Here is a 57671-nt window from a genome sequence, read left to right as displayed (position 1 = left end):
GCAAGCGGGTTCCGCCGTCGAGCGCGCTGACGCAACTGAAGCGTCCGCCCAGCAGACTGGCGCGCTCCTGCATGGTGGCAAGGCCCAGGTGCTGCGCGTCATCGCGTGGCTGCCCGGCGGCAAAGCCCCGGCCGTTGTCGTCCACCCGCAGTGCGGCCTCGCCGTCGCGCAGTTCAAGGGCCAGTTGCACCTGGCTGGCCTGCGCGTGCTTGAGCACATTGTTGATCGCCTCCTGGCCGATGCGAAACAGGGCGATCTCCACCTGGCTGGGCAGGCGCGCGTCGCAGTGCACCTGCCAGACCACGCGCACACCGGCATCGCGCAGACGGTCAGCTTCCTTGTCCAGAGCCTTGAACAGGCCGAAGTCGTCGAGCACCACGGGCCGCAGGCCGGCGATCAGTTGCCGGCCTTCACCGACCGAGTGCTGTGCCAGGGTCAGGATAGCCTGCAGGTCGGCGGCCAGGGCGTCGGGCAACGGCGGGCAGCGGCCGGCGAACCCTTGCAGGCGCTGGTGCAGGCCGGCGAGGGTTTGCGCCAGGCCGTCGTGCAAGTCGTAGGCCACGCGTTTGCGCTCATCTTCCTGGGCATGCAGCAACCGGTTGACCAGCTCGGAGAGGTGTTTGTCGCGGCCCTTGAGGGTGGTCAGCAGGCGGTCGTTTTCCAGGTGCGCGGCCAGCAGCGTGGCAAGCAATTGCAGGGATTCAGCGTCTTCATGGTCCGGCGCGCGCAGGCTCACGCTGTTGCCCAGCACCAGCACGCCAAAGGTGCCGCCGTCGCTGCCGCGCAGCGGTACGTGCAGCACGCTGGGCAGCGCCTCGCCGGGCAGTTCCTGCCAGTACGGTGTGCGCCGGCTGCGGTCGGCGAGGGTCGCCAGGCGGGCGAGGTGGGCCGGGTTGCCCTGGCGGGCGCTGGTGTGGGCGACGCCCTTGGTGTCCCATTCCTGCAGCAGCCCGTGGTCCATCGCCAGAAACCCGCAGGCCCGTTCCAGCACGCGTTCGCGCATGGCGGCGGGGGCCAGGTGAGCCAGTTCCTGTCCGGTGTCGACCAGCAGGCGCAGGCGCGCGGTGCGGCTTTGCGACTGCCTGAAGTGCGCACGCATGGCTAGCGCGCTGGCGGGGTCGTGAGGCGTGTTGTGCATGTTGAATGCTCAGGGGCGCGAGGCGGCTATTAGACCGCGTCCGGCACCCTGTGCGCCATCTGCCAGATGGCATAGGCAAATGACTCCGGTTGGCCGATGGCGGGAGGCGGGCGGCTTGGCAAAGTGGGCTCAACGAACACCACCGGAGCATCGCAATGAAATCCAGAACCGCCGCCCTCGCCCTGCTGTTTGCCCTGAGCGCACCGCTTGCCCAGGCCGCCGTCACGGCCCCTTATGTGTACCTGGACGTGGCCCAGGCGCCTGTCAATGTGAAGGACCGCGAGATTGCCGGGCTGTTCGACCGCTGGAACACTGCCTTGCAGACCGGCGATGCCAAATCGGTGGTTGAACTGTACGCGCCGGATGCGGTGTTGCAGCCGACCGTGTCCAACCAGGTGCGCACCACGCCGGATCAGATCAGGGATTACTTCGATCACTTCCTGGCGCTCAAGCCGGTGGGGCAGATCAACTACCGCGAGATCCGCCAGCTGGGCAGCAATGTGGCAATGGACAGTGGGGTGTATACCTTTACGTTGACCGAGGCCAATGGGGGCAAGCGGCAGGTACAGGCGCGGTATACCTTTGTTTATGAGCAGGTCGAGGGGCAGTGGAAGATTCTTAATCACCATTCTTCGGCGATGCCGGAGGTGCAGGTTCGGCATGCCAGGCAGTGAGGGTTGGGGTTTGTTTTTTGTGTACATATCCGTTGGTGCGGTAACGGATATGTACACCAACCCCTAAAAATCCAACGTCACCCCACTCATCAGCGTCCGCCCATCCCCCGGCGAATGCAGCGATGCCCTGGCCCCATCCGGGTCATACCAGGCATATTTGTAATAACGGTTAGTGAGGTTTTTCACCTGCAGATCAACACTGACCGACTCCGTCACTCGGTAAACGGCACCAAGGTTCATCAACACATAACCGCCGTAAGTGCCTTGGGTGTTCTCCCGCTCCAGATAGTAGTGAGTCTGCCCATTCATCCACGCGCTGAGTTGCAGAGCCGGTGTGGCCTGGTAACGAATGCCGGCATTGTACAAATGATGGGGAATGTGGTCGATTTCGCGGCCTTTGCTGACCGGTAGGGTCGCGCTGGGCTGCAGGATTTTCGAGTACTGCCAGGCGTAGGCCAGCCAGACCTCGGTGCGCGCGTTCGGGTGCAGGTTGAGCTGCGCGTCGTAGCCCCAGCGGCGGGTCTGACCGACATTGTCCGACTCGCCGCTGGGGTCGTTGAGCCGGCGGCTGACTTCACCGCTGGCCTGCTGTTGCCAGTAGGCAATGCGCCCGTCGACCCAATCGGCAGGGGTAAACGTGATGCCGGTTTCCCAGCCCTCGTTGATCGACGGTGCAAGGTCGGTGTCACGCGGCGGAATTTTGTAGGCGGCGGCCCCGGTGCCCACCTGGAAGGTGCGGCCCCAGTTGGCGTAGACGCTGGCCACGTCCCAGGGCGCATACACCACGCTGAGCTTGGGTTGCTTGATCAGCCCGTAGTCGTTGATGGCGTAGTCCGTGCCGGTCATTTCATTGGTGAAGTCGCCCTGGATCCGGTCGACGCGGTACGCGGGGATGATCTTCAGTGATTCGAACGGTTGAATCTCGGCCTGCACGTACGCACCCACGGTGTCGAAGTCGAACTGCTGATCCCGGGTCTGCGCCAGGCGCGCGCGGTTCAGGGTGCGGTAGCGCTCGCTGGTGTTCTGCTGGCGCTGGATATCCGCGCCGCCTTCCAGGGCGAAGTGGTACAGCCCGCTGACGGCGGGGCGCCAGGTCAGAGAGGTGAGGGCGCCGTACTGGGTTTCGTAAGCGTCCCGTTCCTGCTGGGCGCTGGTGCGCCAGTACTGGGTCCAGCGTCGGTCATCGAAGGTGTTGAGGTAGGTTTTCGCCGACCACGCCAGCGTCTCGGCCAGCTCGGTATCAAGGTGCAGGCTGAGCTGGTTCATGCGCCGTGTGCCCTTGTCGCTGGCGTTGTAGGCGTTGCTCATGCGGGGATGCTGGTGCGCATCGTCGGCACTCAGATAACCGGGCTCCCGGGCCTCGGTTTCGTAATGGCGGGCGATCAGGCCGATGCGGTAGCGATTGTCGTCCGGGGTGTAGAACCACTTGCCGGACATCGACAATTTGTCCGCCTCGGCGTGATCGCGATAGCCGTCTGCTTTCTGGTAGGCGAAAAAGTAGTTCTGCGTCCAGTTGCTGCCCTCGATGCCCTTGGCGAACTGGGTTTCACGGGTGCCATCGCTGGCGTAACGGATGCGCGCACGGGTGTAGTCATCGCCGGTGCGGGTGAGCATGTTCACGTTGCCGGCGATGTTGTTCAGGCCGTAACGGGCATCGCTGGTGCCGCGCACCACTTCGATGCTGTCCAGTTCCAGTGGGAAAATCATGTCCATGAACGGCATGTTGCCGTCGTTGCTGTTACTGGGAATGCCGTCGATCAGCAGCTTGACCGCGTTCACTTCACCTTCGCCGTTGAAACCGCGAAACGAAATCTTGCCGGAGGTGGTGCCCTGGTTGAATTCGGTCAGCATCACCCCCGGCGCCCGACTGAACAGCTCCCAGCTGTAGTTGACCGGCATTTTTTCCACGACATCGGCGCTGAGGATGTCCACCGAACCGAGCACGCCGTGGGTGCCGAGTGGGCCGCTGTCAGCGCTGGTGCCCTGGATCGCGACCGCGCCAAGGGTGAGGGCGGAGCTTTCGTCCGCCGAGGTCAATGACGAGAAGGCAAGCAGGCTCACCGAGAGCATCGGCCAGAGTGAGCAGGGCACAGCCACACGCTTTGCGCGCGGCAGAGTAGATGGAGCAGGCATAAGGCACGCTTCCTGAAACCTGAAAAACGTCAAGGACGTTCAGCCACGCAACGGCGCGGCTGGAACATGGAGTTCGGGGCAATCAGGCAACAGGGGAGGCGCGCGGACTCAGGCTCGGCCAGCGAATCCTCGGATGCAGCGCCGGCAACAGCGGATCATCAAGGATGATATCCGCTGCATGACGCGGCAGAAAATGGCGGTAATGGTTGGACGGCAACGCCGCCAGACCGGCATGCCCGCAGCAACAGTCACCGTGCTTCATCTCACCGGATGAAGGCGCCGACTTGAATGGCATGACCAGCTTGTCAAAGCCTGGCGGCAGGGCGTTCGACGAACAGAACCCACCCCACAGCATCAACCCGCTATCCGGTGCCTGCATGGCACGGCTGAGCGGCATGGCCAGCATATTCAGCAGCAAGGCCAGGCAGGCAATCCAGGGACTGATGCGTGAAAACATGGGCATCAAGGCAGTCGACACAAAGGGGCCGCTATTTAGCCGCAGTTAACCGCCCAAGTGAAAGCACAAGGCATGCGCCATTTCGCCGCAGCCCGAAGCTCCGCTCTGCTTTTGATCTGGCTCTTTATCTTGATCTCAAGCGCCCCGTCAACCACGCTGGCCGAACCTAAGCGAGGTGCCGAGTGGTGGGGCAAGAGCCCTTTGGTTACTTTGGGGCTTTTCCAAAGTGACCCGCCGTAAGGGCGGAACCAATCTCCGCCGTCCCCCAGCAACGGATATGTACACAATCAAACCGCGTCCCCCCAGCCAAAAAACCAATCCCTCAGAGCATCCGACGCAACACATCATTGCGCGGGTCCTTATCAAAAAACCGATGCTTAAGCGCCCCCAGTACATGCACCACAATCAACCCGAGCAACGTATAAGCGCACACCTTGTGCAACCCCTGAAACACCACAAACCACTCATCATTCTTCGCCAGCAACTCCGGCAGATTCACCCCGAAAAAAAACACCCCATCACTCATCGTGTAAGTGCTCGACATCGAATAACCCATCAACGGCACCACCACGATCAGCACATACATCGCGCGCTGCACCAACCGTGACAAAAACCGCTCATGGGCCGCCAGCGTCGCAGGCGGTGACGGCAGCACCGGCGTTCGCCAGCGCAACACGATCTGCACCAGCACCAGCATGAACGCCAGCACCCCGAAGGATTTGTGCCAGGGGTAATACAGCTCATATTTGCTTGCCACTTCATCGGCCAGCCCGGTCATATGCCAGCCCGCCCACAGCAGCCCGGCGATCAGCACCGCGCGCACCCAGTGCAGAAGGCGCAACGAGGTTGGATAGCGGTCAATCGTTTCGGTGTTCATCGACATCTCTCCATGGATAAAGGGCTGCGCTCAATGGGGCAGCAACACCGTGATGACCTTTTCCTCGGTATAGGCCAGCGCGCCGCCAAACCCGCCTTCACGGCCGATGCCGCTGGTCTTGACGCCGCCCCAGGGCAGGTTGGCATCCAACGGGCTCCAGCAGTTGATGCCCACCGCGCCAGCCTTGACTGCGGCGGCCACGCGATGGGCGCGCACCAGGTCGGCGGTCCACACGGTGGCTGCCAGGCCGTAGGCGGAGTCGTTGGCCAGGGCGACGGCATCCGCTTCGTCGTCGAACGGGATGATTGTGCCCACCGGGCCGAAGATTTCGTCGCGGGCAATCGCCATGTCATTGCGCGCGTCGGCAAAAATGGTCGGGCGCACGAACCAGCCCTGTTCCGGGCTCGACACGCCGCCAGCGAGGAGGGTGGCGCCTTCGTCGATGCCCAGCTGGATATAGCGATTGACCCGCTCCCATTGCGCTTTCTTCGCGACCGGCCCCATCTGTACACCGGGCTGGCGCGGGTCGCCCACCTTGACCGCACGCGCCGCCTCGGCAAGCGCCGCGGCGAAACGATCGGCGATGCCGCGCTGCACCAGAATGCGCGACCCGGCCGCACAAATCTGGCCCTGATTGGCGAACAGGCCAAGGCTGCAGCCGCGCAGCGCGTCCTCGAAGGAGGCGTCGTCAAACACGATCTGCGGGCTTTTGCCGCCCAGTTCCAGGGCGACATGCTTGAACAGCACCCCGGCGGTGCGCTGGATTTCACGCCCGGCTTCGGGGCTGCCGGTGAAGCTGATCTTGGCGATGTGCGGGTGCTCACACAGCGCCCGACCCACCTCATTGCCGTAGCCGGTGACCACGTTGATCACACCGTCCGGAAAACCCGCTTCCTGCGCCAGCACCGCCAGGTGCAGGGCCGACTGCGGAGTCTCTTCCGAAGGCTTGATCACCACCGTGCAACCTGCGGCCAGCAACGCCGCGAGCTTCCACACGGTGATCATCAGCGGCGAATTCCACGGCACAATGGCCCCAACCACACCCACCGGCTCACGCACGGTGTACGACAGGGTTCTGGTGCCGAAATACCCGCCACTGGGAATGGTCCGCCCCTCCAACTGATTGGCCCAACCTGCCGCCGCGCGCAGATTGGCAAGCACATTGGGCAAGTCCATCCGCCGTGGCTCCAGCGGCGAACGCCCGATAGCATCGGCGTCCATATCCGCCAGCAACTCACTGTCGCGTTCCACCAGATCCGCCAGCTTCAACAACACCCGAGCGCGCTGCGCGCCATCAAACCGACTCCACTCGCCACGCTCAAGCTGCTCAAACGCCGCGTTCACCGCCCGATCCACATCCTCGACCGTACCCCGCGCGAAACTGCCATAAACCTGCTCCGTCACCGGATTGACCAGCTCAACCCGCCCACCCTCCGAAGCCTCAGAGGCCAAGCCATTAATAAAGTGATTCAAACGCTGACCCATACCAGCCTCCATAAATAATTCGTTTTCGATCTGCTTTTGATCTGCTTTTGATCTGCTTTTGACTTTGATCTCAAGCGCCCCGTCAACCACGCTGGCCGCACGCAGGCTTGAATCCGTGGGTAACCCGGCAGGACGCCGGGTTAGCCGCACTGGGCCATGGATGGCCCATTGCGGCGGCCCACGGATTCAAGCCTGTGTGCGGGCACACCGAGCCGGAGCGAGGTGCCGAGTGGTGGGGCAAGAGCCCTTTTGGTTACTTTTGGGGCTCTTTTCCAAAAGTGACCCGCCGTAAGGGCGGAACCAATCCAAGCCGTCACCCCAGAAACGGATATATACACAGTCAGACCGCTATCGCAGGCAAGCCAGCTCCCACATCTCAAACCGCGTCACGTCCAAAACCTCACTCCTCAAGCGACCCCAGCGCCTCCCGAAACACATCCAGGGCCCTGAAAAACAACCCCCGCGTAATCGTCAACGAAGGCATCACCCGCATCACATTCCCGTACCGCCCACAAGGAATCATCAACACCCCATGGCTCATCAGAAACCTCATCAGCGCCCCAATCTTTTGCGGTTCCAGCGGCGCCCTGGTCAGCGGATCCTCCACCAACTCAATCCCAATCATCAGCCCACGCCCACGCACCTCACCCACAAACCGGCTGCCAAACCCACGGATGTACTCCTGCGCCTCCAGCCCCAGCGTATGCGCGCGCGCCAGCAGATCCAGCTCCGGGTCCTGCAGAATGGCGATATTGGTCAGCGCCACCGCCGCCGACAGCGAGTTCGCCGCGAAGGTATTGGGCATCGACCCATCCGGAATCTGCGCCGCCAGATCCGAACGCATGATCAACCCCGCCATCGGCAGGTCGCTGCCGATGCCCTTGCCAAAGGTGAGCATGTCGGGCTTGACCGCCGAGTGCTCCACTGCCCACATCTTGCCGGTGCGCCCCGCGCCGGACTGCACTTCGTCGACGATCAACAGCGTGCCGCTGCGGTCGCACGCCTGGCGCAGAATCTGCAAGAACTCCGGCGACGGCGGCACGTAGCCGCCTTCGCCCTGCACCGGCTCGACGATCACCGCCGCCACGTCATCGGCGGCGGTGTAGGGCGTGTTCAGGAGGTAATCAACGTACTCGCCGGCGATCTGTTCGGCGCTCTTGTGCGTGGTGTCGAACGGGAAGCGATAGGCGTAGGGGTAGGGCGCATGAATCACACCGCCCATCTGCGCGCCGAAGCCCTTGCGGTAGGCGGTGCCGGTGGTGAGCGCGCCCGAGGCGTTCCACACGCCGTGGTAACCGCCGTGGAAGGCGATGATCTGGTGGCGACCGGTGATGCGCTTGGCGAACTTGATCGCCGCTTCCAGTGCATCGCTGCCGCTCTGGGTGAAGAAAGTGATGCAGTCGCCACGCAACCCGTCCGGCGCAATCTCGGAGAGCTTGGCCGCCAGTTCGGTGCGGCGGGTGCTGTTGATTTCCAGGGCGTGCATCAGCACTTCGGATTGATCGCGGATCGCCTGCACCACTTTGGGGTGACAGCGGCCGACACTGCTCACGCCGACGCCGGCGGAGAGGTCGATATAGGTGTTGCCGTCCGGGTCCTTGAAGGTGGCGCCAAAAGCACGGTCCATGGCGATCGGCATGCGTCCGCCGCCGCGCGCCATTGACTCGGTGCGCGCCGACAACGCCAGGGCCTCGCAGGTTTTGGGGCCGGGCAGGGCGCCGGAAATGATGCGCGGTGCATCGGAGAAGTGGAGGGCTTCAAGCTGGGCTTCACTCATGATGGGTCTCTGGCAGGTCTATTCAGGTATACCGATCATCGGCGTGACCTGCCCGGGGCGGGTATCCCGAATCGGCACATCGGCGCGCTGCGCAGCGGTTTTTTGTGAGCTCGAAATAATGTTGAAATATTGCAATATTTGGACTTTGTGAGACTATCTGGCACGAAGCTGGCTTTAAAATAAAAAAATTGCGGAGAATATCGCGCATGATGAGAAATCAAAGCATCAGCCATTTTCACGATGTGCACCTGCACGCGGCCAACATTCAGCAGTGGCACCAGGACTACAGCCAGCTCACCGCCGGCTCGGCCGAGAGTTCGCTGATGCAGTTGACCACCGCCGGGTGCCACGTTTTCCTCGAGCAGATCAACCAGCGCGTGGTGCAGCACGGCGTGGCGCCACGCAACAAGATGTGCTTTGCGGTGCCGATCAATGTGCCGGGATCGGTGCGCATGCAGGGGCGGGAGGTCGACGACAGCAGCCTGTTCTTCCTGCACGGCGGCGAGGAGTTCATGTTCCATATGCCGATGGGCATGCAATTGCTGTCCATCACCTTCGAGCGCGAGTTGTTCGAGCAGGCGCTGGCACACACGGCGTCGGCCAGTGACCTCAATCTGTTACTGCGTCAGCCGGTGATCAGGGTTTCCCCCCAGCGCTTCGCCGACGCGCGGCGCCGATTGCTCGCGCTGTTCGCCCAGGCCATGGCCGGCGAGCTGAGCGATTCGCACGCGCGCCTGCTGGAGCAGGCCCTGCTTGACGAGCTGGTGCAACTGATGAGCGATCCGTCCTGCGACAAGCAACAGCGCTCGCCCAGCTCCACGCGCAGTTTTATCGTCGAGAAATGCCATCGCCTGGCGACCACCGGGCAGTTCGACGTGCCCAGCGTCAACGACCTGTGCGAACGCCTGCAGGTGAGCCGGCGCACCGTGCAGAACAGCTTTCGCGCGGTGGCCGAGACCACGCCGTTGAATTATTTGCGGTCCATCAGGCTCAACGGTGTGCGCCGCACCCTGATGTCCACGCCCGCCGCGCAGTTCTCCATTGGCGATGCGGCAGCGCAATGGGGGTTCTACCACCTCAGCCATTTCGCCGCTGAATATCACGCGTTGTTCGCCGAGCTGCCGTCGCACACCTCACGTGCTGCGTCTCCTCAAACACAAAATAGCGTGTTGATTTAACACCCAACGTTTCAGACAGCCACACTCCTGTGGCGAGCGGGCCTTTGGCGAGCGGGCTTGAAGTGGCGAGCGGGCTTGCCCCGCGTTGGGCTGCGCAGCAGCCCCAAAATCAGGCTCTGCGCAGTGTCAGGTACTCCGCGTTTTCTTTGATTGGGGGCGCTTCGCACCCCAACGCGGGGCAAGCCCGCTCGCCACAGGCCCGCTCGCCACAACAAGCCCAACTGCCACAGCCTTCCTCATGGGGGCACCGGTCGCTATACGCGGAACTGGTCCATCAGTTTCATCTGTTGATTGGCCCGGGCGTTGAGTTGGCTGCTGATACCTCAGCCATTTTGCCGCGAAATACAAAATAGCGTGTTGATTTAAAACCCAACGTTTCAGACAGCCACACTCGGCTGCGCAGCAGCCCCAAGATCAGGCTCTGCGCAGTGTCAGGTACTCCGCGTTTTCTTTGATTGGGGGCGCTTCGCACCCCAACGCGGGGCAAGCCCGCTCGCCACAACAAGCCCAACTGCCACAGCCTTCCTCATGGGGGCAGCGGTCGCTATACGCGGAACTGGTCCATCAGTTTCATCTGTTGATTGGCCCGGGCGTTGAGTTGGCTGCTGATCTGCGCTGACTCGGCGGCCTGTTCCGTCAGGGTCTCGGTGACGCCGCGAATGGTTGCGACGTTGCGATTGACCTCCTCGGCCACCGCGCTCTGTTCCTCCGCCGCGCTGGCGATTTGCAGGTTCATGTCACTGATCACCGTCACTGCTTCGCTGATCCTGCCCAGAGCCTGCACGGCCTGATGGATCTGCCCGGCGTTGTCCTGGGCCAGCGTCTGGCTGGCATGCATGGTGGTCACCACGCCCCGCGTCCCGCTCTGGATGCGCTCGATCACCAGGCGGATTTCCTCCACCGAATCCTGGGTACGTTTGGCCAGGTTGCGCACTTCATCGGCCACCACCGCAAACCCACGACCGCTTTCCCCGGCGCGTGCCGCTTCAATGGCGGCGTTCAGGGCCAACAGGTTGGTCTGTTCGGCGATGCTGCGGATCACCTCCAGCACCGAGCCGATCTGCTCGCTGTTGACCGCCAGCGCTTCGACCTCGGTGACGGCCTTGCTGACCTCGCTGGCCAGGGCGGTGATGTCGCGGGTGCTGCGTTCGATCAGCGTGATGCCATCCCTGGACGCCTGGTCAGCCCCGCGTGCCGCCTGGGCCGCGTTCGACGCGCTGTGGGCGACTTCATGGGCGGTGGCGCTCATCTCATTGGACGCGGTCGCCAACTGGTCGATCTCGCGGAACTGCACCTGCATGCCTTCGCTGGTCTGCCGCGCGATGTCGGAAGACTGGTCGGCGGTGCCGCGCGCGTCGGTGATGCTTTGCTTGATCTGCGCGATGGTCGGTTGCAGTTTGTCGAGGAAGCGATTGAACCAGCTCACCAGTTCGCCCAATTCGTCTTTCCTGCGGTAATCCAGGCGCTGGGTCAGGTCGCCGTCGCCGCTGGCAATGGCCTTGAGCATCTGCGCGACGCTGTTGATCGGGCGCGTCACACCGGAGGCGGTGAGCCAGATCAGCAGCAGACCCAGCAGCCCGGCGCCGATGGCCACCAGCGACGCCATGAGGGTGTCGCGGGTCTGCGTCTGGTCGAGCAACGCCTGCAGCGCCACCGAGTCGGCCAGCAATACCTGTTTGGGCAGGTCGATGACCACGCCCCACGGCGCGGCGTCCGGGATCGGCGCGACCGGGTAGACCGCGCGGATCAAGTCATCCTGGGCCAGCACCTGCGGTTGTTTTTGCGCCAATGCCGCGAGCAGCGCCTTGCCCGCATCGCCCAGAGCGGCGGTGACGGGTTTGCCGATCTGGCCGGCGTCCTTGCTGTAGGCGGCAAGCACGCCGCTGTCGGAGACAATCAGCATGCTGCCCGCACCGTTGAACAGCGTGCGCTGGGCCTCGCCGGCGGCCGCTTGCAGCGCGCCGAGGGCGAGGTCCACGCCGAGGGTGCCGATGACCTTGCCGTCGACAATCAACGGCATCGACAGGGTGGTCATCAGTTGCACCTGGCCGGCCTGGGTGTCGGCGTAGGGCGCCATCAGGCAGGTGCGCCGCGTGTCGCGGGGGCAGGTGTACCAACTGTTATAGGGGGCGCCACTGATGCTCAGCTCGGTTTTCTGCAGGTCGGTTTCGGGAATCAGGATGTTCACCGCCGCACCGGCACCGCGGTTCCAGGCGCTGGCGAAGCGTCCGGTTTCGTTGGAGGCGCGCGCGGCGTCGTTGACGAACTCGCTGTCCTCGCCCCCCAGCGCATTCGGCTCGAACACCAGCCACAGCCCCAGCACCTGCGGGTTGTGCTCGAAGGTGGTGTTGAGGCTGCGGTTCAGTTCCTCACGCAAGGCTGCGGCCGGCAACCCGCGCTGCATCGCCAGGCTGCGCAAATGGGTCGTCTGGTCGGCGAGGCCGGTGATCAGCAGCAGGCTGTTGCCGAAGGCCCGCTGCAGGTTGCTCGCCTGCTCGGCGGCCTTGGCCTGCAGCAGGTTTTCACCGCTGTCGGTCAGCATCCTGCCGCTGGAGGTGCTGATCAAGCGGTTGTTCTGGTTGCTCTGGTAGAGGTTCATGCCGACGATCAGGCCGATCACGCCCAAAAGGCACAGGCCGGAGAGCAGGATGATTTTCATGCGGATGGAGAGGGCGTCGAGCATGGGTTGATCTCGCAAGTGAACAGCGTGCCGGTTCGTTATCAGTTGGCCTGGGCCACTGACTTCTTATTGGGTGTGTCATTACATTGGCCGATTCAGCGCCGGCTGAACCTGACCAGCAGCGCCGCCACCAGCAAAAGGGCTGCCAGCACCGCCAGCACGGCAATAAAACCTGTATCGAACGCCGCGCGTGCCAGCCCCGTCAGCAGCGCAGCGTCGTCGCTCGGCAACGTTGCCGCGACCAGCAGCGCATCGTCCAGGCTCTCGAACGTCACCGGGTTCTGGCCCAGCCTGGGTGGAACCGTCAGGCTCGTCGACCAGGCATACATCGCCGACAGCAGGCTGCCCGCCAGTGTCACCCCGGCGGCACCGCCCAGTTCAAACGAGACTTCCTCGATGGACGCAGCCATGCCGGCCTGGTCGGTGGGCACGCTGAGCATGATGGTGCTGGACGCCGCCGTCAGGGCCGCGCCCATGGCCATGCCCAGCAGGGCGAGACTGGCAATCTGCAGCGGCACCGCCGCGTTGCACAGCAACAGATACGCGAGCATCGCGACGGCCGACAGCAGCAGGGTCCAGAACAGCATGCGCCGGCTGCCCAGGCGCGACAGGTAATAGCCGGCCAGCGGCCCGGCAACGAAGGAACCCAGCGGCAACGGCAGGATGAACAGCGCCGACGCCAGCGGCGACATGCCCAGCACCAATTGCAGGCGCTGGCTGAACACCAGCTCCATGCCGATAAACGCCAGGGCCGAGGCGAGCGCCGCGATCACCGCATTTCTGAACAGTGGCTCGGCGAACAGCGACAGCTCAAGCATGGGCTGCGCGGCACGGCGCTGGCGCCGGATGAACAGCACCAGGAACAACGTGCCCAGCAGTATCGCCACCAGCATGGCGGCGAACGAGGGCGAGCGTTTGCCCAGTTCCTTGACGGCATAGGCGATGCTGATCAAGCCGATCATGACCTGCAGCGAACCCAGCCAGTCCCAGTGGCGCCGGGGATTGCCCGGATGCGCGGGAATCAGCGTCACCCCGAGCAGTAAGGCCACCAGCACAATCGGCACGTTGATCAGAAACACCGAGCCCCACCAGAAGTGCTCCAGCAGCAGGCCGCCGACCACCGGCCCCAGCGCCGCGCCGCCGGAGGCCACCGATGCCCAGATGCCAAACGCCATGGCCTGTTCGCGCTCGTCGTTGAACGTCAGGCGGATCAGCGCCAGGGTGGCGGGCATCATCATCGCCGCGCCGACCGCCAGAAAACCCCGGGCGCCGATCAATACGTTGGCCGATGGCGAGAAGGCCGCGATCAGCGAGAACACCCCGAACACGCTCAGCCCGCCGATAAACAGGCGTTTGTGCCCCAGGCGATCGCCCAGCGTGCCCATGCCCAGCAGCAGACCGGCGGCGATCAGTGCGTAGATATTGATGATCCACAGCTTCTGCGAGGCGCTGGCGCCGAGCTCGCGGGTCAGGGTGGGCAGCGCGGTGTATAACACTGTCATGTCGATGACGATCAGCAGCAACGCGCTGGAAATAATTGCCAGGATCAACCAGCGACGCTTAGACGACATGGGGCGGGCTCGATAATTGAATGGCCAACACGGGTAACTCCAGTTCAGGCAGGCAAAGGAGGGCTGACCCTAGCATGCACGGCCCAGGGTTCGCACCGTTATCCCGAATCGGCGGGGAGTGCCGCGCCATGACCTGTTTTGGGGCGCGGGCCGCGATGTTACCGATTTGGGATAGCGAGGTGTTCACGGCCGGGCATAGCATCGAAACCAGCGTGCAACCCAACAATAAAAGCGCTACCCGGCACCGATAGCACCTGGATCGGAGCCACCCCACAGCGACTGCCTCATACAATAAGGTCAACAACATGAGCGTATCTCTCCCGGTCAACAGCTCCACGGAGCTCAAGCGTGGCGCCCTGGGTGTCGGCTTTATCATTTTCTTCGTGATTTCAGCGGCAAGCCCGCTCAGTGTCATCGCCGGTGGCTTTCCCATCGGCATCATGCTGGGCAACGGCGCCGGCACACCGGCCTTGCTGATTCTGGCGCTGCTGGTGCTGCTGGCGTTTTCGGTGGGTTACACCACCATGTCGCGCCACGTCACCAACGCCGGCGGTTTCTATGCCTTCACCTCCCGTGGCCTGGGTGGCCTGGCCGGCGGATCGGCGGCGGTGCTGGCGATGTTTGCCTACAACATTCTGCAGATCGCGCTGTATGGCATGTTCGGCGGCGTGGTCAGCGGCACCATGGAGAGTGTCGCGGGGGTGGTGTTGCCCTGGTGGTCCTATTCGCTGATGGCGATGGCCAGCATTGCGTTTCTCGGCTATCGCAAGATCGACCTGTCGGCCAAGGTGCTGTCGCTGGTGGTGGTTGCCGAGTACCTGGCAATCCTCATCCTCGATTTCGCCATTCTGAAGACCGGCGGTGACAGCGGTGTCAATCTCGACTCGTTCACCCCTCAGCACTTCACCAGCGGTACGCCGTCCATCGGCCTGCTGTTCTGCTTTGCCGCCTTTATCGGTTTCGAGGCCACCACCATCTACGGCGAAGAAGCCAAAGACCCCAAGCGCACCATCCCGATTGCCACCTACTGTTCGGTGCTGCTGATCGGCGCGTTCTACACGCTGTCGGTGTGGTCGATGATAGTGGGCGTGGGCGCCGACAAGATCGTGCCGCTGCTGCAAGCCATGCAGGACCCGACCACCCTGATCTACGGCATGTCCGACCATTTTGTCGGCCCGCACCTGACCCAGGTCATCCGTGTGCTGTTCATCGTCAGCATCTATGCCGGGCTGCTGGCGTTCCATAATGCGGCGGCGCGCTACTTCTATGCCATCGGCCGTGACGGCCTGCTGCACAGCCTGTTGGGCACCACCCACCGCGTGCACCAGAGCCCGCACATGGGCTCGGCCTTGCAGAGCCTGATCGCCGCCGTGGTGGTGCTGATCTTTGCCGCAATGGACGCCGATCCGATCCTGCAACTGTTCGCCTGGTTCTCCAACCTGGCGACCCTGTGCGTGATCCTGCTGATGGCGATTACCTCGGTGGCCATCTGCGTGTATTTCCATCGGCATCCGGAGCTCAAGGTCAATGTGCTGCGCGGGCGCATTTTGCCGGTGTTTTCGTGCGTGGCCTTGCTCTGCGTGCTGGTGCTGGCGGTGGCGCATTTCGATGTGCTCACCGGTGCCAGCCAGCTCCTGTCCTACAGCCTGTGTGCGGTGATTCCCGCTGCGCTGCTGGGCGGCCTTTACCTCGCCGCGCGCCTGCGCAAGGTGGCGCCGCAGCGCTTCCTGGCCCTGGGCAGCCACAAGCTCTAAGGCCGCGCTCGCGCCATCTTCACTGTGAATTGATCGCCTGCCGGTGTCCGGCAGGCCTCATCTGCGTTAAAGGAAATTGCACATGCACGCTTACACGATGCTCATCAACGGTGTTCAGGTTGCCGGTGAAAACGGTCAGTTCGACGTGATCAATCCGGCCACCGGCAGCGCCTTCGCGCAATGCCCGGCCGGCTCGCTGGGCCAACTGGACGAGGCGGTGGCCGCCGCCCAGGCCGCGTTCAAGACCTGGCGCCACAGCGCCCATGAACGGCGTTGCGAGCATTTGAACGCGATTGCCAATGACATCGAACAGGACGCCGACGCACTCGCCCGGCTGATCGTGATGGAGCAGGGCAAACCGCTGGAACTGGCGTTTTCCGAGGTCATGGGCGCCGCCGCCTGGACGCGCTACGCCGCCGGTCAGGAAATCGCCGTGGAACTGGTGGAAGAGACCCCGACCCAGCGCGTCGAGCTGCACCGCAAGCCGCTGGGCGTGGTGGCGTCGATCACGCCGTGGAACTGGCCGTTCATGATTGCTGTGTGGCACATCATGCCGGCGCTGCGCGCGGGCAACTGCGTGATCAGCAAGCCGTCGAGCCTGACGCCGTTGAGCACCCTGCGCCTGGTGGAGATCATCGCGCGGCACGTGCCCCATGGCGTCATCAACTGCGTGACCGGCGAGCAGGGGTTCGGCAGCGCGATCACCGCGCACCCGGGCATCCAGAAGATCGTGTTCACCGGCTCCACCGCCACCGGCCAGAGCGTGATGCGCGGCGCTGCCGCCAACCTCAAGCGGCTGACGCTGGAACTGGGCGGCAACGACGCGGCAATCGTGTTGCCCGGCACGCCCGTGCACGAGGTGGCCGAAGAGGTCTTCCAGGCCGCTTTCCTCAACATGGGCCAGACCTGCGCCGCGCTCAAGCGCCTGTACGTGCATCAGTCCCAGTACCAAGAGTTCGCCGAGGCGCTGACGCAAATTGCCGAGCGCCAGGTGGTCGGTGACGGCCTGGAGCCGGGCGTTAATTTCGGCCCGGTGCAGAATCTTGATCAGTTGGAGCTGGTGCAGGCGCTGGTTGCTGATGCGCGCGCCCAGGGTGCACGGGTGTTGTGTGGCGGCGCACGGCTGGACCGGCCAGGGTTCTTTTACCCGCCGACGCTGGTCGCGGACGTCACCGACGGCCAGCGTCTGGTGGACGAAGAGCAGTTTGGCCCGGTATTGCCGCTGATCGCTTATGAGGATGTGGAAGACGTACTGCGCCGCGCCAATGCCGGCGACATGGGCCTTGGAGGCTCGGTCTGGGGGCCCGACAGCGAGCAGGCGCAGGCCCTGGCCAGCCGCCTGGAAAGCGGCGTGGCGTGGGTCAACTGCCATGCGCGTATCCAGCCGAACACGCCGTTCGGCGGCAGCAAGATGTCCGGCTTCGGCGTCGAGTTCGGCCTTGAGGGACTGCTGGAATTCACCGGCCAGCAATTGTTGTTCGTCAATAAACGCGCTGCTGAATAACCCCAAGGAGCTTCGACCATGCGTCATTCATCCGCTTCATTTCTCTGCGGCACGCTCGCCTGTGGCTTGACGCTCTGCGCCATCAGCCAGGCCCAGGCCTATGAGCTGTACAGCGACGACAGCCGGCACCTGAATGCCGACATGACCGCCGTGTTCGGCCTGTTCAACAGCCGCAAGAACTACGACGGCAGGCCGGGTGGGTCGAGCTGGCGCGAAGGCTATATCAAATATGGCCTGAGCGGCGACCAGGCGCTGGCCGGCAACGGCACCGCCTACGGCGCCTTCGCGCTGGTCAGCTCGGCGACCTGGGGCGAGGGCGACCCGGCCGGCAATACCCTGGGCTCCGAGCGCACCACCAGGATCGAAGACGCTTACCTGGGCTGGCGCTCCGGCGATCTGTTCCCGGCTCTGGGCAAGGACGGCGTGGACCTTTCCGGCGGGCGCCAGGTGGTCAAGCTTGGCAGTGGTTTTCTGGTCAACGACGACGGGCCCAACCTGGGCAAGGGCCCGGCCAATGGCAGCATGAACCGTGGCGGTGCGTATTACCTGGCCGCGCGGCATGCCTTCGATCAGACCGCGTTGCTGCGCCTGGGCGGCAAGGATGGCCTGCATGGCAGCCTGTTGTGGCTCAAGTCCGACAACCGCGCCCAGGCAGAAACCGAAGTGGCCGCCGGCACCCTTGATTACACCGCCAAACCCGGCACCCTGGGCCTGACCTGGGTGCACGGCATCGATGTGAACGAGCGCTGGGCCACTGATCTGCAGCGCCAGCGCAAGGGCATGAATGTGTACAGCGTGCGCGGCGAAGGCGATGCCGGCCTGCCCAACGTCAGCCTGGCGTTCGAATACGCCTGGCAGGACAAGGACAGCGGCCCCGAAAAAGCCTGGTACGGCGAAGCCGGCTATACCTTTGCCGACGTCGCCTGGACGCCGAAGGTCAGCTACCGCTACACGCGCTACTCGCAGAAATGGGATTCGCTGTTCACCGGCGTGAGCGGTGGCTACGGCACCTGGCTGCAGGGTGAAGTCGCCGGCAACTACACGGGGCCGTTCAACAGCAACACCAGCATCCAGCATGTGGCCCTCAAGGCCACGCCCCTGGAAAACCTGACCCTGGGCGCGCTGTACTTCGACTTCGACACCGTACGCAAAAGCAACGCGCTGAACCTCGATGCGCGCGAGCTGGATGTGTATGCCGAATGGGCCGTCAACCCGCACCTGATCATCACGCCGCTGATCGGCCTCTATAAGCCCAAGCAGGACGCCACTACCGGCGGCAATCAGGTCGGGGGCAACGGCACCAACGTGTACAGCCAGTTGACTGTGGCCGTGCCGTTCTGACGAATGGCTCAGGCGTCGGCCGGGCCTAACGGCGGCGGGTTGCGCAGGTTGTCGGCAATGCGTCGCGTGGTGTCCATCACCATTTCAATCACGGTCTCCTGACGCAGCAGCTTGAAGCTCTGGGTGCTGCCCACGGCCGAGAGGCTGCCGATCACCTCGTCGATATCCGGCTGGATGATCGGCGCGGCGATGCCGGTCAGGCCCAGGTTGAGTTCATCGTGGGTCATGCAGTAGCCGTCCTTGCGGATCTTTTTCGTGGCCTTGGCAAAGCTCGCCCAGTCGTAGGGGCTGTCCGGGTCGCCAGCCAGGTGTTCTTCGAACAGGCGTTGCAGGCGGCGGCCTTTCTGGAAGGCGATCAGCACCTTGGATTGCGCACCGCGAAAAAACGGCAGCGGGTGCCCACGGCCGAAGGAGAAGTGATAGGTGTCGGTGGGTTCGGCAATGTAGGTGTTGATGATGCGTCCGTCGTAGAAAACGCTGGCGAACACGGCCAGGCCGGTCTGCGCTGACAGCTCATGCATCAGTTCGCGCCCCGCCAGAAGGATGGGGTCGTACTGGCGCATCATCCAGTCCAGCTCGATCACGCGCGGCCCCAGGCCGTAGTGGCCGGCGTCCACGCGGGTCAGCAGGCCGGCCTCGCACAATTCCTTGACGTAGCGATACGCGGTGGCGCGCGACAGGCCCATGCGTTCGGCAATCGTGTCCGGGTCGATCTTCAACGTCGCCGGACCGAACAGGTCCAGCACACTCAGCAATTTACTCAGGCTGCTCATTTCGTTCCTAGAGAAGGGATGGCTCGCGGGTAAGCACTATAGGCGAAAACGCCAGGGATCCAAGGTGAGGCTCCATGATCATTTCAGTTGCCATCATACGGATTTAATTGGGTGTAAATCTCAATATAAGAGATTAATAGTAAAAATAACTTGTTTGGTGTGTTTTTGTGTGTGATAAATCTCACCAAAGAAAACGCTCAAGCGAGAGGGCTGACAATGAATGGCGCGCAACTGATAGTGAATGCGGCAGCGGCAAGCGGTATTGAGTACTGCTTTGCCAACCCGGGCACCACCGAAATTCCGCTGGTGGCGGCCATGGCCAGTGCACCTGCCCTGAAGCCTGTGCTGTCGCTGTTCGAGGGGGTGTGCACCGGTGCCGCCGATGGCTATGGCCGCATCGCCGGCAAACCGGCGATGACCCTCACGCACCTGGGCCCGGGCTTTGCCAACGGCATTGCCAACCTGCACAACGCACGGCGCGCCAATACGCCCATCGTCAACGTGATCGGTGACCACGCGTCCTGGCACGTCAATTACGATCCGCCGCTGGCCAGCGACATCCAGGCCCTGGCCGGCACGGTGTCCAGCTGGGTGCGCACCTCGCGCACCGCCTCCGGAGTCGGCGAGGACCTGCAGGAAGCCATGCGCGCCGCCTGGCAAGCCAAGGGCCAGATCGCCAGCCTGATCCTGCCGATGGACCTGCAATCCAATCCAGTTAACCACCACGGCCAGTTCAGCCCGCTGCGTGCGCCAGTGCGGCGCTTTGCCGGCGACCGCATCGAAGCGGTGGCCCAGGCCCTGCGCGATGGCCAACGCCTGGTGTTCATCGTCGGCGACCAGGGCCTGTCGGTGGCCGGGCTGGAAGCGGCGGGGCGCCTGGCGCAACTGCCCGGCGTGCGCCTGTTCGCCGAAACCTTCCCGCGCCTGAGCTATCGCGGCGGCGGCTTGCCCGACCTGGACCGCCTGCCGTACTTCCCGGAAGTGGCCATCGAGATTCTCGAGCAGTACGACAAGGTGGTGTGCGCCGGTGTCGTGGAGCCCATCAGTTACTTCGGCTATGAAGGCATTCCGTCGCGGCTGGCCGAGCGTGAGCGTCTGCTGTCGCTGGCCGAGGTAGGCGATGACGTGGCCGGCGCGCTCACTGCGCTGGCCGACGCGCTGAACGCACCGGCCTATGTCCCCACGCCGCAGCACATCGAGCTGCCGCCGGGCGAAGCGGCGTTGAGCGCGCAATCGGTCGGGCAAGTGCTGGCTGCCGCGCTGCCCCACGACTGTATTGTCTCGGTGGAAGGCGGCACCTGCGGCTATCCGTTTTTCACCGCCTCAGCCGGCGCTGCCCGCCACCGCGTGTTGACCAATACCGGCGGCGCCATTGGCCAGGGCATTCCGGTGGGGTTCGGCGCTGCACTGGCCGAACGCGGTAACCGGGTGTTCTGCCTGCAATCGGACGGCAGCGCCCAGTACACCATCCAGACCCTGTGGAGCATCGCCCGCGAGCAACTGCCGGTGGTGATCCTGATCGCTGCCAACCACCGCTACGCGATCCTGCAGAACGAACTGCGCCGCTTCGGCATGACCGAACTCGACCCGCAGGCACTCAAGCTGACCGTGCTCGACAGCCCGCGCATCGACTGGAAGGCCCTGGCCACCGGCTACGGCGTGCCGTCCTGCACCGTGCACACCAATGCCGAACTGCAACGCGCGCTGGCCAACGCCGCCGCCGACGCCGGGCCTTGCCTGATCGAAATGGCGCTGTGAAGGAGCCGACCATGAACACGTTCCACTTGTTACCTGCCGTCCAGGCGTTCCTCGCCCAGCCCGGTCGCCTGTTCATCGGCGGCACCTGGCAGGACGCCGCCAGCGGTCGTCGCTTTGCCGTGGAAAACCCGGCCACCGAGCAGACCCTCACCGAAGTCGCCCAAGGCGATGAGCGTGATGTGAACGCGGCGGTCGCGGCCGCACGCGCTGCCTTTACCGGCACCTGGGCCTTGCAGTCACCGGCGCGGCGCGGCCTGTTGCTGTTGCACCTGGCCGACCTGCTGGACCAGCACCGCGAGGAACTGGCGCAGCTGATCACCCTGGAAAACGGCAAGCCCATCGCCAACGCGCGAGGTGAAGCGGCCAGCGCGGCGAACATCATTCGCTACTTCGCCGGCTGGCCGACCAAGATCGAAGGCAGCACGCTGCCCGTTTCGCCGGCCAGTGGCGCGCCGATGCTCAATTACACCCTGCGCGAGCCGGTGGGCGTGTGTGCGCTGATCGTGCCGTGGAACTTCCCGCTGACCATGTGCGTATGGAAGCTCGGCCCGGCGCTGGCCACCGGCTGCGTGGCAATACTCAAGCCCGCCGAGCAGACGCCGCTGGTGGCGATCCGTCTGGTGCAGTTGATCGAGGCCGCAGGTTTTCCGGCGGGCGTGGTCAACCTGATCACCGGCCTGGGCGCCGACACCGGCGCGCCGCTGGCGCAGCACCCGGACGTGGACAAGATCGCCTTCACCGGCTCCACCCAGGTCGGTCGGCTGATCGCCCAGGCGGCCACCGGCAACATGAAGAAGGTTTCGCTGGAGCTGGGCGGCAAGTCGCCGAACATCATCCTGCCCGACGCCGATATCGTGCGCGCCGCCAAGGGTGCCGCCGACGGCATTTTCTACAACCAGGGCCAGGTGTGCACCGCCGGTTCACGCCTGTATGTGCACGCCAGCGTGCTCGACCAGGTGCTTGAAGAACTGCAACGCCATGCCGCCGCCCATGTATTGGGCAACGGCCTGGACCCGGCCAACAGCATGGGCCCGCTGGTGTCCGGCCGGCAGTTGAGCACGGTCAAGGGCTACCTGCAGCGCGGCCAGGCAGAGGGCGCCGAGCTGATTTGCGGTGGTGGCCGTCCCGAGCACCTGGAACACGGCCACTTCATTGAACCCAGCATCTTCCTCGACCGCGCCGAGCGGGCCTGCGTGGCCCGCGAAGAAATCTTCGGCCCGGTGCTGACGGTGATGAGCTGGAGCGAAATCGACGAGCTGGTGCTGCGCGCCAACGATTCGCCCTATGGCCTCGCCGCCGGCCTGTGGACCCGCGACCTGCGTTCGGCGCACCGCGTGGCCGCGCAGCTCAAGGCCGGCTCGGTGTGGATCAATTGCTGGAACGTGGTCGATCCGGCCTCGCCGTTCGGCGGCTACAAGCAATCCGGCTGGGGCCGGGAGATGGGCAAGCACGTGATCGACGCCTACACCGAGACCAAAAGCGTCTTTGTCGATCTGGCCTGAAACGCATAATCACAAGAGGAAATGGCAATGGATCTGGAATTGAAAGGCCGCGTGGCAATCGTCACCGGCGGCGGCATGGGCATCGGCAAGGAAGTCGCGCGGTTTTTGTCCGAAGAAGGCTGCAAGGTGGTGATCTGCGCGCGGCGCATGGCGTTCCTGCAACTGGCTGCCGAAGAGATCACTGCACAGACCGGCAATGAAGTGCTGCCGCTGTTCTGTGACACCAATGACATGAAGGCCGTGTCCGAGATGGTCGATGCTGCGTACAAGCATTTCGGCCGTATCGACATCCTCGTCAATGGTGCCGCCGCGCCCTCGGGCGTGGTGCGCAATGACATCGAACACGCGGGCGACGATGAGTTGCTGTCGGACCTCAACACCAAGGTGATCGGCTACTTCCGTTGCGCCAAGGCCGTGACCCCGCACATGAAGGCGGCAGGCTTCGGTCGCATCATCAACATCGGCGGGCTCACCGGGCGCAGCAGCAAGGTGCTGTCGGGCATGCGCAACCTGGCAATTGCCCACATGACCAAAACCCTGTCCGACCAGCTCGGCCCTTCGGGCATCACGGTCAACCTGATTCACCCTGGCGTGGTGGATACCCCGCATATTCAGGAGCTGTACGAGCGCGAAGCGGTCAAGCAAGGCAAGACCGCGGAACAGGTTGAACAGGCCTACATCGACGCGACACCGATTCGCCGCACCCTGGCACCGATTGAAATGGGCTGGCTGATCGGCTTCCTGGCGTCTCCCAAGGCAGGCGCGGTGACCGGTGAATCCATCGGCATCGACGGTGGTTTGACCCGTGGCATCTATATCTGAGGAGTATCAGAGATGAGTAACGGCACCCTTTTAGTCGCCACCGTCGGCCAGGCGGTGATCCGCAGCGCCGACGATGGCAAGACCTGGCACCGTCTGGGCCTGGGGCAGGACCTGGAATTCGATGCAATTACCCGCTCGTTGAGCGTGCACCCCGGCACGCCCGAAGTGATCTACGCCGGCACCGATATTGGCTTGTGTGTCAGCCATGACACCGGCGGGCGCTGGCAGCAGGTCGATTCACCGTTCAATGGCCAGACCGTGTGGAAAGTGGCGGTGGACCCGCAGGACGCCCAGCGGATTTTCGTCGGCACCGGTGCGCCCTCGCGCGCCGTGCTGTGGCGCACCCTGGACGGCGGCGCGAGCTGGGACCGCGCGCCGGTGGAGATTCCGGAGTTCTGCGACGGCGTCAGTCGCCCGCGCCTGCTGGCCTTCGCCTATGACTCCACCGACCGCAACCAGGTGTGGTTCGGCCTGGAGGAGGGCGGCCTGTTCCACTCCCGCGACGGCGGCGACAGCTGGACCCGCGTCGATGATCGCCTGCTGTGGGACTTCAACTCGGACATCCACAACATCGTGGTGCTGCCCAATCATGGCCACAAGGTCATCGTGGTGGTGTGCGTCAACGCGGTGTACCGCAGCGTCGATGAAGGCCTGACCTGGACCGGCATCGTCGGTCGCGAAGCGTTCGGCCTGTACTACCTGCGCGCCATGAACGCGCCGCCGGGCAGCGAGGACACGCTGTACCTGAGCATTTCCGACGGCACCCCAGGCACCACCAGCAAGGTGCTGATCTCCCGCGATGCCGCCGTCAGTTGGGAAGTGTTGCCGCTGCCGCAGCAACCCAATTCCTGCGTCTGGGCGATTGCCTTCAACCCGGCCAACCCGCGCCAGATCGTGGCGGGCACCAAGTACGGGCACTTGTTCACGTCCGACAACGGCGGTGACGGCTGGCAGAAGCACTGGCGCGAGTTCAGCGAGATCGCCGATGTGCTGTGGACGCCTGCCGTGGCGCAGATCAAGGCCGGGCATCTATCCATCGTCAAGAAGAACTGAGGTTACCGGTGATGAAAGTCAAAATCCTTCGGACCCACTTATCGCTATTTGTGAGTGATCCTGATGTGTCGGCACGCTGGTACGCCGACATCCTGGGCATGCATGAAAGTGCCCGGGGCGAAAGCTGGGTCATGATGGCGTTTGGCACCAAGCATCACGACATCGCCTTGATTCGTGCAGAGCCCGGCGCCCACCAGGGCGGGCTGGGCCTGCAACACTACGGATTGGAAATCGACGGTGACATGACCACCTTGCGCCAGCTCTACGGCATGTTGCTGGAGAAGGGGGTGGAGGTGGTGAAAATTACCGATCATGAAATCGGCAACGGTCTGTATTTCAACGACCCCGATGACAATCGCATGGAATTCTTTCTCGAGACCGAGCATGACGATGCGTGCGGCAAGGCCCGCTTCAAGGCCGCCGGTGCGCCGAGTCGCAATATCACGCTTGACCCCCTTGACCCGATTTGAACCGAGGTTCACCTGATGAAAACCGCAAATTTCGCCAGCTATCACATCCGCAAATGGTACAGCTTCGTCGAAGAAACCCTGGCCAATGAAACCGGCCAGTTGGCCGATGGCGAACCGGTGTTCAAATACGCCGTGGCCGCCGTGATCGCCAACCCGTATGCCGGCCGCTACAGTGAAGACCTTTCGCAATTGATCGAGCCGTCGCCGTTGCTGGGTGAAGAGTTTGGCCGGCGCATCCAGGCCCTGGCCGGTTCCCGCAAGATTGAAAGCTACGGCAAGGCGATCCTGGTCGGCAGCGCCGGCGAGTACGAGCACGGCAACGCGTTTCTGACCAACCCGGCCGCCGATCCGATCCGCGTCGCTCTGGGCGGCGGCAAGTCGTGGGTGCCGTCCACCGGCAAGCGCGGCGGCCCGGGCTCGACCATCGACGTGCCGCTGGCGCACAAGGACGCGCTGTACGTGCGTTCGCACTACGACAGTTTTTCCATCACGTTCGGCGACGGACCTTCGCCGGATGAACTGGTGGTGATCTGGGCCTTCGCCACCCGTGGGCGTCTGCATGCACGGCTGGGCGGCCTGCGCGCCGAAGACGTCAAGGGCGTTGACGGGCTGCACTGATAACGGCGCGGGCGTGAGCGCTGGCGGACCTCAACCACAACAAGAACAGCGGTGAATAGCGATGAAGCAGGAGAAGACCCAGGTTGTCATCGTCGGCGGTGGCCCCAACGGGATCACGGCCGCGCATTACATGGGGGTGTACGGCATCGACTGCGTGGTCCTCGAACTGGCCGACGGCATCCTGCCGTATCCCCGCGCCGTGGGCATGGACGACGAGGCGTTGCGCGTATTGCAGGGCATCGGCATGGCCGACCTGGCGGTGCGCGACATGATCTGCGACGTGCCGCTGCGCTATTACAACGCGCGCGGCGTGTGCTTTGCCGAGGTCAAGCCGAGTACCGCGCATTACGGCTGGCCGATGCGCAACATCTTCATGCAGCAGTTGCTCGAAGGCACCCTGCGTGAACACCTGGGCCGGCACGCCGGCGTCGAGCTGCGCCAGGGCCACGAGCTGCTTGAGCTGGCTCAGGACGGGGAGGGCGTGACCCTGCGGGTGCGCGGTGCCGACGGCGAGGTTTATGCGTTGCAGGCCGACTACGTGATCGGTGCCGACGGCGGGCGCTCCACGGTGCGCAAACAACTGGGCATCGAGCTGCTCGGGCTGACCCACCCGCGCAAATGGGTGGTGGTCGACACCGCCAACGACACCCTCGATGCGCCGTTCACCGCACTGCATGCCGACCCGCAGCGGCCTTTCGTGTGCATCTACCTGCCTTACCAGCAGCGACGCTGGGAATTCATGCTGATGGAGGGCGAGGACGAGGCGAAGATGTGCGAAGAGGCGACCATTCGCCGGCTGATCCACGGGCACATCGGCGATGCGGTCAACGACCTCGATATCATCCGTATTCGTGCCTACACCCACCACTCGCGAGTCGCGGCGCGCTTTGTCGAAGGCCGCGTGGCGCTGGTCGGCGATGCGGCGCATATCTCTCCGCCCTGGGCCGGGCAGGGCCTCAACTCCGGCCTGCGCGACGTGGCCAACGTGGCGTGGAAACTCGCGGCGATCATCCAGGGCCGCGCGGCCCCGTCGATCCTTGGCAGTTACGATCAGGAGCGCCGTGGCCACGCGACCGAACTGGTGGCCCTGGCCGACAACATGGGCGCCGTCCTCGGCTTGACCAACCCGCTGATGGCCGGGGTGCGCGACTGGCTGTTCCAGGCAGTCAACAGCGTCGACAACCTGCGTTCGCACTTGCTGGAGTTCAAGTTCAAACCCAAGGCCACCATCACCAAAGGCCTGGTCCACCACGAGCGCGCCGAGTTGCGCGAGGACGACCTGGTCGGCCAGTTGTTTATCCAGCCGTCCATCGAAGATGCCCAGGGCCAGCGCCGACGCCTCGACGAAATGCTCGGCGATGGCTATGCGGTGCTAGGGTATCGGGTGAACCCGCGTGAACACGTGAGCGCTGCCATGGCCGAGTATTGGACCGGGTGGGGCACGCGTTTCATTCAGGTCAATCGTTCGCGCAGCGGTGTGGGACGCAACCAGCCATTGACCGCCAGCGACGCCCTGAGTGTGGAGGACGTGGATAACCGTCTGGGTGAATGGTTCTCCAGGGTGCGTGATTGCATCGTGGTGGTGCGTCCGGACCGTTTTGTCGCCGCCATCACCACGCCTGAGCGACTCGACGGCGTATTGCGCAAACTGGCGGAGCAACTGTCATGAGCGGCGTTAACGAGGTGCTCGCGCACTTGCAGCAGGCCGCGCGTGTTGTGCAGGCAATTGCGCCGTTACCGGCCGAGGCGCTCGACAAGCAGCAAGGCTACGCGTTGCTGCGCCAGGGCCTGGCACAACGCAGGGCAGGCGGCGAGCGCCTGAGCGGCTGGAAAGTGGCATTTGCCGGCCGCGCCGCGCAGGCGCGCTTTGGCCTCGATGAACCGGTGTATGGCGCGCTTACCCAGGTCATGGCGGTGGCGCCGGGCAGTGCGGTGGCGTGCGGGCGGCTGATCCAGCCCAAGCTGGAGGTGGAACTGGCCCTGGTGTTCGGGCAGACGCTGGCGCCGGGTGACTACAGCGACGCGCAGATTCTGGCGGCGATTGCCGAGGTGGCGCCAGCGTTCGAGATCGCCGACTGCCGCTGGCAAGGCTGGCAGTTCGGGCTTGGTGCGTTTCTGGCCGATAACGCCGCCGCGGGCCTTTACTGTGTGGGCGCGCGCGTGCCGTTCGACGCGACGCGGCATGCCTGCGTGGCCTATCGGCTGGAGCAGGGGGGCGTGTTGCTGGGCAGCGGCGATACCCAGGCGCGGGAGGACAGCCCGCTGTTCAACCTGTGCTGGCTGGTGCGGCGCCTGTTGGCCGACGGTCATCCGGTGGAGGCCGGGCAGGTGGTGTTGTCCGGCGCGTTACTGGCGCCGCTGGCGATAGAACCGGGAGCGTATCGTTTGCACATGCTTGGCACGGAACTGGCTTTGGATTTCCACGCCGGCATCGCGCCTGCGCCAACGTCCGCTGCCGTCATGGATGACTGAGCCCCGCTTCAGGCCAAGAACAATAAAAAGGCCGCCGAGGAATGACATGTATGTTCGCCCAAGTGCGCACTTTCAATGACTCCCAACAGCACGCCGGCTCGATCCAGGGCTGGCAGCAGGTCTACGACCAGCTCGGTCGCGGCTGCCTGAACAGCGAGCTGCGCCAGCTGTCCGGGGATCGTTTTCAGATTTTCCAGGAGGTTCTGGACAAGCGCGTCGTGCAGCATGGCCGCTCGCCCAAGGGCCGCCTGTGTGCGGCGATGTCGCTGGGCAGCCCGCCGGTGGTGCAGGGGCAGCAGGTAAGCGCGCAGAGCGTGGTGCTGTTGCGCGATGCCGAGGAGTTCGTGCTGCATGCCCCCCAGGGCACGCATTTTTTTTCGCTCAACGTCGATGCGGTGCGCTTTGCCAAACTGGCGGCGTTCGAGTTGTCCGCCGAGCAGCTCAGGCGATTGACCAGCGTGTCGGCGCTCAGCGTGGATGAAGCGTTACTGCTGCGCATTCGTCAGCGCATCCACCCACTGTTTCGTCACTTTCTGGAACATGCGCACGCCATCAGCCCGGCCTCGGAGAAGATGCTGGAAGATGAAATGCTCGGGGCGTTTCTTGATCTGTTCAGCCACGCCGGCGATGAAGTGCGCGGCCGACGCGGCAATTTCGCGGTCAGCGCGTACCTGGTCCGGCGCAGCCAGGAGTTAATCATCGCCAGCGGCGATACGCCGTTGAGCATTCTGGATCTGTGCGAGCAACTGCGCGTGAGCCGCCGCACCCTGCAGAACAGTTTCCAGGCGGTCACCGACATGCGCCCGGTCGAGTACCTGCGCAACCTGCGCCTCAACGCAGTGCGGCGGCAGTTGATCGCGACCTCCGCGAGCGAGAAGAACGTCGGCGAGATTGCCGTGACCATGGGCTTTTTTCACCTGAGCCACTTCGCCACGCATTATCGCGAGCTGTTTGGCGAGTCGCCCTCGGAAACGCGCCGTGCCTCGAGCTGAGGTGTTGCCCGGCCATCGGTACCGATCTGATGCACCGCAGTCCAAATGTGGGAGGGGGCTTGCTCCCGATAGCGGGGTGTCAGCCAGAGAAATTCACCTCACCCACCGCTATCGGGAGCAAGCCCCCTCCCACATTTGGATCGGATTCGGCTTGAGTTATTGGTCAGGCGCTCAAGCCAGTCCCGGGTCCACGCGCTTGCCGATGTCCTTGAGGCGCGCCAGTTGGTCGATCATCGACGGCGCCTCATCCAGGCAACTGACGAAGGTCCACAGGTAGGTCATCACCGCGTAGATATGCCCGGCCTTTACCGCAGGCGCCAGCGCCAGTTGGCTGATGGCGACCACGAACAGCAGCGCCGAGACCACGCCGATACACAGGAAGGCCACGGCTTCACGGTCCGACAGCCGAATGCGCAGGCGCGAAAGCACATGGTAGTGACGGTGCAGGGTGTGCTCACCCACGGCTTCGACCAGGCCGATTTCCTTTTCCAGGCGATTGTTCAGGCGCTCGTGCAAACGCTGGTTGCGGCGGGCAAAACCGGGCATGACGGTGAGGCACAGCAGTAACGCCACCAGGCACGCCAGGCCGACCCACGGCTCGATCACCAACAGCATGCCCGCCGCGCCGATGATCGAGACCAGCGCGGTGGCGATAATCGGTACATGCTTTTCGAAGAAATCCACGAAGTCCCGCGCCAGCACCACCCGCGCTGCGGCCTTTGAGGTGCTGTGGCGTTGCAGGCGCTGGTTGAGAATCACCGGCACGGCAAGGTCTGCATAGATGCGCGTAAAGGTGCGCGTGTCCAGTGCCCGGCGCGCCGCGCCCACCACCCAAAACCCGAGCACCACGCCGGCATATAGCAACGCACTGGCGGCATCGCCACGGATGATCGAGTCCACCGCAAAGCCGGCGAACAGCGGGTAGGCCAACAGCAATGCGTTCTCCAGCGCGACCAGCGACAAGGTGGCGAACAACTTGCCGGGGTAGGCCCGGGCAATGGCCTTGAGGGTTTGGCTGGCGGATTGCCGGGCGAGTTTTTCACTGGCTACGATCAGGATCGGCGGTGTGACGGAGGGCATGGGGCACCTGTAGAGCGCATCGGGTATTCCAACGGGTGCCGATGATGCGCGGCAAGCGTGCAGGGTCCGTGAAGGAATTATGGAGAACGCGTGGAGGCCGCAGAGAAAGTGAGGGGGTCAGGCGAAACGGATGCGCTCGTTGTAGGCGCTCTGCAGCATTTTGCGCTGGTACTCGCAGGGCGTGGTGCTGACGAGCTTCTTGAAGTCGCGCAGGAAGTGCGACTGATCGGAAAAGCCCAGGTCCAGCGCCAGGTCCGAGAACGACACGTCGCGCTGGTTGTTCAACGTGTCCAGGGCGGCCTGGCAGCGGATGATGCGGAAGAACGTCTTGGGCGACACGCCGGTGTCCTGGCTGAACTGGCGATGAATCGTACGGCTGGTGTAGCCACTGAGGTCTTCCAGGTGCTGGATGCGCAGGTCGCCACGATGGGCCAGCGCCTGCTGGATAACGATGGCGGTCAGTTTCGAGGTGCGGCCCATCAGGCGCGGCCCCATATAGTCGTTGAACAGCTTGATCTGGTCCTGCAACAGCGGGGCGTTGACGATGTTCTCGAAGATGCTCTGGGCAAATGCCGACACTTGCAGCAGGTCCCATTCCTGTTCGGTCAGGTCCTCGGCCATGACATTGATGAAACCTGGAATGACCCCCGGCGCAAAGCGTACGCCAAAGTAATGATGGCCCTGCAGCAGTTCGACCCGCTGGGCTTGCAGCGGCGTGCCGCAGATCTTCACGCTGGGGCGCGTGGCATCGCAATCGAACACGATGTCCACGCAGCCATCCGGCACCGCCAGCAGGTCGGCCGAGTGGGCGACGTCGAAGGCATAGAAATGCGAAATCGCCGGGTGTTCGCAGGGCACTACCGCATACCGCGATGAGTTGAGTACGAACCAGGGCTGTTCGTAAGCGGTGTGCTGCCGCAGGGGCGGTGAACACGGGTTGAGCATGACCGAACCTTCAAAGGGTGATATGCGTGAAATTCAGCATTTTTCGCGCCAACTCTGAAGGGGCGTTCGGAACGCGATGTCCGAAATTTACAATACCGCCCTCACACGCACGCCGATACTCGACCTCGATAGCGTGGGAGCAGCGCCTACCGCAGCGGTATCTCTTTGAGTCGAGAATAATAATGGCCACTAGTGCAAAAATAGATTTCATCTACTTGTCCGAGCAGGACATGATCCGCGCCGGCGTGACCGACATGCTCGCCTGTGTGAATACCATGGAGGAAATGTTCGGCCTTCTGTACAGCGGCGACTACCGCATGGCCGGGCCGAACAACGATTCCCATGGTGCGATGGTGATTTTCCCGAAGGATTCGCCGTTCCCCAACATGCCCAAACCCACCGCCGACCGCCGCATGATGGCGATGCCGGCCTATCTGGGCGGCAACTTCTGCACCGCAGGCGTGAAATGGTACGGCTCCAACATCGCCAACCGCGAGAAAGGCCTGCCACGCTCGATCCTGATGTTCACCCTCAATGACCCTGACACCGGCGCCCCTTTGGCGCACATGTCCGCCAACCTGTTGTCGGCGTATCGCACCGGTGCGATCCCCGGCGTCGGCGCGCGCCACCTGGCCCGCAAGGACTCCAAAGTGGTCGGCCTGCTCGGCCCGGGCGTGATGGGCAAGACCACGCTCGCCGCGTTCATCGCCGTGTGCCCGCATATCGACACGTTGAAGATCAAGGGTCGTGGCGAAAAAAGCCTGAATGATTTTATGGGTTGGGTGAGGGACACCTACCCGCAGATCACCACGATCACAGTGGTCGACAGCCTTGAAGAGGTGGTCCGTGATTCCGACCTTGTTACTTATTGTAGCTCCGGTGAGACAGGCGACCCCTCGAACTACCCAATCGTGAGGCGCGAGTGGGTCAAGCCGGGATGCTTCATGGCGATGCCCGCCTCCTGCGCGCTGGACGAGGGCATGGAACGCGCCGACGTGCGCAAGGTGCTGGACAATACCGGCCTTTACGAAGCCTGGTTCGATGAGCTGCCCAAGCCTGCGCACCACTGCGTGCCGGTGATTGGCGTGCGGTTCATGGACATGATCGCCGAAGGCACGATGCAGCGCGAAGAGCTGGAAGACATCGGCAAGATCGTCGCCGGCGATGCCCAGGGCCGCCGCAACGATGACGAGATCATCATCATGTCGGTCGGCGGCATGCCGGTCGAAGACGTGGCGTGGGGCACGGTGGTGTACCGCAATGCGATCAAACAGGGCATCGGCGTGAAGCTGAACCTGTGGGAAACCCCGGAGCTGCGCTGAGCCACTTCTTATCCAACTGAAGAGACCTTCGACATGACCAAGATCATCAAACTCAAGACCGGTTCGCCGTTTGAAGACCAGGCCAGCTATTCACGCCTGGTGGTGGTGGACAACTGGATCTACGTCTCCAATACCGCCGGCCGCAATCCGCAGACCAAACTGATCCCCGAAGACGTTCTGGAGCAGACGCACCAGGTGTTTGCCAACATCGAGTCGGCCTTGAAGGCAGTCGATGCCAGCCTGGCCGATGTGGTGTGCTCGCGGGTGTTCATCCAGGACCCCACGGACGTACCGGCGGTGATGGGGCTGATCGGCGAGAAGTTTCGCGGCGTCGACCCGGCCAGTACGGTGACCTGCCCGCCGCTGGGCTCGACGGTCTACAAGGTGGAACTGGAGGTGACGGCTTACCGCAACGCCTCTAAAGCCCAGGTCGAAGTGATTCGCCTGGCGCAGTAATCCGTGACGCGGCCGTGCATTCGCGCGGCCGACCTTTATTGTTTTGCGAGTCTTGATCATGGCCCCGACTATTGCGCCCGTGAACACGTCCACCGAATTCCCCTCCGCGACCGGCGTTGTCATCATCGGCGGCGGGATCATTGGCTTGACCGCCGCACTGGCACTGGCTGAGCGCAATATTGCGGTGGTGGTCCTGGAAAAGGGCCGTATCGCCGGCGAGCAGTCCTCGCGCAACCTGGGCTGGGTACGCAAGACCAGCCGTCACGCCCATGACATCCCGCTGGCCCTGGCCGCCGACCGCCTGTGGGCGCAAATGCCTGGACGGGTCGGCGCGGATGTCGGTTATCGCCAGGAAGGCATCATGTTCGTCGCCCGCAACGAAGCGCAGATGGCGATGCATGAAGGCTGGCTCAAGTCGGTCGAACACCTTTCCCTGGACTCGCAGTTGCTCAGTCATCGCGAAATCGCGCAGCGCGTGCCGGGTGGCCAGGGCGAGTGGGCCGGCGGGATCTACACCGCGTCCGACGCCCGCGCCGAACCGACCCTGGCCAGCAGCGCGATCGCCAGGGCGGCCATGGCCCTGGGCGTCGTGATCATCGAGCAGTGCGCGGTACGCACGCTGCAGATGTCGGCCGGCAAGGTGAGCGGCGTGGTCACGGAAAAAGGCGAAATCCGCTGCGACCAGGTGTTGCTCGCCGGTGGCATGTGGTCGCGGCGCTTTTTGGGCAACCTCGGCGTGTCATTGCCGACCCTGGCCCTGACGTGCTCGGTGCTGCGCACCCACCCGATGCAAGGCCCCACCGAAATCGCCGTGGGCGCGCCGGACTTTTCGTTTCGCAAACACAAGGACGGCGGCTTTATCATCACCCAGCGCGGCAAGCTGGATGCGTTCCTGACCCTCGACCACCTGCTGCTGGCCCGGCAATACATGCCCCAATTTCGTGCGCAGCGCAGCGTGTTGAACGTGTCGTTGGGCAAATACTTCTTTAACGACCTGGCCCTGTCGCGACGCTGGTCGGCCGACAGCATCAGCCCATTCGAACGCGTACGCACCCAGGACCCGGCCGCCAACCCACGCCTGAACAACGACGCGATGAACAACCTCAAAGCCGCCTGGCCGGTGTTCGAACAAGCCCGAATCGCCCAGGCCTGGGCCGGCACCATCGACGTCACCCCGGACTCCAACCCGGTCATCGGCCCCGTCGAAAAAATCCCCGGCCTCACCGTCGCCACCGGCTTCTCCGGCCACGGCTTCGGCACCTCACCGGCCGCCGGCCAACTGGCCGCGGACCTCATCAGCGGCCACCCCCCCATCATCGACCCAAGCCCATACCGCTTCGACCGTTTCTAACCAATCCAGCCGTTGATCTGGCTCTTGATCTGGCTCTTGATCTTGATTTTGATCTCAGGCGCCCCGTCAACCACGCTGGCCGCACGCAGGCTTGAATCTGTGGGTAACCCGGCAGGACGCCGGGTTAGCCGCGCTGGGCCATGGATGGCCCATTGCGGCGGCCCACGGATTCAAGCCTGCGTGCGGGCACACCGAGCCTGAGCGAGGTGCCGAGTGGTGGGGCAAGAGCCTTTTGGTTACTTTTGGGCTCTTTCCAAAAGTGACCCGCCGTAAGGGCGGAACCAATCCAAGCCGTCACTCCAGAAACGGATATGTACACCGTCAACCCGCTATTGCAGGCAAGCCAGCTCCCACATTAAACCCACGGCGGACCCACCCAATGCCCCCAACCAGCAGCTTCTTCACCAACCGCACCGGCCTCAACCTGCACGTCCTGCGCTGGGGCCACCCAAACGGCACGCCCCTGGTCCTGCTCCACGGCCTGCGCGCCTACGCACAAACCTGGGAATCACTGGTCAAGGCGCTCGGCCCCACCTACTGCGTCTACGCCCTGGACCAGCGCGGTCGCGGCCTGAGCGACTGGGCACCGCCCACCAGCTACCACACGCAGTCCTACGTGGACGACCTGCAGGACTTCGTCGCCCACGCAGGCCTGCAGCGCTTCATCCTGCTGGGCCACTCCCTGGGCGGCGCCAACGCCCTCGAATACGCCCGACAAAACCCCGGCCGCCTGACGGGCCTGATCATCGAAGACATCGGCCCCGGCTCCTCAAGCCAGGGTGACGGCGCCGCGCGCATCCGCCGCGAGATGAACCAGACCCCGCTGCAATTCGCCAACTGGGACGCCGCCCGCGCGTTCTGGCAGACCTCACGCCCTGGCCTGTCGGCGCAGGGCCTGGCCTCCCGGTTGGCACACTCGATGAAAGAAAGCGCCGGCGTGATCACTTGGCGCCACGATCAGCAAGGCATTGCCGAGGCACGCCTGAGTATCGAGCCCACCGACCTGTGGCCGGCGGTGCGCGCCCTGGATTGCCCGACGCTGTTCATTCGCGGCGCGCGCTCGGATTTCCTGCCGGCAGCCACGCTGCAAGCCATGCGCGACAGCAACGCGCTGGTGCGCACCGCCGAAGTCGCGGACGCCAGCCATTATGTGCACGACGATCAGGCCGAGACGTTCAACCAGCTGGTCATCGCGTTCCTTGATGGCCTGTTGGACGTCTAGGTCTTTTTTTCCGCTCTGGTCGCCCGGCTGCCAGGAACGGCGCAGCCCTGCGCGCCACAGCGAGCGCTGCCGTCAGGGTGCGGCAGCCAGGCCAGGTGCGGGCGCCAGCGGCAGAACAGGCGATAGCCGATGTTGAGCAGCGGCCGGGCCAGCCGCCATGACAACGGTGCCGCCCAGACACCCAGGCCGGCTGCCCGCCAGCTCCAGAGCGTTGCGTCCAGGCCGGTGACCCAGGTTCCATCGTCGAACCTGGCGTGCAGCGATGAGGCCATGTCCGCCGCAGTGAACCCCAGGGGCGTCGCGTCGAACGTCTCGGCGCTGATGTCCACGAACAGCAGGCGGTCCGGCGTGGCATGGGCGCTGAGCAGCTTGATCTCGCGCGCGCAGAGTGGGCAGTCGCCATCAAAGTAAAGCGTCAAAGGCCATTGGGCTTTCTTGTACAATGCTATTTACCGTGTATAAGTTATTGGCCACGATAGGCGCAAAGAATCGCAGTTGCAACGGGCGCCGACATTCCATCAGCCGCTTTGCGCGGGGCCTCAATAAGCGCTTGACCTTGCCGATAGCATGGGTATGACCCAAGAGGCGCTGCCCCCATGTTCAACTCCAAAATCAAGCAACAGCTCAATGTCCAGGCTGCGGAGCTTACGCAGTTGCGTCAATTACGCGATGGCCTGGACCGCGAAATGCTCACGTTGAGTATCGATCCGACGTTTAAAATCACCGCCTGCAACGACAACTTTGCCCATGCCCTGGGCTATACGCCGGAGCAGCTTCTGGGGCGGGCGATGGCCGATATCGTTCCGCAGTACGTCTCCAGGCTGCCGTGCTACCAGCACTTTCGTGCCGCCGTTGCCGCCGGCAAGTCGATCACGGACGAGTACCGCTACCTGCATGCGGACGGCTCGCTGGTGTGGATTCATGCCCATTGGCAGCCCATCACCGATACCAGTGGCAGTTTGAGCCATGTCACTTGCTACGCGACCAACATCACTTCCCGCCTGGAAAAAGCTTCGGAAAACACCTCTTTCATCGATGCCTTGCTGCGCTCGACGGCGGTGATCGAGTTTGATCTTTCCGGGCATGTCCTCATGGCCAACGAACAGTTCCTCAAGGCGATGGGCTACAACCTGGCTCAGGCCAAAGGCAGTCATCACCGTATTTTCTGCAAGCCGCAAGACGCTGCGTCGCAGCAGTACAAGGATTTCTGGGCCACCTTGAACAAGGGCGAGTTTGTCGGCGGCCGCTTTGAGCGTATCGACAGTCGCGGCCAGACGGTATGGCTGGAAGCGACCTACAACCCGGTGTATGACACCGAGGGCACGCTGTGCAAGGTGGTGAAGTTCGCCACGGTGGTCACCGACCAGGTGGCCCGCGAACAACAGGTCAGCGAAGCGGCCCAGACCGCCTTTGAAATCTCCCGACAGACCGATGTGACGGCCCAGCGCGGCGCCGTGGTGGTCAATGACACGATGCACACCATGCGCAAGGTCTCGGTGGACATGCAGGCGGCGTCCGGTGGCGTCGAAGCCTTGGGCAAGCAGTCGCTGTTGATCAGTTCGATCATCCAGACCATCAGCAGCATCGCCCAGCAAACCAACCTGCTGGCGTTGAACGCGGCCATCGAAGCGGCGCGCGCGGGCGAGCAGGGTCGAGGCTTTGCCGTGGTGGCCGATGAGGTTCGCCAATTGGCCGGACGCACCAGCACGGCGACTGAGGAGATCGCCTCGGTGGTGTTGCAGAACCAGAAACTGGTGGATGAAACGGTCGCCGAGATGGCCAACAGCAAGTCCCAGGCCGAGCAGGGGCTGGAGCTGGCCACGCAGGCGGGCCAGGTGATTGTCGAGATTCAGGACGGCGCCAAGCGGGTGGTGGATGCCGTGGGCAGGTTTGCCACGCAGGTGGGCTAGCGGTCGAGCGACCAGGCACAGGGTCGCACTCCGCGGCGTTTTCATGGTCCATGGAACACGCACCACTGCCCCGGAGGTGAACCTTGGCAAGAAAGAACATGCCTGTGGTCGACAGTGTCGCGGTGGCGACGCTGTCCTCCCACCGCAAAAATCTCTTCCTGGCGGCCATGGAAGCCAGCCACAGCGCGATGATCGTGACCGACCCCGCGCAACCCGACAATCCGATCATCTTCGCCAACCAGGCCTTCGTGAACCTGACTGGCTTTGAACAGGACGAAATCATCGGACGCAACTGCAGGTTCCTGCAGGGCCCCGAAACCGACCAGAGCACCCTTGCGCACGCGCAGCGGGCGATCGAGCGCCACCATGAAGTCTGTGTGGAAGTGCTCAATTACCGTAAGGATGGCTCGACGTTCTGGAATGAAATTTTCATCGCGCCGCTGTTCAACGAAGCCGGGCAACTGGTGTACTTCTTTGCGTCACAGCTGGACGTGAGCCGCCGCCACGATGCCGAGCAGCGCCTGCGTGGCGCCCAGGACATGGAAGCGCTGGGACAACTGACCGGCGGCATCGCCCACGATTTCAACAACCTGTTGCAGGTGATGGTCGGCTATCTCGACTTGATCCAGCAGAGCGCGAAGCGCCCCGACGGCGACCTGCAACGCATCTTCAAGAGCGCCGGTCGTGCCAGGGCAGCGGCTGAAAAAGCACAGACATTGACGCAACAATTGCTGGCGTTTTCGCGCAAACAGCGGCTCGACAGTCGCGTGATCAATCTGAACTGCCTGCTCACCCGGCCCGATTTCATGCGGCGTGCCGTGAGTGATGCCAATGTGCAGATGGACCTCGCGCCGAACCTGTGGAACTGCCGCATCGACCCTGCCCAGGCAGAGCTGGCAGTGCAGCACCTGTTATCGAACGCACAGGATGCGCTGGAGGGGTGCGTCGATCCGACAATCACGATAACGACCTGCAACGTTGAGTCGCCTGAAAACGGGGTACCCGAGGGCCAATACGTCAGCCTCTCGGTGACCGACAATGGCAACGGCATAGAGCCGGGCATACAGGAAAAAATCATCGAGCCGTTCTTTACCACCAAGGAGGAGGGCAAGGGCTCGGGACTGGGGCTGTCGATGGTGTACGGGTTCGTCAAGCAATCGGGCGGGGCTGCGCGGATCCGCTCATCCCCGGGCGCCGGAACGACGATACGGCTCTACTTCCCAGCCGACGACAGCCAGCCCTGGGTCGAACAGCCGCCGTCTGACACCACCTCGTTGCGAGGCAGCGAGCACATCCTGATCGTGGAGGACCGACCCGAAGTGGCCGAGCTGGTCCAAGTGATACTGACTGACTACGGTTACCGGACCGCGACCGCGACCCATGCCGAGCAGGCGTTGGCGATGCTGGAGAACGCCCGCTACGACCTGGTGTTCAGTGACCTGATCATGCCGGGCGCCATGAACGGCGCGGCACTGGCCCGTGAGGTTGCCCGGCTGTACCCGCATACCCGCGTATTGCTCACCACGGGCTACGCGAAAGACTCGCTGGAGCGCGCGGATATACAAGTGCATGAGTTCGAGCTGTTGCCCAAACCCTATCAGCCGCAGGACCTGCCGAGGAAAATCCGCACGATGCTGGATAATTAGCGTGCAGTGGAGGGGCCATATCATGTTCGGTATGGCGGCACGCCTTATGCCCTTCTATGGACACCTGCTACTTCCTTGCACAGAAACAGACCGTCGCTGTGCGATTTTGGTAGCACATCGCTTTTTATTCTCGCTGCATTGATCCGGCGTATAAAGCAAAAATCGAAATCGAATCAGTCAGTTAACCCTGCAACAGGCGTATTGGCACGCCCCATGCTTTATTGCATCCATGGATAATTGGATACAAAAATACAAAGAGGCTGCAAATGCAATTTGTCCCCGCTTACGTTGACCGCCAGCCTCTCACTGCCGAAGAGGAGGCTTACAACTTCCTCCTCGATGCCATCTGCGGCGGTCGTTTGCGCAAGGGCGATCGCCTGATTGCCGAGGATATCGCCGGCGAGATCGGCATGAGCCGCATGCCGGTGCGCGAAGCGTTCCGCCGCCTGGATGCCCAGGGCCTGGTAACGCTGCGGCCCAATCGCGGCGCCATCGTCAGCGGTCTGGACCTCAATGAGCTGCACGAGGTGTTCGAGATGCGCAGCGCACTGGAAGGCCTGGCGGTGCGCGTCGCGGTCGGCCGCATCGGCGAGCGCCAGATGGCGGCTCTGGAGCGGCTGCTGGACGAGATGGATGACTACCGTGACGAGAGCGCCGCGTGGGTCCGTCGCCACCGCGCCTTTCACGAGTACCTGTGCGGGCTCAGCGGCCGGCCGCGCTTGATGAAGCAGATTTCGGCGTTGTATTCGCTGGTGGAGGCGCCCATGCGCTTGTGGCTGCAGCACAGCGAAAAACCCCTCAGCGCGCGCCAGGAACACGCGGTGATCCTCGACGCGATTCGCGCCGGTGACGCCGCCCGCGCCGAAGCCGTGGTGCGCGAACACATCGAAAGCACCGTGCCGCTGCTGATTCAATTTCTGCAACTGGAAAAATAAGAGAGGCGGGTCCGAACCCGTCCAGGTTTAGACGTTGATTCCTGCCCCGTTATTCAACGAAGTGGAGTGTCTGGTCATGCATAAACAACACCGCGCCTTGCTGGTGGCTGTAACCCTGGGTCTCTGCACACAATGGGCCTGCGCCGCAGTCCAGGTGCCTGAGCGCCTGAAGAGCGTCGACAAACTCACCTACTGCTCGGGGATGGATTCACCGCCCCTGGTGTCCTTCGACGAATCCCAGAAACCGCGCGGGCTCACCGTCGACCTGGGCCTGGAAATCGCCAAGCGCCTGGGCAATAAAACCGTGCAATGGCGGGTCATTCCGTTTTCCGGCCTGGTGCCGGCGCTGCTAGCCCGGCAGTGCGACATGATCGTTGACCAACTGTTCGACAAACCCGAGCGCCGCCAGGTGATCGATATCGTCAACTACATGTATTCCAGCCAGTCGGTGGTGGTACCCAAGGGCAATCCCAAGGGCATCAAGACCCTGGATGACCTGTCCACGCACAAGGTGGCGGTGCTCAACGGCTCCACCATCAAGACCCTGCTCGACACCCAGAACGAAAGCCTCGCCAAGGCCGGCAAGCCACCGATGAAACTGGTGGTCTACAACACCGACACCGATGCCTTCCAGGCGCTGCGCATCAGCCAGGTCGACGCCTATGGCACCACCGTGGAAACCGCCGGTTACTACGCGGCGATGGCCCCGGAGCTGTTTCAGGAAGGGGTGCCTGCCTTCAGCCGCATCCTCACCGGCCTGGGCATGCGCAAGGACGACCCGCAACTGACCGCCGCCGTGCAGCAGATCATCAGCGACATGCGCAGCGATGGCAGCTATGTGCAATTGCTCAACAAATGGCATGTCAGCAGCGACACACTCGACTGAGGTTCCACCACGATGAATTTCAATTGGGATGTGTTCTGGCAATACCTGCTGCAGCCCAGTGGGGTCTACCTCACCGGGCTGTGGCTGACGTGCCTGATCAGCGTGCTGGCGATGCTGCTCGGCTGCGCGCTGGGCCTGGCGGCAGCGCTGTTGCGCCTGTCGAAGAACCCGCTGCTGCACCTGCCGGTACGCCTTTACGTGTGGCTGATGCGCGGCACGCCATTGCTGGTGCAGATCGTGTTTCTGTACACCGCACTGGCCGCGGGCGGGATCTTCCGCTTCGAGGACATCGAGCTGTTCGGGCTGATCATCCCCGGCAATATCCAGGCGGCGATCATCGCCCTGGGGCTGAATGAAGGCGCGTACATGGCCGAAATCATCCGCGCCGGCATCGGCGCGGTGGACAAGGGCCAGTACGAAGCCGGGCGTTCCCTGGGCATGGGGTTCGGCAAGCTGATGCGGCGCATCGTGCTGCCCCAGGCGTTTCGAGTGATCGTGCCGCCGCTGGGCAACGAGTTCAATGTGATGCTCAAGAACACCACGCTGGTCAGTGTGATCGGCGTGCAGGAGCTGTTGCTCAGCACGCAGATGGTGACCTCGGCGACGTTTCGCGTCTTCGAGTTGTACCTGGTGGTCGCGATTTACTTCCTGACGTTGACCACCCTGTGGGGCTTTTTCCAACGCTGGCTCGAAAACCGTTTCGGCCAGTCCGATCGACCTTCGGCGCCACCTCCGGCCGCCAGCCGCATGTTCGGTCGCAGCACCCTGAAACTGCTGAGGGGACGTTAACCATGGCGCACCAAAGTGAAGAGCTGATCATTGACGCACAGGATATCCAGAAGTCGTTCGGCGAGTTGCAGATCCTCAAGGGCATCTCCCTGCAAGTGCGGCGCGGCGAAGTGGTGGTGCTGATCGGCGCCTCCGGCTCGGGCAAGACCACCTTTATTCGCTGCATCAACCTGCTTGAAGACATCCAGGGCGGGCGCATTCGCGTCAACGGCCGCGCCATGGGCTATCGCGAATGCGCCGATGGCAGCCTGGTGCGCGATTCGGAGCGCAACATCGCCCGCCAGCGCCGCGACATCGGCATGGTGTTCCAGCGCTTCAACCTATTCCCGCACATGACCGCATTGGAAAACATCATCGAAGCGCCGATCCAGGTGCTTGGCGTACCGCGTGCCCAGGCGCTGGAGCAGGCCCGGGGTTTGCTGGCGCGGGTCGGCCTGGCCGACAAGGCCAGCCACTATCCGTCGATGCTCTCCGGTGGCCAGCAGCAGCGGGTGGCGATTGCCCGTGCACTGGCGATGAAACCCCAGGCGATGCTGTTCGACGAACCCACCAGCGCCCTCGACCCGGAAACCGTCGGCGAGGTCCTGCAGGTGATGAAAGAGCTGGCCGAGGAGGGCATGACCATGGTGGTGGTCACCCACGAAATGGGCTTTGCCCGTGAAGTGGCCGACCGCGTGGTGGTGCTCGATCAGGGTGAATTGATCGAACAAGGGCCGCCGGAGCAGATTTTCAGCCACCCCAGCCATCCGCGGACCCGGGCGTTTCTCAGCCGCGTGTTATGACCTTTTTTGAAGAGCCTTTGCTATGTTGAAATTTTCCGCTCATGAATACCCTTATTCCTCGCAACGCCAGAGCGTGTTCGCGCGTCGGGGCATGGTCGCCGCTTCGCAACCGCTGGCGGCCCAGGCCGGCATCGAAATCATGCAGAAGGGCGGCAATGCCATCGATGCCGCCATCGCCACCGCCGCCGCGCTGACCGTGGTCGAGCCCACCGGTTGTGGCCTGGGCGGCGATGCCTTTGCGCTGGTGTGGTGCAAGGGGCAGTTGCATGGCCTGAACGGCAACGGCCATGCGCCGGCCGCCTTGAGTATCGAGGCGGTCAAGGCGGCGGGGCATCAACAGATGCCGCTGTACGGCTGGACCTCGGTGACGGTGCCCGGTTGCCCGTCGGCGTGGGCCGAGTTGTCCAGGCGCTTCGGTAAATTGCCGTTTGCCGAATTGCTGCAGCCGGCCATCAGCCTGGCGCGCGACGGTTTCCCGCTATCGCCGGTGGTTGCCCATCAATGGCAGATCTCCTTGAACGAATTCAGCCCGCACCGCGATGACGTGCTGCAAGCCTGGTTCGACACCTTCCTGATCGACGGGCGCGCGCCCAAGGCGGGCGAGATTTTCCGCAACCCGGCCCAGGCCCGTACCCTGGAAGAACTCGCCGCCACCGGCTGCGAAAGCCTGTATCGCGGCGCTCTGGCCGAGCGCCTGGATGCGCATTCGCGCGCCAGCGGCGGCTACCTGCGCGCCAGCGACCTCAAGGATTACCGCGCGCAGTGGGTGGAGCCGATCCACATCAATTACCGTGGCGTGGATGTTTGGGAAATCCCGCCGAGCGGCCAGGGCCTGGTCGCACTGATGGCGCTGAAGATCCTCGAAGGCTTCAACTTCGATCACCGCGACAGCCAGCAAACCTGGCATCGCCAGCTGGAAGCCATGAAGCTGGCCTACAGCGACGGCCTGCATTACATCACTGACCCTGCGCACATGCGCGTGGCGGTGGCCGACCTGCTCAGCGACGACTACAGCCGCCGTCGCCGTGGCGAGATCGGCGAGCAGGCCCAGCCGCCCAAGCCCGGTGACCCGCACGCCAGCGGCACGGTGTACCTGGCGACCGCCGACGCCGAAGGCAATATGGTCTCGTTCATCCAGAGCAACTACCACGGTTTCGGCTCCGGCGTGGTGCTGCCCGACAGCGGCATCGCCCTGCAGAACCGCGGGCAGGAGTTCAGCCTCGATGAGTCCCATTCCAATTGCCTGGCACCGGGCAAGAAAACCTTCCACACCATCATCCCGGGGTTCCTCAGCAAGGACGGCGAGGCCCTTGGACCGTTCGGCGTGATGGGCGGCTACATGCAGCCCCAGGGGCATGTGCAGATGGTGATGAACCTGGTGGACTTCGGCCTCAACCCCCAGGCGGCATTGGACGCGCCTCGCTGGCAATGGCTGGGCGACATGAAGGTCGGCATCGAACACGGCGCGTCCCGCGACCTGGTCAATGCGCTGGCGCGGCGCGGGCACAAGGTGCAGACCGACAGCGACCTGACCGACTACGGGCGTGGGCAGATCATCCTGCGTGACCCGGTCACCGGCGTGTTGTGCGGCGGCACTGAGCCACGGGCGGATTCGCATATCGCGGTCTGGTGAGCTGGACGCATCCCACAGGTTCTTGAATTTTATCTTTGGCAGGAGGTTCCATGGCCACTCGAACTGTACTTATCACTGGCGCAGCAGGTGGTGTTGGCCGCGCGTTGGTTGAGCGTTTTTTAAAAGAAGACTTCAAGGTTTTCGCGACAGATCTGGACGCGAAAAAGCTCGCAGACCTACAGGTTGAATATCAGGTGTCAGGCATTTTTTGCGGTGATATCCGTCAACCCGCTGTGTGTGCCGCGGCCGTTGATGCAGCCGTTAGGGCGATGGGCCGGCTGGATGTATTGATCAACGCTGCGGGAGTATGGCGCGAAGGTCCGGTTGAAGCGTTTACCGAAGAGGATTTCGACCTCGTTCTGGACGTGAACCTGAAGGCTACGTTCTTTATGTGCTCAGCCGCCATTCCCCATCTGAAATTATCAGAGGGTTCGATCCTGAATATTTCAAGCGATGCCGGCCGGCAAGGCAATCGAAACGCCGCCGCTTATTGCGCAAGCAAGGGCGGCGTGACCCTGCTGACAAAAACCCTGGCATTGGACCTGGCACCTTTTGGCGTGCGCTGCAACGCTATTTCCCCAGGTGATATCGAAACCCCAATGCTCAAGTTTCAAGCCACTCAATATGGACAGGGAAACCCTCAGGCCTACTATCAGGATCTGTTGGACAAGTACCCCCAAGGTGCCCGCGCCCGATTTATCCAGCCGGAAGAAGTTGCCGAGCTGGCGTTTTTCCTGTGCCAACCCGGTGCGCGATCCATCACTGGCGCGGACATGGCGATTGATTGCGGCGTCTCCGCTGGACACTGACAATGGCCCATTGATGCCTATCCTCAATGTGCACTGTTACTCATCAAATACGACGAGGCTCCCCCTCCGTAATTTCGCGTATCAGGCTCAGGTAACGAAGCGCGCCCAGGCCCAGGGGCCGGTTTTTTACCCAGATGATATCGACCCATAGCCGCATCTGACTCGGCATGTAGTCAAACACCACCTCCGTCAATGCGCCTGAGGTGATGAGAGGGTGTACCAGCGATTTTGGAAGATAGGCCCAACCCAATCCTTGCTGCACCAGGTCCAGCGTGGCCAGATAATTGTCGCTGTGCCAAAGCCGCCGCGACAGCACAACACGTGGGTCAGAGTCCGCAGGTCCTCCTGTGGCGACGATGATCTGCCGCACGTTTACCAGTTGCTCCTCACTTAAAGGGCTTTTCTTGCCGGCGGCCGCAGGGTGATCTGGAGCAGCAACCGCTACTAACAACTGGCTCCCCGCTTCAAGAAATGTTTCCCGCTCGTCAAGCCCTGGTCGTTCAAATCCAAGTGCCAATTGCACACGCCCTTCATGGAGCATGCGCATTGCCTCCGGATGGGACGCGGAGCGAATCTCGATTTCAAGCGTGGGGAACTCCCTGGCGATAATCGACAGCGGACGATTCCATACGCCTGTTTGCAACTCCGGCGCCATCGCAAAGACCAGGCGCTCTTCCAACCCCTGATGCAGCTGGAGGGCATGCGCATCCAACAGGTTTATCTGGCTCGCGACCTGTCGTGCCTGGGGCTCAAGTGCTTTGGCGGCGGCCGTAGGAATGGCTTTGCGAGTTGATCGGTCAAAAAGCAACAAATCCAGCTCTGCTTCAAGCTGCGACACCGCCATGTTGACGGCTGAGGGTACCCGGCCTAATTTTCGCGCCGCCGCCGAAAAGGATCCGCTGTCGATGACCGCGAGGAAAATTTTGAGTGACTCACTGGTAAACGCCATGGGGGTTGTCAGATTTTCTGATGATGATTGTCTTTATGTATCAGATTTATTCGCCTAGTTTCTACTCTCTTTCACATTGAATACGTGGGGCACACCCTGTTGGATACGCAATTGAGAGGGCATGTTGCACTCGTCAGTGGTGCCGGGAGTGAATCCGGGATCGGCATGGCTATTGCTCGCAGGCTAGGTGCATCCGGGGCCAGGTTGATCATCACTGCCAGCAGCCACCGCATTGCGGACCGGGTTAAAGAGTTACGTCTTGAGGGATTTGACGTTGAGGGCCGGCCAGCCGACCTCACTGACGAACGTCAGGTGCGCGAATTGAGCCAGTGGGCGGAGTCCGTCTGGGGACGGATCGATATTCTCGTGAACAATGCCGGCATGGCCATGCAAGGAAGCCCCGAGGTGTTCTCGGAATTGGCAACGATGGAACTGCAGGAGTGGAATCTTTCACTGGGCAGAAACCTGACCACGGCCTTTCTTCTGACGCGAGCCGTTCTGGCCGGTATGAGGGCGCGAAATTACGGGCGCATTGTGAATATCAGCTCCATCACAGGCACCCGCTGCAGCAACCCGGGCGAGGCGGCTTATAGCGCCGCCAAGGCCGCGATGGTGGGCATGAGCATGGGGCTTGCACTTGAAGTCGCCAGGCAAGGGGTCACCGTCAACAACGTTGCGCCTGGCTGGATCACGACGGGGTCAACCTCACCCGTTGAAGCCGAGGCGGGGCGCTTCACCCCGATGGGCCGGGCAGGCAGTCCTCGCGAAGTAGCTGCGGCGGTTGCATTTCTGGCGTCGCCTGAATCCAGTTACATCACCGGTGAAGTCATTGTAGTGGATGGCGGCAACTGCCTGATCGAGAACAAGGCTCCGCGAGCCTGAGGTCAGGAAAGAGGGCAGTTGAGTGTTCCTGTCCGAGCGGCAACGACGTTTAACCGATTTTTGTCATCAACACGGGGTGTTTGATCATGTCGAAAAGTGGAATCAATGAATCAGCGATTGCTGTTTTTACCGCCTCCGAGCGTGAGCGTTTCATGGAAAGCAACCCAACGTCGATGGCGCTGGCCAAGCGTGCCAGGGCGAATCTGTTCAACGGTGTGCCCATGCACTGGATGAGCGACTGGTCGATGCCTTCGCCGCTCTTCGTGCAGCGCGCCAAAGGCGCACGCTTCACCGACGTTGACGATCATGAATACATTGACTTTTGCCTGGGCGACACCGGCACGATGTTCGGCCATTCACCTGATCCTGTTGCCCGTGCCATCGCCGAGCAGGCGAACAATGGCTTGACCACCATGCTGCCCGGCGAGGACGCGGTGGTGTGCGGCGAGTTGCTGGCTCAGCAATTTGGGCTGCCTTACTGGCAGGTGACGGCCAATGCGACTGACGCCAACCGTTATGTGCTGCGCTGGGCGCGCGCCATCACCCGGCGCAATGTCCTGCTGGTGTTCGACGGCTGCTACCACGGCACCGTGGATGACGTGATGGTGCGCTACCGCGACGGCAAGACAGTGCCCCGTCCAGGGCTTGTGGGCCAGGCCTATGACTTGAGCCAATACAGCCGATCCATCCCGTTCAACGATGTCGCCGCACTGGAGGCTGCGTTAGCCCAGGGCGATGTGTGCGCGCTGATGTGCGAGCCAGCGATGACGAACATCGGCATGGTCCTGCCCGATCCCGGGTTCATGCAAAAGTGCCGCGAGTTGACCCGTCAATATGGCAGCCTGCTGGTCATTGATGAGACCCACACGATTTCCACCGGCCTGGGTGGATGCACGCGCCAATGGGTGCTGGAGCCCGACTTTTTCGTGGTGGGCAAGCCCATCGCAGGGGGCGTGCCTTGCGCGGTATTTGGCGTGACCGAGCAGGTGGCCCAGGCCATGCGCGACGTGCAAATGAACGCAGAGGGCGGCGGCCACGGTCACAGCGGCATGGGAACAACACTGTCCGCCAACGCGCTGGCAATGCGTTGCATGCGCGCCAGCCTTGAAGAGGTCATGACGGCGTCTGCCTACCAGCACATGCTGTCTGTCGCCTCAAGACTGGCCCAGGGATTTCGCGCGTTGTTCAAGCGCCATCAACTGAACTGGTCTGTCACCGAGCTGGGTGCCCGTTGTGAATTTCAATTCTGTGCCACACCGCCAAGGACAGGTGCGCAAGCCGAGGCTGCTTTTCATGACAGCCTTCAAATGGCGCTGCATCTCTACCTGATCAATCGCGGCATCCTGATCACGCCTTTTCACAACATGACCCTGTGCTGCCCGCAAACCAGTGAGGCGGATGTCGACAGGCTGCTCGGCGAGCTGGATAACGCGCTGACCACGCTGCTTGCCCTGCCAGGCGCCCGGGTCATTTCTTCATAACGGTGACGCCGCGTTTTTTTCAAATACTGCCAGGGCGCTCGAATGAACGCCAAGAGGTCTGACATGCAATTTGCTGATAGAAAAGAGGCCGAGGATTATCTGGCCGCACACCCTGAAGTGCTGAGCATCGAGTTGTTCCTGATCGACGCGAATGGCGTGCCACGGGGCAAACTGTTGCACCGTGATGAGCTGCTGGCGATCTACGAAAACGGTCGGCCACTGCCAAGTTCCATTCTCGCCCTGACCGTGCAGGGTGAAGACGTTGACGACACAGGCCTGGTCTGGGATGTCGCTGACGCTGATTGCTGGACCTATCCCTTGCCGGGAAGCCTGACCCTGCAACCCTGGCGCACCCATCCCACCGGGCAAGTGCAGGTCAGCATGCACCCGACCCAAGGTCTTCCCGCCGCACCGGCGGACCCGCGTCATGTGCTGGTGAACACCATCGAGCAGCTCAAAGCCGATGGCTTCCATCCGGTCATGGCCGTTGAGTTGGAGTTCTACCTGCTGGACCAACAGCGCGACGTCAACGGGCGACCGCAGCCGGCGCAGCAAACCAATGGCGTTCGTCCGGTGGCTCCGCAGGTGTATGGCGTATACGAACTCGAACAGGTTCAACCGTTTCTTGATGACCTCTACGCAGCCTGCGCGCTGCAGGGGTTACCGGTACGCACGGCAATCTCCGAGTACGCGCCGGGCCAGCTCGAGTTGACGCTGGAGCACCGTTTCGACGCACTCCAGGCCATTGATGAAGGCGTACGTTACAAACGCCTGGTCAAGGGTGTGGCCAACAAACACGGGCTGCAAGCGTGTTTCATGGCCAAGCCGTTCAGCGATCAGGCCGGCAGCGGTCTGCACCTGCACGTGAGCCTCGCCGACGAGCAGGGCAACAACCTGTATGCGAGCGAAGACCCACAGGGCACGCCGCTGTTGCGTCACTCCATTGGCGGGATGATGGCAACCTTGTTCGACTCGCTGGCGATCTTTTGCCCCCATGCCAACTCCTACCGCCGGTTTCAGACCGGCAGTTACGCGCCGCTGGCCAAAAGCTGGGGCGTCAACAATCGTACGGTGTCGTTCCGCGTGCCCGGCGGCCCCGCGATCAGTCGGCACATCGAACACCGCATTTGCGGGGCCGATGCGAACCCCTATCTCGCCGCTGCCGCCTTACTGGCGGGCATTCACCACGGCATCACGCATCAGAGCGATCCTGGCGCGGCGATTGTGGGCAACGGCTATGAGCAGGCGACCGATTTTCTACCCACCGACTGGCTGACAGCGTTGCAGGCATTGCAGGGTTCAACCTGGGCACGCGAGGCGCTGGGCGCTGAATTCATGAAGGTGTTCCTGGCGATCAAGTGGCGCGAGTTTCGTACCTTCAATGCCGAGGTCGGCGAGCAGGACTGGCGGTGGTACCTTACTCACGCCTGAGTGTTGGCCCGTCAGCGTGTCTTGAAACGGACCGCTGAGGGCACCTGTTTCCGAATTATCCAGAGATAAACCATGAACAATGCGCTCAAGTTTTACATTGATGGCCAGTGGGTCGACACCCAGTCGGGGAACACGCTGGAGGTGATCGACCCCTCCACCGAGCAAGCTTTCATCAGCATCGCGGTGGGCAACGCAACGGACGTGGACAGCGCGGTCAACGCTGCTGCCAGGGCCTTTCCCGCGTTCTCTGTAACCCCCGTCAGCGAACGCCTGGCACTGCTCAAGGAAATCCTGCGGGTCTACAACCTGCGCTACGAAGACCTGGCCAAGGCCGTCAGCCAGGAGATGGGCGCGCCGCTGCATTTCGCCCGTGACTCGCAGGTCTGGAGTGGCCGCGCGCATCTGGAGTCGACCATCAGTGCCCTGGAGACCTTCCCGTTCAGCGAAGTGCACGGCATCACTCAGGTGATGCGTGAAGCCATCGGCGTCTGCGCCCTGATCACACCGTGGAACTGGCCGCTGAACCAGATCGTCTGCAAGGTCGCACCCGCCATTGCCGCCGGTTGCACCGTGGTGCTCAAGCCCAGCGAAATCGCACCGCTGACCGGCATCATCTTTGCCGAGATCATGCATGAAGCGGGTGTGCCCGCCGGCGTGTTCAACCTGCTAAACGGCACCGGGGCGGATGTAGGCCAACATATGGCCAGCCACCCGAAAGTCGATATGGTCTCGTTCACCGGTTCCACCCGCGCAGGCATTCTGGTCGCCAAGGCGGCGGCCGATACGGTTAAACGCGTGGCTCAGGAGCTGGGCGGTAAATCGGCCAATATCCTGCTGGAAGACGCGGACTTTGACGTGGCGGTGGCCAAGGGGGTGCAGCGCTGCTTTGCCAACTCCGGGCAATCCTGCAATGCGCCGACACGCATGCTGGTACCGCGAGCGCAGCTTGCCCGTGTCCTGGAAGTTGCCAAGGCAACCGCCGAGCAGTTGGTGACCGGCAGCCCGCTGGATGCCGGCACGAGTCTCGGTCCGGTGATCAGCGAGGCACAGTTCGCCAAGATTCAGAGCCTGATCGCCATCGGCATCGAGGAGGGCGCCACCCTGGTGAGCGGTGGCCTGGGCCGTCCCGAAGGCCTGGACAAGGGCTACTACGTGCGACCCACCGTGTTCGGCGACGTGACGGCGCAGATGACCATTGCCCGCGAAGAAATCTTCGGCCCCGTGCTGTCGATCATTGCCTATGACAGCGAAGCGCAGGCCATCGAGATGGCCAACGACACCGTGTACGGCCTGGCGGCCTACATACAGTCCGGTAATATCGAGCGTGCCCGCGCCGTTGCCAAACAGATGCGTGCCGGCTCGGTGTACCTGAACTACCCAAGCTGGGACACGTTCGCGCCGTTTGGTGGCTACAAACAATCCGGCAATGGCCGCGAGTACGCGGGGTGGGGCATTCACGACTTCCTGGAAATCAAGGGCGTGGTTGGTTGGAGCGAGTGACCACTGAAGAGGTAATGGTTTCATTTGCGCCGAGAATGCTGTGAACCGCTATTGCTGCCCCTATGACCACGGCAATAAGCCCTGTCGCCTCTATGGGTGTTGGGAACCTCCCAGTAAAGAGCAAGCCGAGAACAGCGGCGAACAAAGATTCCAGCGAAATCAACTGACCGGAAAGCACCATCGGCAGCCGTTTTGTCGCCGCGTTCCAGGCCCAGGCGCCGATCACCGAAGACATAACCGCAATGACCAGAGCCCAGGCATAAAGATGTCCCGCCGAGGTGATACTGAAACCCATACTCGGGAGTTTAAAGAGCCCCAGCATGTGTACAACGGGTATCAGGAACACGGTGCCCATGCCAGCACCCGCCATCATCAAGCTGGTCCAGATGCCCGTTGCAGCACGGGGAATTTTTCCCATGGCGCTTTGATTCAGCAGACTGAAGGCTAGCCACAGGGTCACTGCCAGGACAGAAAAAAATAATCCCGTCAGCCAGGACGTCTTGCCTGCCTGCGCCAGATTCATGCTGCCGATATTTGCAAGGAAGAGCCCAACCATCATGAATGTCAGGGGTAAGGCAAGGCGGTGCCACTGCATCGTTTTCTCTTTTGCATTGCCGAGCAGGGCGAGCAGAACAGGCACGAATCCGACACACGCCGCCGTCAGTACGGGGCCACCGAAGATCACGCCCGCTGCAATACAGCTGCTGTACCCTAGATATCCCATTGCGCCCAGCGCTGCGGCGAGCAACTGCTGGGAACGTTGCAAAGACCGCCGCTGAGTACGACACAGGATCACCCCCAGCGACCCCAAGGCACCCGCGATCAGAAATCTGATGATCGTAAGGTCGTAAATGCTGTAGGCGCCAGTGACGTAAGGCGCTACGAAGTTAAGAGCCCAGGCCAGCGTCGCAAAAACGGCGAGCAGCGTGCCGGTGATGATAGTTGAGCGGGCGGTGATCATTAGCTGAGGTCCGGCAGATGTTCAGCTCATATTGCGTTTTGTCGCAGTGTGTTAAAAACGAGTTCTCGGGTCTGAATGCATAACGACTGATTATGAATAACCTCAGGAAGACATTGCCTGCGCTGACCAGTTTGCTGCCTTTTGAAGCGGCTGCCCGGCTGGAAAGCTTTTCGAGGGCCGCTGATGAGTTGCACATCACCCAAGCCGCCGTCAGCCGGCAAATTCGAGGTCTTGAAGAAGATCTCGGTGTGAAGCTCTTTGTCCGGCGTAATCGGGCGGTCTTTTTGACGGAGGAGGGACGGCAGTTGGGAAGCGTGGTGAGCGAGGCACTGGGAAATATCAGCGACCGTGCTGTTACGCTTCGAGAATCACGGCGCAAAAATCGTGTCGTTTTACTCTGCCAGTTATGTGAAGCCTTTTATTGGCTGATGCCACGCCTCTCCACGTTCCAGGATCAACAGGCGGGAATCGAGGTTCAAGTAGTGACCTCAACACGGCCTATTGCCGAATTCAACGACCGCTTCGATGTTGCCTTGCAAAGCACCGGACGCGCCAGCGGCTTGCATGCTCTGGCCTTTACGGCTGCTGACGAAGTCTTCCCCGTGTGCAGTCCGAGCTACCTTGCCACAGGCACATTGCTTGGCCCTGAAGCACTTTGTCTGCACCATCTTTTACACTATCGCTCTACGTCTCCGGACTTTATGGTCTGGGAGGAGTGGTTGCAGGTGTTTGGAAAGTCGATCGCGAATCATGTGCCTGGTACGGTGTTCGATAGCTACCCGCTGATGCTTCAGGCGGCAGTCGCGGGACATGGCATCGCATTGGGATGGCGTCGAACTGCCGGAAAGCTTATTGAGGAGGGCGCTTTGGTGCGACCTTGTGCAGAATATGTTCCTCTGCCCCATGCCATTTCTGTTTATAAAGAAAATGGCGGGGATGAGCGGATTGAAGTGCAAGCGCTACTGGCGTGGCTCCAGGAACAGTTGAGCACCTAGTTGCGAAGCAATAAATGGGTCAGGTAAACGCCGACCGTTGGTGCATGAAAAAACTTGCGATAAGGGCGATAGCGTCAAATTTTTCTGAATCTTGAGGTTCGCAGCTACGAGCGGGAAGCCCCTCATCACCATCACGAGCATGCTCAATTGGTACTGCCGATTCGTGGCCGAATGGAAATCGATGTAGGGGGCGCGGTGGCTACATCGATCAGTCACTGGCGGCACTTGTGACACCCGGCGCGGTGCACTCGCAGCATAGCGGGCAGGTTTTTCCGATCAGGCATCCCTGACCCGTACCATGCAGCGTATAAGCGCCATAACGCCGGCTGCTTATCGTAAAGCGCAGAAACAGCCTGGGTAAAAAACTCCACAGTTACCGACAATATTTGCCGAATCAGCTGCATCAGACTTCATCCATCAGGCTATGGAGTACGGGGGAAATGTTTGCTGATCGGTCACTGCTCAAGCGCATTGTTTACGGCGTGTGCGCAGGGTTGTGCTGGGGCGTGATCTTCCTTGGCCCCCAGCTGACCCCGGGGTTAAGCGGCCTGGAATTCGCAGTGCTGAGATTTCTTTGCTATGGCGCGGTTTCGATGGTTTTGCTGATGCCGCGCTGGCGGCGGGTATGTGCCCATCTGAGCATGGCTGACTGGAAATCACTGTTCTGGCTCAGTCTGATAGGGAACCTCATCTACTACACGCTGGTGGGCACTGGTGTGCAGCTGGTTGGCATCGCCACAACGTCGCTGATTGTCGGACTCATCCCCGTAATCGTCACCCTGGCAGGTCGTCATGACGCCGACGCCGTTTCATTGCGGGTGCTCAGTCACTGCTTTTGGCGGCACCTGTCCTGGGCTTGCAGGCCGCAACCCATGGCAGCGCCCAATGGCTGCATTTTTTGCTGGTGGCAGGAGGCGTAGCCATCTTGTCTTCAGTGGTGGGTGGCGCCTGCTGGAACCAGGCCAGCCGACTTCTACCGTTGGCACTCAGCGGGCAAGTGCTCGTGATTGAGACATTGGCGGCGCTGGTTTTTGGGTTTCTATGGGAGCAGCGGTTGCCCGACTCCTATGAAATAGCGGCGATTGCACTGCTTGTTACCGGTGTCGTCTGGTGCCTGAATTGTCATCGTGCTCCGCGTTATTCTGCAGCTGTTTAGTGAGCCTTACCTTTAAGGAGTCGAATCATGTTTGCCGGATTTCAGAAAGAACAACGCCAGGTAAACGGCGTGAACATCAGTTACCGCATTGGCGGCAGTGGCCCCGCGCTGCTGCTGTTGCACGGCCATCCGCAGACCCACGTGATCTGGCACAAGGTCGCTGCGCAGCTGGCGGGCGTTTTTACCGTGGTCGCCGCTGATCTGCGCGGCTATGGCGACAGCGACAGGCCGCCAGCCGACGCCGGGCATGCGGGTTATTCCAAGCGTGAAATGGCGCTCGATGCTGTCGAGCTGATGAAGTCGTTGGGCTTTGCGCAGTTCAGGGTGCTGGCCCATGACCGCGGTGCGCGTGTGGCCCATCGCCTGGTCCTCGACCATCCGCACGCGGTGCAGCAGATGGTGCTGCTGGACATCGCGCCAACCCTGTCGATGTACGCGCAAACGAACGAAGCCTTCGCCCGCGCCTATTGGCACTGGTTCTTCCTCATTCGGCCTGCGCCATTGCCGGAGGGGCTTATCGAAGCCGACCCCGAACTCTATCTGCGCAGTGTGATGGGCTCCCGTAGCGCCGGCCTCAAGCCTTTCACCGACGAGGCGTTTGGCGAGTACCTGCGCTGCCTGCAGCGTCCGGGCAGTGCGCGGGGCATTTGTGAGGATTACCGGGCTTCGGCCGGTATCGATCTGGAGCACGACCGCGCCGATATCCTGGCGGGCAATCATCTGACGCTGCCGCTGTTGGTGCTCTGGGGCGAGGAGGGCACGGTGGGGCGCTGTTTCGACCCGCTGGAAGAGTGGCGCAAGGTCGCCCTGAATGTTCGCGGCAAGGCGCTACCTTGCGGCCATTACATCGCCGAAGAAGTGCCTGACGTGCTGCTCGAAGCAGTGCTGGGTTTTTTCGCTGCACCGGCTTAGCGCAGTGGCTTGGCCGACCAACACGCCGCCCCGTCGTTGCTCACTTGAGGGCCGCGAATGGCAAACGCTCTGCCAACGCCTGCGCAAGGTAACGGGCGAAGACCGAGATGCGCTGGGGGATATGCTGCCGATGCTGATACACCGCAAAAATATCAGCCTTCGGCGCCTGGTGATCGGTCAGTACCGCCTGCAGGCGACCACTTTCCAGATGTTGCTGGACATTCCAGCGCGACCGCAGAATCAATCCATGGCCGTCCAGCGCCAGACTCAACGCGACCTCGCCGTCATTGCTCGACAGCGTCCCGCTGACCTTGTGCGCGTAATCCTGGCCATCCTTGCTGAAGCGCCAGATCGCATAGTCGCTGCCGAACTGGCGCAAAACAATGCAGTTATGCCGCGCCAGATCCGCCACACGCGTCAGCTCGGGCATCGCTTCAAGGTAGCCCGCAGACGCGCAGAGAATGCGTGGGTTTTCCAGCAGACGAACGCCGATCAAGCGTGAGTCCGGCGGCTCGCCCATGCACACGCCGATATCGAATTGATCGTCCAGGATGCTCAGTGGCTGGCTGGTCAGCTCGAGGGAAATCTCGAGTTCCGGGTGCAGCCGGGCGAAGCTCGAGACCACGGGGGCAAGGTGCTGCCGGCCGAAACCCAGCGTGCCATTGATGCGCAACCGGCCGTGCAAGGTGGGCTGGCGGCTGCTGAGCGCGCTCTCCAGTTCCTCGAGCTGGCGCAGAATCGGCCGACCTCCCTCCAGGTACAGCACGCCTTCAGGGGTCAGCGACAATCGACGCGTGGTGCGCTGCACCAACTGCACCCCGAGCCTGGCCTCCAGGTGGCTGAGCCGTTTGCTCACGGCAGGCAGCGACAGCCCCAGATGGCGTGCCACTTGCGTGAGGCTGGCGCGCGTAGCCACCTGCTGAAAGAAACTCAGGTCATCGATCATGCTCATGGATTCTTTCCTGAAAACTAAGAATGGCTTTCCAGCAAGGCTAATTATTAATCCCAGGACACTGCATACACTGAGATCCATGCCCCAATCAACCCAGGAGTCGAATCCATGAGCAAAACCCAGTACAAAATTGCAGTGATCCCCGGCGACGGCATTGGCAAGGAAGTGATGCCCGAAGGCGTGCGTGTGCTCGATGCGGTGGCTGCCCGCTTCAACCTCGAGCTGCAATGGGACTGGTTCGACTTCGCCAGTGCCGATTACTACCTGGCGCACGGCAAGATGATGCCGGACGACTGGTTCGACACGCTCAAGGGCTACGATGCGATCTACTTCGGTGCCGTGGGCTGGCCGGACGTGGTGCCTGACCATATTTCCCTGTGGGATTCGCTGCTGCAGTTCCGTCGTGAATTCGACCAGTACGTCAATCTGCGTCCCTGCCGTCTGATGCCCGGCGTGAAGGCGCCACTGGCGAACCGCAAGCCCGGCGACATCGATTTCTGGGTGGTGCGCGAGAATACCGAAGGCGAGTACTCCAGCGTCGGCGGCAAGATGTTCCCCGGGACCGATCGCGAAATCGTGCTGCAGGAAACCGTGATGACCCGCGTCGGCGTCGACCGTATCCTCAAGTTCGCCTACGACCTGGCGCAAAGCCGTCCGAAGAAGCACCTGACCTCGGCCACCAAATCCAACGGTATCGCGATCACCATGCCCTACTGGGATGAGCGCGTGGTGGAAATGGGCAAGAAATATCCGGACGTCAACGTCGACAAGTACCACATCGATATTCTTACGGCGAACTTCGTCCTGCACCCGGACTGGTTCGACGTGGTGGTGGCCAGCAACCTGTTCGGCGACATCCTTTCCGACCTGGGTCCGGCCTGCACCGGCACCATCGGCATCGCGCCCTCGGCCAATATCAACCCGGAACGCAACTTCCCGAGCCTGTTCGAACCGGTGCACGGTTCGGCGCCCGACATCGCCGGAAAGGGCATCGCCAACCCGATCGGACAGATCTGGTGCGGTGCGATGATGCTCGAGCACCTGGGCCATCCAGAAGCGGGCGCCGCCGTGCTGACAGCGATCGAAACCGTGCTTGCGATGGGCCCGGAGCACGCGCCCCTGACCGCCGACATTGGGGGCACCGGCAACACCGAATCGCTGGGCAAGGCCATCGCTGCTGCGGTCTGAAAATGCGAACAGCTCAGCGCCCAATTGCTGCTGGGCTTTTCGATGTACAGCCTGAACGTCACTCGGGCAGCTGTCATGTCTGATGTCGGAAAGGCAACTCCATCAGCATGAGCCCTGAAAATATCTCCATGATTTAAATGATGTTTTTACCGGGATTTTTTCGAAAATAACCTTTTGCGTACTGTTAATTAACCGTTACCCAACTTCTCAATGGCAGTACGTCATGGGCACTATCCATACAGCCAGTTAGAAACAAGCCATCTGACCGGGCCTTCACGGAGAGTAAAAAACGCGAGGCTTTCGATGGGCCTCAAAACAATAAAAAACAATAAATGGCGAGGAATTCACGATGACAATGCATAACGTCTGGGAATCAATTGTCGCTTTCTATGAGCCGACAATTGAAATAATGAGCTTATGGGCCTTTGGGCTTCCTCTTTTCGTAACAGTCATTGCGGTAATGTTCATC

General features: G+C 62.4%; 49 protein-coding genes and 3 pseudogenes (2 of these 52 cut by a window edge). 37 read left to right on the top strand and 15 right to left on the bottom strand.

Features of this window, described 5'->3' with window-relative positions; genetic code table 11:
- On the bottom strand, positions 1 to 1138 hold the 5' portion of the coding sequence (locus TU79_RS15895; protein WP_057008858.1) for a sensor histidine kinase. 41 nt of this gene lie to the left of the window's left edge; 1138 of the gene's 1179 nt are visible here — the first part of the coding sequence; the start codon lies at positions 1136 to 1138; the stop codon falls past the left edge of the window.
- Between the two features lie 155 nt (positions 1139 to 1293).
- On the opposite strand from TU79_RS15895, the gene TU79_RS15890 reads away from it, so the two are divergent.
- The gene (locus tag TU79_RS15890) at positions 1294 to 1812 is read left to right on the top strand and encodes an SgcJ/EcaC family oxidoreductase (protein WP_057008857.1); all 519 of its coding nucleotides are present in this window, start codon (positions 1294 to 1296) and stop codon (positions 1810 to 1812) included.
- Between the two features lie 63 nt (positions 1813 to 1875).
- Here TU79_RS15890 and TU79_RS15885 read toward each other — a convergent pair whose 3' ends face one another.
- The 5 genes from TU79_RS15885 to TU79_RS15865 form a co-directional block, all read right to left on the bottom strand.
- Positions 1876 to 3882 carry a TonB-dependent receptor gene (locus TU79_RS15885; RefSeq protein WP_057008856.1) on the bottom strand — a complete coding sequence of 669 codons (2007 nt, stop codon included), beginning with the start codon at positions 3880 to 3882 and terminating at the stop codon, positions 1876 to 1878.
- A 145-nt stretch (positions 3883 to 4027) separates the two neighbouring features.
- Positions 4028 to 4408 carry a DUF2946 family protein gene (locus tag TU79_RS15880; protein ID WP_057008855.1) on the bottom strand — a complete coding sequence of 127 codons (381 nt, stop codon included), beginning with the start codon at positions 4406 to 4408 and terminating at the stop codon, positions 4028 to 4030.
- Between the two features lie 316 nt (positions 4409 to 4724).
- On the bottom strand, positions 4725 to 5279 hold the full coding sequence (locus tag TU79_RS15875) for a cytochrome b (protein WP_057008854.1): 555 nt from the start codon (positions 5277 to 5279) through the stop codon (positions 4725 to 4727).
- 30 nt (positions 5280 to 5309) lie between these two features.
- Positions 5310 to 6764: an aldehyde dehydrogenase family protein gene (locus TU79_RS15870; RefSeq protein ID WP_057008853.1), complete on the bottom strand. Its 1455-nt coding sequence runs from the start codon at positions 6762 to 6764 to the stop codon at positions 5310 to 5312.
- Positions 6765 to 7164: 400 nt separating this feature from the next.
- Positions 7165 to 8541 carry an aspartate aminotransferase family protein gene (locus TU79_RS15865; protein ID WP_057008852.1) on the bottom strand — a complete coding sequence of 459 codons (1377 nt, stop codon included), beginning with the start codon at positions 8539 to 8541 and terminating at the stop codon, positions 7165 to 7167.
- Between the two features lie 209 nt (positions 8542 to 8750).
- Between TU79_RS15865 and TU79_RS15860 the strand changes: the two genes are divergently transcribed.
- Positions 8751 to 9719 (top strand): helix-turn-helix domain-containing protein, encoded by a 969-nt coding sequence (locus TU79_RS15860; RefSeq protein WP_057008923.1) that lies wholly within the window; start codon positions 8751 to 8753, stop codon positions 9717 to 9719.
- A 544-nt stretch (positions 9720 to 10263) separates the two neighbouring features.
- Here the strand turns inward: TU79_RS15860 and TU79_RS15855 are convergent.
- Both TU79_RS15855 and TU79_RS15850 read right to left on the bottom strand, forming a co-directional pair.
- The gene (locus TU79_RS15855) at positions 10264 to 12402 is read right to left on the bottom strand and encodes a methyl-accepting chemotaxis protein (RefSeq protein WP_057008851.1); all 2139 of its coding nucleotides are present in this window, start codon (positions 12400 to 12402) and stop codon (positions 10264 to 10266) included.
- Between the two features lie 92 nt (positions 12403 to 12494).
- The gene (locus TU79_RS15850; RefSeq protein ID WP_057008850.1) at positions 12495 to 13970 is read right to left on the bottom strand and encodes an MFS transporter; all 1476 of its coding nucleotides are present in this window, start codon (positions 13968 to 13970) and stop codon (positions 12495 to 12497) included.
- Positions 13971 to 14275: 305 nt separating this feature from the next.
- Between TU79_RS15850 and TU79_RS15845 the strand changes: the two genes are divergently transcribed.
- From TU79_RS15845 to TU79_RS15835, 3 genes are all read left to right on the top strand, one after another.
- Positions 14276 to 15724: an APC family permease gene (locus TU79_RS15845; RefSeq protein ID WP_057008849.1), complete on the top strand. Its 1449-nt coding sequence runs from the start codon at positions 14276 to 14278 to the stop codon at positions 15722 to 15724.
- An 82-nt stretch (positions 15725 to 15806) separates the two neighbouring features.
- Entirely contained in the window at positions 15807 to 17228 is a 1422-nt protein-coding gene (locus TU79_RS15840; RefSeq protein WP_057008848.1) for an aldehyde dehydrogenase family protein, read from the top strand.
- An 18-nt stretch (positions 17229 to 17246) separates the two neighbouring features.
- Positions 17247 to 18569 (top strand): alginate export family protein, encoded by a 1323-nt coding sequence (locus TU79_RS15835; RefSeq protein ID WP_057008847.1) that lies wholly within the window; start codon positions 17247 to 17249, stop codon positions 18567 to 18569.
- Between the two features lie 8 nt (positions 18570 to 18577).
- Here the strand turns inward: TU79_RS15835 and TU79_RS15830 are convergent, their stop codons facing one another.
- On the bottom strand, positions 18578 to 19342 hold the full coding sequence (locus tag TU79_RS15830; protein WP_057008846.1) for an IclR family transcriptional regulator: 765 nt from the start codon (positions 19340 to 19342) through the stop codon (positions 18578 to 18580).
- Between the two features lie 216 nt (positions 19343 to 19558).
- On the opposite strand from TU79_RS15830, the gene TU79_RS15825 reads away from it, so the two are divergent.
- The 9 genes from TU79_RS15825 to TU79_RS15785 all read left to right on the top strand — a co-directional run bounded on the left by TU79_RS15825 (position 19559) and on the right by TU79_RS15785 (position 29029).
- Complete coding sequence (locus tag TU79_RS15825) at positions 19559 to 21100, top strand: acetolactate synthase large subunit (protein WP_057008845.1); 1542 nt, start codon at positions 19559 to 19561, stop codon at positions 21098 to 21100.
- A gap of 11 nt (positions 21101 to 21111) precedes the next feature.
- Complete coding sequence (locus TU79_RS15820; protein WP_057008844.1) at positions 21112 to 22602, top strand: aldehyde dehydrogenase family protein; 1491 nt, start codon at positions 21112 to 21114, stop codon at positions 22600 to 22602.
- A 27-nt stretch (positions 22603 to 22629) separates the two neighbouring features.
- The gene (locus tag TU79_RS15815; protein ID WP_057008843.1) at positions 22630 to 23424 is read left to right on the top strand and encodes an SDR family NAD(P)-dependent oxidoreductase; all 795 of its coding nucleotides are present in this window, start codon (positions 22630 to 22632) and stop codon (positions 23422 to 23424) included.
- Between the two features lie 12 nt (positions 23425 to 23436).
- On the top strand, positions 23437 to 24477 hold the full coding sequence (locus TU79_RS15810) for a VPS10 domain-containing protein (RefSeq protein WP_057008842.1): 1041 nt from the start codon (positions 23437 to 23439) through the stop codon (positions 24475 to 24477).
- Positions 24478 to 24488: 11 nt separating this feature from the next.
- A complete protein-coding gene (locus tag TU79_RS15805) occupies positions 24489 to 24947 on the top strand; it encodes a VOC family protein (RefSeq protein ID WP_057008841.1) in 459 nt (152 codons plus the stop codon).
- A gap of 15 nt (positions 24948 to 24962) precedes the next feature.
- Positions 24963 to 25565: an amino acid synthesis family protein gene (locus tag TU79_RS15800; RefSeq protein ID WP_057008840.1), complete on the top strand. Its 603-nt coding sequence runs from the start codon at positions 24963 to 24965 to the stop codon at positions 25563 to 25565.
- 61 nt (positions 25566 to 25626) lie between these two features.
- Positions 25627 to 27234: a bifunctional 3-(3-hydroxy-phenyl)propionate/3-hydroxycinnamic acid hydroxylase gene (locus TU79_RS15795; protein WP_057008839.1), complete on the top strand. Its 1608-nt coding sequence runs from the start codon at positions 25627 to 25629 to the stop codon at positions 27232 to 27234.
- Positions 27231 to 28037 carry a 2-keto-4-pentenoate hydratase gene (locus TU79_RS15790; protein ID WP_057008838.1) on the top strand — a complete coding sequence of 269 codons (807 nt, stop codon included), beginning with the start codon at positions 27231 to 27233 and terminating at the stop codon, positions 28035 to 28037. Before TU79_RS15795 ends, TU79_RS15790 begins: the two co-directional genes overlap by 4 nt.
- A gap of 50 nt (positions 28038 to 28087) precedes the next feature.
- Positions 28088 to 29029: a helix-turn-helix domain-containing protein gene (locus TU79_RS15785; protein WP_057008837.1), complete on the top strand. Its 942-nt coding sequence runs from the start codon at positions 28088 to 28090 to the stop codon at positions 29027 to 29029.
- Between the two features lie 171 nt (positions 29030 to 29200).
- On the opposite strand, the gene TU79_RS15780 is transcribed toward TU79_RS15785, so the two are convergent.
- Positions 29201 to 30109: an ABC transporter six-transmembrane domain-containing protein gene (locus tag TU79_RS15780; RefSeq protein WP_057008836.1), complete on the bottom strand. Its 909-nt coding sequence runs from the start codon at positions 30107 to 30109 to the stop codon at positions 29201 to 29203.
- Positions 30110 to 30226: 117 nt separating this feature from the next.
- Positions 30227 to 31054 (bottom strand): AraC family transcriptional regulator, encoded by an 828-nt coding sequence (locus tag TU79_RS15775; protein WP_057008835.1) that lies wholly within the window; start codon positions 31052 to 31054, stop codon positions 30227 to 30229.
- Positions 31055 to 31236: 182 nt separating this feature from the next.
- Between TU79_RS15775 and TU79_RS15770 the strand changes: the two genes are divergently transcribed.
- The 4 genes from TU79_RS15770 to TU79_RS15755 all read left to right on the top strand — a co-directional run bounded on the left by TU79_RS15770 (position 31237) and on the right by TU79_RS15755 (position 35405).
- Positions 31237 to 32376 (top strand): ornithine cyclodeaminase family protein, encoded by a 1140-nt coding sequence (locus TU79_RS15770; protein ID WP_057008834.1) that lies wholly within the window; start codon positions 31237 to 31239, stop codon positions 32374 to 32376.
- Between the two features lie 33 nt (positions 32377 to 32409).
- Positions 32410 to 32832 (top strand): RidA family protein, encoded by a 423-nt coding sequence (locus TU79_RS15765; protein ID WP_057008833.1) that lies wholly within the window; start codon positions 32410 to 32412, stop codon positions 32830 to 32832.
- A 58-nt stretch (positions 32833 to 32890) separates the two neighbouring features.
- Positions 32891 to 34183, top strand: coding sequence for an NAD(P)/FAD-dependent oxidoreductase (locus TU79_RS15760; protein ID WP_057008832.1), 1293 nt, complete (start codon positions 32891 to 32893; stop codon positions 34181 to 34183).
- Positions 34184 to 34562: 379 nt separating this feature from the next.
- Positions 34563 to 35405, top strand: a complete 843-nt coding sequence (locus tag TU79_RS15755) for an alpha/beta fold hydrolase (RefSeq protein WP_057008831.1) — start codon at positions 34563 to 34565, stop codon at positions 35403 to 35405.
- On the opposite strand, the gene TU79_RS15750 is transcribed toward TU79_RS15755, so the two are convergent.
- The gene (locus TU79_RS15750; RefSeq protein ID WP_057008830.1) at positions 35402 to 35848 is read right to left on the bottom strand and encodes a thiol-disulfide oxidoreductase DCC family protein; all 447 of its coding nucleotides are present in this window, start codon (positions 35846 to 35848) and stop codon (positions 35402 to 35404) included. The two genes, TU79_RS15755 and TU79_RS15750, sit on opposite strands and share 4 nt — an antisense overlap.
- 153 nt (positions 35849 to 36001) lie before the next feature.
- Between TU79_RS15750 and TU79_RS26970 the strand changes: the two are divergent.
- The 9 genes and pseudogenes from TU79_RS26970 to TU79_RS15710 all read left to right on the top strand — a co-directional run.
- Positions 36002 to 36778 (top strand): annotated as a pseudogene (locus TU79_RS26970) (PAS domain-containing protein); the annotation flags it as partial.
- Positions 36779 to 36877: 99 nt separating this feature from the next.
- Complete coding sequence (locus TU79_RS26965; RefSeq protein WP_373460625.1) at positions 36878 to 37315, top strand: methyl-accepting chemotaxis protein; 438 nt, start codon at positions 36878 to 36880, stop codon at positions 37313 to 37315.
- Between the two features lie 98 nt (positions 37316 to 37413).
- Positions 37414 to 38961: a histidine kinase famiy protein gene (locus TU79_RS15740; protein WP_082638521.1), complete on the top strand. Its 1548-nt coding sequence runs from the start codon at positions 37414 to 37416 to the stop codon at positions 38959 to 38961.
- Positions 38962 to 39227: 266 nt separating this feature from the next.
- Positions 39228 to 39896, top strand: a complete 669-nt coding sequence (locus TU79_RS15735; RefSeq protein WP_057008828.1) for a GntR family transcriptional regulator — start codon at positions 39228 to 39230, stop codon at positions 39894 to 39896.
- A gap of 76 nt (positions 39897 to 39972) precedes the next feature.
- Complete coding sequence (locus TU79_RS15730) at positions 39973 to 40782, top strand: ABC transporter substrate-binding protein (RefSeq protein WP_057008827.1); 810 nt, start codon at positions 39973 to 39975, stop codon at positions 40780 to 40782.
- A 12-nt stretch (positions 40783 to 40794) separates the two neighbouring features.
- Positions 40795 to 41571 carry an amino acid ABC transporter permease gene (locus tag TU79_RS15725; RefSeq protein ID WP_003236553.1) on the top strand — a complete coding sequence of 259 codons (777 nt, stop codon included), beginning with the start codon at positions 40795 to 40797 and terminating at the stop codon, positions 41569 to 41571.
- A 2-nt stretch (positions 41572 to 41573) separates the two neighbouring features.
- Positions 41574 to 42353 carry an amino acid ABC transporter ATP-binding protein gene (locus tag TU79_RS15720; RefSeq protein WP_057008826.1) on the top strand — a complete coding sequence of 260 codons (780 nt, stop codon included), beginning with the start codon at positions 41574 to 41576 and terminating at the stop codon, positions 42351 to 42353.
- A 22-nt stretch (positions 42354 to 42375) separates the two neighbouring features.
- Positions 42376 to 43986, top strand: coding sequence for a gamma-glutamyltransferase family protein (locus TU79_RS15715; RefSeq protein WP_057008825.1), 1611 nt, complete (start codon positions 42376 to 42378; stop codon positions 43984 to 43986).
- A 50-nt stretch (positions 43987 to 44036) separates the two neighbouring features.
- Entirely contained in the window at positions 44037 to 44795 is a 759-nt protein-coding gene (locus tag TU79_RS15710; protein WP_057008824.1) for an SDR family NAD(P)-dependent oxidoreductase, read from the top strand.
- A gap of 43 nt (positions 44796 to 44838) precedes the next feature.
- On the opposite strand, the gene TU79_RS15705 is transcribed toward TU79_RS15710, so the two are convergent.
- Positions 44839 to 45744: a LysR family transcriptional regulator gene (locus tag TU79_RS15705; protein WP_057008823.1), complete on the bottom strand. Its 906-nt coding sequence runs from the start codon at positions 45742 to 45744 to the stop codon at positions 44839 to 44841.
- A gap of 96 nt (positions 45745 to 45840) precedes the next feature.
- Here TU79_RS15705 and TU79_RS15700 point away from each other — a divergent pair, with 96 nt between their 5' ends.
- The 4 genes from TU79_RS15700 (at position 45841) to TU79_RS15685 (ending at position 51038) form a co-directional block, all read left to right on the top strand.
- On the top strand, positions 45841 to 46626 hold the full coding sequence (locus tag TU79_RS15700; RefSeq protein WP_057008921.1) for an SDR family NAD(P)-dependent oxidoreductase: 786 nt from the start codon (positions 45841 to 45843) through the stop codon (positions 46624 to 46626).
- 86 nt (positions 46627 to 46712) lie between these two features.
- Entirely contained in the window at positions 46713 to 48107 is a 1395-nt protein-coding gene (locus tag TU79_RS15695; protein WP_057008822.1) for an aspartate aminotransferase family protein, read from the top strand.
- A 63-nt stretch (positions 48108 to 48170) separates the two neighbouring features.
- Positions 48171 to 49538, top strand: coding sequence for a glutamine synthetase family protein (locus TU79_RS15690; RefSeq protein ID WP_057008821.1), 1368 nt, complete (start codon positions 48171 to 48173; stop codon positions 49536 to 49538).
- 72 nt (positions 49539 to 49610) lie between these two features.
- Entirely contained in the window at positions 49611 to 51038 is a 1428-nt protein-coding gene (locus tag TU79_RS15685) for an aldehyde dehydrogenase family protein (protein ID WP_057008820.1), read from the top strand.
- On the opposite strand, the gene TU79_RS15680 is transcribed toward TU79_RS15685, so the two are convergent.
- The gene (locus TU79_RS15680; protein WP_057008819.1) at positions 51010 to 51999 is read right to left on the bottom strand and encodes a DMT family transporter; all 990 of its coding nucleotides are present in this window, start codon (positions 51997 to 51999) and stop codon (positions 51010 to 51012) included. The genes TU79_RS15685 and TU79_RS15680 overlap by 29 nt on opposite strands.
- Positions 52000 to 52091: 92 nt before the next feature.
- On the opposite strand from TU79_RS15680, the gene TU79_RS15675 reads away from it, so the two are divergent.
- The 4 genes and pseudogenes from TU79_RS15675 (at position 52092) to TU79_RS15660 (ending at position 55062) form a co-directional block, all read left to right on the top strand.
- Entirely contained in the window at positions 52092 to 52994 is a 903-nt protein-coding gene (locus TU79_RS15675; protein WP_057008818.1) for a LysR substrate-binding domain-containing protein, read from the top strand.
- Between the two features lie 78 nt (positions 52995 to 53072).
- Positions 53073 to 53248 (top strand): annotated as a pseudogene (locus TU79_RS26805) (cupin domain-containing protein); the annotation flags it as partial.
- A gap of 186 nt (positions 53249 to 53434) precedes the next feature.
- A pseudogene (locus TU79_RS15665) lies at positions 53435 to 54150 on the top strand (EamA family transporter).
- 27 nt (positions 54151 to 54177) lie between these two features.
- Positions 54178 to 55062 carry an alpha/beta fold hydrolase gene (locus TU79_RS15660; RefSeq protein WP_057008816.1) on the top strand — a complete coding sequence of 295 codons (885 nt, stop codon included), beginning with the start codon at positions 54178 to 54180 and terminating at the stop codon, positions 55060 to 55062.
- Positions 55063 to 55102: 40 nt separating this feature from the next.
- Here TU79_RS15660 and TU79_RS15655 read toward each other — a convergent pair whose 3' ends face one another.
- Positions 55103 to 56014, bottom strand: coding sequence for a LysR substrate-binding domain-containing protein (locus TU79_RS15655; RefSeq protein WP_057008815.1), 912 nt, complete (start codon positions 56012 to 56014; stop codon positions 55103 to 55105).
- Between the two features lie 108 nt (positions 56015 to 56122).
- On the opposite strand from TU79_RS15655, the gene TU79_RS15650 reads away from it, so the two are divergent.
- Complete coding sequence (locus TU79_RS15650; RefSeq protein WP_003236525.1) at positions 56123 to 57202, top strand: tartrate dehydrogenase; 1080 nt, start codon at positions 56123 to 56125, stop codon at positions 57200 to 57202.
- 349 nt (positions 57203 to 57551) lie between these two features.
- A protein-coding gene (locus tag TU79_RS15645; protein WP_057008814.1) for a sterol desaturase family protein crosses the window boundary here: on the top strand, positions 57552 to 57671 show its 5' portion. The gene runs 861 nt beyond the window's last position; only the first 120 of its 981 coding nucleotides appear in the window; the start codon lies at positions 57552 to 57554; the stop codon falls past the right edge of the window.

The organism is Pseudomonas trivialis (assembly GCF_001439805.1).
Classification (GTDB): domain Bacteria; phylum Pseudomonadota; class Gammaproteobacteria; order Pseudomonadales; family Pseudomonadaceae; genus Aquipseudomonas; species Aquipseudomonas trivialis.
Note: the sequence above shows the minus strand (reverse complement) of the source record. Positions and strands in the feature narration are given on the sequence as shown.

Coding starts and splice junctions, on each gene's coding strand:
- TU79_RS15890 (WP_057008857.1), top strand. CDS start 1,294: ATGAAATCCAGAACCGCCGCCCTCGCCCTGCTGTTTGCCCTGAGCGCA.
- TU79_RS15885 (WP_057008856.1), bottom strand. CDS start 3,882: ATGCTCTCGGTGAGCCTGCTTGCCTTCTCGTCATTGACCTCGGCGGAC.
- TU79_RS15880 (WP_057008855.1), bottom strand. CDS start 4,408: ATGCCCATGTTTTCACGCATCAGTCCCTGGATTGCCTGCCTGGCCTTG.
- TU79_RS15875 (WP_057008854.1), bottom strand. CDS start 5,279: ATGAACACCGAAACGATTGACCGCTATCCAACCTCGTTGCGCCTTCTG.
- TU79_RS15870 (WP_057008853.1), bottom strand. CDS start 6,764: ATGGGTCAGCGTTTGAATCACTTTATTAATGGCTTGGCCTCTGAGGCT.
- TU79_RS15865 (WP_057008852.1), bottom strand. CDS start 8,541: ATGAGTGAAGCCCAGCTTGAAGCCCTCCACTTCTCCGATGCACCGCGC.
- TU79_RS15860 (WP_057008923.1), top strand. CDS start 8,751: ATGAGAAATCAAAGCATCAGCCATTTTCACGATGTGCACCTGCACGCG.
- TU79_RS15855 (WP_057008851.1), bottom strand. CDS start 12,402: ATGCTCGACGCCCTCTCCATCCGCATGAAAATCATCCTGCTCTCCGGC.
- TU79_RS15850 (WP_057008850.1), bottom strand. CDS start 13,970: ATGTCGTCTAAGCGTCGCTGGTTGATCCTGGCAATTATTTCCAGCGCG.
- TU79_RS15845 (WP_057008849.1), top strand. CDS start 14,276: ATGAGCGTATCTCTCCCGGTCAACAGCTCCACGGAGCTCAAGCGTGGC.
- TU79_RS15840 (WP_057008848.1), top strand. CDS start 15,807: ATGCACGCTTACACGATGCTCATCAACGGTGTTCAGGTTGCCGGTGAA.
- TU79_RS15835 (WP_057008847.1), top strand. CDS start 17,247: ATGCGTCATTCATCCGCTTCATTTCTCTGCGGCACGCTCGCCTGTGGC.
- TU79_RS15830 (WP_057008846.1), bottom strand. CDS start 19,342: ATGAGCAGCCTGAGTAAATTGCTGAGTGTGCTGGACCTGTTCGGTCCG.
- TU79_RS15825 (WP_057008845.1), top strand. CDS start 19,559: ATGAATGGCGCGCAACTGATAGTGAATGCGGCAGCGGCAAGCGGTATT.
- TU79_RS15820 (WP_057008844.1), top strand. CDS start 21,112: ATGAACACGTTCCACTTGTTACCTGCCGTCCAGGCGTTCCTCGCCCAG.
- TU79_RS15815 (WP_057008843.1), top strand. CDS start 22,630: ATGGATCTGGAATTGAAAGGCCGCGTGGCAATCGTCACCGGCGGCGGC.
- TU79_RS15810 (WP_057008842.1), top strand. CDS start 23,437: ATGAGTAACGGCACCCTTTTAGTCGCCACCGTCGGCCAGGCGGTGATC.
- TU79_RS15805 (WP_057008841.1), top strand. CDS start 24,489: ATGAAAGTCAAAATCCTTCGGACCCACTTATCGCTATTTGTGAGTGAT.
- TU79_RS15800 (WP_057008840.1), top strand. CDS start 24,963: ATGAAAACCGCAAATTTCGCCAGCTATCACATCCGCAAATGGTACAGC.
- TU79_RS15795 (WP_057008839.1), top strand. CDS start 25,627: ATGAAGCAGGAGAAGACCCAGGTTGTCATCGTCGGCGGTGGCCCCAAC.
- TU79_RS15790 (WP_057008838.1), top strand. CDS start 27,231: ATGAGCGGCGTTAACGAGGTGCTCGCGCACTTGCAGCAGGCCGCGCGT.
- TU79_RS15785 (WP_057008837.1), top strand. CDS start 28,088: ATGTTCGCCCAAGTGCGCACTTTCAATGACTCCCAACAGCACGCCGGC.
- TU79_RS15780 (WP_057008836.1), bottom strand. CDS start 30,109: ATGCCCTCCGTCACACCGCCGATCCTGATCGTAGCCAGTGAAAAACTC.
- TU79_RS15775 (WP_057008835.1), bottom strand. CDS start 31,054: ATGCTCAACCCGTGTTCACCGCCCCTGCGGCAGCACACCGCTTACGAA.
- TU79_RS15770 (WP_057008834.1), top strand. CDS start 31,237: ATGGCCACTAGTGCAAAAATAGATTTCATCTACTTGTCCGAGCAGGAC.
- TU79_RS15765 (WP_057008833.1), top strand. CDS start 32,410: ATGACCAAGATCATCAAACTCAAGACCGGTTCGCCGTTTGAAGACCAG.
- TU79_RS15760 (WP_057008832.1), top strand. CDS start 32,891: ATGGCCCCGACTATTGCGCCCGTGAACACGTCCACCGAATTCCCCTCC.
- TU79_RS15755 (WP_057008831.1), top strand. CDS start 34,563: ATGCCCCCAACCAGCAGCTTCTTCACCAACCGCACCGGCCTCAACCTG.
- TU79_RS26965 (WP_373460625.1), top strand. CDS start 36,878: ATGCACACCATGCGCAAGGTCTCGGTGGACATGCAGGCGGCGTCCGGT.
- TU79_RS15740 (WP_082638521.1), top strand. CDS start 37,414: ATGCCTGTGGTCGACAGTGTCGCGGTGGCGACGCTGTCCTCCCACCGC.
- TU79_RS15735 (WP_057008828.1), top strand. CDS start 39,228: ATGCAATTTGTCCCCGCTTACGTTGACCGCCAGCCTCTCACTGCCGAA.
- TU79_RS15730 (WP_057008827.1), top strand. CDS start 39,973: ATGCATAAACAACACCGCGCCTTGCTGGTGGCTGTAACCCTGGGTCTC.
- TU79_RS15725 (WP_003236553.1), top strand. CDS start 40,795: ATGAATTTCAATTGGGATGTGTTCTGGCAATACCTGCTGCAGCCCAGT.
- TU79_RS15720 (WP_057008826.1), top strand. CDS start 41,574: ATGGCGCACCAAAGTGAAGAGCTGATCATTGACGCACAGGATATCCAG.
- TU79_RS15715 (WP_057008825.1), top strand. CDS start 42,376: ATGTTGAAATTTTCCGCTCATGAATACCCTTATTCCTCGCAACGCCAG.
- TU79_RS15710 (WP_057008824.1), top strand. CDS start 44,037: ATGGCCACTCGAACTGTACTTATCACTGGCGCAGCAGGTGGTGTTGGC.
- TU79_RS15705 (WP_057008823.1), bottom strand. CDS start 45,744: ATGGCGTTTACCAGTGAGTCACTCAAAATTTTCCTCGCGGTCATCGAC.
- TU79_RS15695 (WP_057008822.1), top strand. CDS start 46,713: ATGTCGAAAAGTGGAATCAATGAATCAGCGATTGCTGTTTTTACCGCC.
- TU79_RS15690 (WP_057008821.1), top strand. CDS start 48,171: ATGCAATTTGCTGATAGAAAAGAGGCCGAGGATTATCTGGCCGCACAC.
- TU79_RS15685 (WP_057008820.1), top strand. CDS start 49,611: ATGAACAATGCGCTCAAGTTTTACATTGATGGCCAGTGGGTCGACACC.
- TU79_RS15680 (WP_057008819.1), bottom strand. CDS start 51,999: ATGATCACCGCCCGCTCAACTATCATCACCGGCACGCTGCTCGCCGTT.
- TU79_RS15675 (WP_057008818.1), top strand. CDS start 52,092: ATGAATAACCTCAGGAAGACATTGCCTGCGCTGACCAGTTTGCTGCCT.
- TU79_RS15660 (WP_057008816.1), top strand. CDS start 54,178: ATGTTTGCCGGATTTCAGAAAGAACAACGCCAGGTAAACGGCGTGAAC.
- TU79_RS15655 (WP_057008815.1), bottom strand. CDS start 56,014: ATGAGCATGATCGATGACCTGAGTTTCTTTCAGCAGGTGGCTACGCGC.
- TU79_RS15650 (WP_003236525.1), top strand. CDS start 56,123: ATGAGCAAAACCCAGTACAAAATTGCAGTGATCCCCGGCGACGGCATT.